This window comes from Streptomyces sp. NPDC053431 (assembly GCF_044544925.1).
Classification (GTDB): Bacteria; Actinomycetota; Actinomycetes; order Streptomycetales; family Streptomycetaceae; genus Streptomyces.
On record NZ_JBITXX010000026.1, the window covers coordinates 1 to 57671 of the forward strand.

37 protein-coding genes and 2 pseudogenes (1 of these 39 running past the window's edge) are annotated in these 57671 nt (G+C 70.7%); 31 read left to right on the top strand and 8 right to left on the bottom strand.

Annotated elements, in window-relative coordinates; all coding sequences use genetic code 11:
- Positions 1–232: 232 nt before the first annotated feature.
- From ACIGXE_RS34545 to ACIGXE_RS34575, 7 genes and pseudogenes are all read left to right on the top strand, one after another.
- Entirely contained in the window at positions 233–526 is a 294-nt protein-coding gene (locus ACIGXE_RS34545) for a hypothetical protein (RefSeq protein ID WP_399753879.1), read from the top strand.
- Between the two features lie 100 nt (positions 527–626).
- A pseudogene (locus ACIGXE_RS34550) lies at positions 627–761 on the top strand (LLM class F420-dependent oxidoreductase); the annotation flags it as partial.
- Positions 762–1109: 348 nt separating this feature from the next.
- On the top strand, positions 1110–2159 hold the full coding sequence (locus tag ACIGXE_RS34555) for a glutathione S-transferase family protein (protein ID WP_399753880.1): 1050 nt from the start codon (positions 1110–1112) through the stop codon (positions 2157–2159).
- A gap of 642 nt (positions 2160–2801) precedes the next feature.
- On the top strand, positions 2802–3035 hold the full coding sequence (locus ACIGXE_RS34560) for a hypothetical protein (protein ID WP_399753882.1): 234 nt from the start codon (positions 2802–2804) through the stop codon (positions 3033–3035).
- A gap of 105 nt (positions 3036–3140) precedes the next feature.
- Positions 3141–3530, top strand: a complete 390-nt coding sequence (locus ACIGXE_RS34565; protein ID WP_399753884.1) for a hypothetical protein — start codon at positions 3141–3143, stop codon at positions 3528–3530.
- Positions 3531–3642: 112 nt separating this feature from the next.
- Positions 3643–4455: a hypothetical protein gene (locus ACIGXE_RS34570; RefSeq protein ID WP_399753885.1), complete on the top strand. Its 813-nt coding sequence runs from the start codon at positions 3643–3645 to the stop codon at positions 4453–4455.
- Positions 4456–5246: 791 nt separating this feature from the next.
- Complete coding sequence (locus ACIGXE_RS34575; RefSeq protein ID WP_399753887.1) at positions 5247–6161, top strand: class I SAM-dependent methyltransferase; 915 nt, start codon at positions 5247–5249, stop codon at positions 6159–6161.
- Between the two features lie 1290 nt (positions 6162–7451).
- Here the strand turns inward: ACIGXE_RS34575 and ACIGXE_RS34580 are convergent.
- Positions 7452–8591 (bottom strand): annotated as a pseudogene (locus ACIGXE_RS34580) (transposase).
- 926 nt (positions 8592–9517) lie between these two features.
- Between ACIGXE_RS34580 and ACIGXE_RS34585 the strand changes: the two are divergent.
- The 4 genes from ACIGXE_RS34585 (at position 9518) to ACIGXE_RS34600 (ending at position 14478) form a co-directional block, all read left to right on the top strand.
- A complete protein-coding gene (locus ACIGXE_RS34585) occupies positions 9518–9979 on the top strand; it encodes a VOC family protein (protein ID WP_399753889.1) in 462 nt (153 codons plus the stop codon).
- 50 nt (positions 9980–10029) lie between these two features.
- Positions 10030–11790: a thiamine pyrophosphate-binding protein gene (locus ACIGXE_RS34590; protein ID WP_399753891.1), complete on the top strand. Its 1761-nt coding sequence runs from the start codon at positions 10030–10032 to the stop codon at positions 11788–11790.
- 397 nt (positions 11791–12187) lie between these two features.
- The gene (locus ACIGXE_RS34595) at positions 12188–13159 is read left to right on the top strand and encodes a cytochrome P450 (RefSeq protein WP_399753893.1); all 972 of its coding nucleotides are present in this window, start codon (positions 12188–12190) and stop codon (positions 13157–13159) included.
- Between the two features lie 353 nt (positions 13160–13512).
- The gene (locus tag ACIGXE_RS34600; protein ID WP_399753894.1) at positions 13513–14478 is read left to right on the top strand and encodes an IS5 family transposase; all 966 of its coding nucleotides are present in this window, start codon (positions 13513–13515) and stop codon (positions 14476–14478) included.
- Between the two features lie 471 nt (positions 14479–14949).
- On the opposite strand, the gene ACIGXE_RS34605 is transcribed toward ACIGXE_RS34600, so the two are convergent.
- Both ACIGXE_RS34605 and eccCa read right to left on the bottom strand, forming a co-directional pair.
- On the bottom strand, positions 14950–17676 hold the full coding sequence (locus ACIGXE_RS34605) for a hypothetical protein (protein WP_399753896.1): 2727 nt from the start codon (positions 17674–17676) through the stop codon (positions 14950–14952).
- A complete protein-coding gene (gene eccCa, locus ACIGXE_RS34610) occupies positions 17673–21725 on the bottom strand; it encodes a type VII secretion protein EccCa (RefSeq protein WP_399753898.1) in 4053 nt (1350 codons plus the stop codon). The genes ACIGXE_RS34605 and eccCa overlap by 4 nt, the downstream gene beginning before the upstream one ends.
- A 290-nt stretch (positions 21726–22015) precedes the next feature.
- On the opposite strand from eccCa, the gene ACIGXE_RS34615 reads away from it, so the two are divergent.
- The 17 genes from ACIGXE_RS34615 (at position 22016) to ACIGXE_RS34695 (ending at position 47448) form a co-directional block, all read left to right on the top strand.
- Positions 22016–22396: a hypothetical protein gene (locus ACIGXE_RS34615; RefSeq protein ID WP_399753899.1), complete on the top strand. Its 381-nt coding sequence runs from the start codon at positions 22016–22018 to the stop codon at positions 22394–22396.
- Positions 22397–22478: 82 nt separating this feature from the next.
- Positions 22479–23858: a type VII secretion integral membrane protein EccD gene (eccD, locus tag ACIGXE_RS34620; protein ID WP_399753901.1), complete on the top strand. Its 1380-nt coding sequence runs from the start codon at positions 22479–22481 to the stop codon at positions 23856–23858.
- A 58-nt stretch (positions 23859–23916) separates the two neighbouring features.
- Positions 23917–25437: a type VII secretion protein EccB gene (eccB, locus tag ACIGXE_RS34625; protein ID WP_399753902.1), complete on the top strand. Its 1521-nt coding sequence runs from the start codon at positions 23917–23919 to the stop codon at positions 25435–25437.
- 55 nt (positions 25438–25492) lie between these two features.
- Positions 25493–25831 carry a hypothetical protein gene (locus ACIGXE_RS34630; protein ID WP_399753904.1) on the top strand — a complete coding sequence of 113 codons (339 nt, stop codon included), beginning with the start codon at positions 25493–25495 and terminating at the stop codon, positions 25829–25831.
- Between the two features lie 68 nt (positions 25832–25899).
- On the top strand, positions 25900–26196 hold the full coding sequence (locus ACIGXE_RS34635) for a WXG100 family type VII secretion target (protein ID WP_399753905.1): 297 nt from the start codon (positions 25900–25902) through the stop codon (positions 26194–26196).
- A 177-nt stretch (positions 26197–26373) separates the two neighbouring features.
- The gene (locus tag ACIGXE_RS34640) at positions 26374–26835 is read left to right on the top strand and encodes a hypothetical protein (protein WP_399753907.1); all 462 of its coding nucleotides are present in this window, start codon (positions 26374–26376) and stop codon (positions 26833–26835) included.
- A gap of 41 nt (positions 26836–26876) precedes the next feature.
- On the top strand, positions 26877–29093 hold the full coding sequence (locus ACIGXE_RS34645) for a hypothetical protein (RefSeq protein ID WP_399753909.1): 2217 nt from the start codon (positions 26877–26879) through the stop codon (positions 29091–29093).
- Positions 29094–29143: 50 nt separating this feature from the next.
- Positions 29144–29710: a YbaB/EbfC family nucleoid-associated protein gene (locus ACIGXE_RS34650; RefSeq protein WP_399753911.1), complete on the top strand. Its 567-nt coding sequence runs from the start codon at positions 29144–29146 to the stop codon at positions 29708–29710.
- Positions 29703–30011, top strand: a complete 309-nt coding sequence (locus ACIGXE_RS34655) for a hypothetical protein (protein ID WP_399753913.1) — start codon at positions 29703–29705, stop codon at positions 30009–30011. Before ACIGXE_RS34650 ends, ACIGXE_RS34655 begins: the two co-directional genes overlap by 8 nt.
- A gap of 183 nt (positions 30012–30194) precedes the next feature.
- Positions 30195–37304, top strand: coding sequence for a hypothetical protein (locus tag ACIGXE_RS34660; RefSeq protein ID WP_399753915.1), 7110 nt, complete (start codon positions 30195–30197; stop codon positions 37302–37304).
- Between the two features lie 106 nt (positions 37305–37410).
- Positions 37411–37845 carry a hypothetical protein gene (locus ACIGXE_RS34665; protein WP_399753916.1) on the top strand — a complete coding sequence of 145 codons (435 nt, stop codon included), beginning with the start codon at positions 37411–37413 and terminating at the stop codon, positions 37843–37845.
- 82 nt (positions 37846–37927) lie between these two features.
- Entirely contained in the window at positions 37928–39577 is a 1650-nt protein-coding gene (locus ACIGXE_RS34670; RefSeq protein WP_399753918.1) for a hypothetical protein, read from the top strand.
- 92 nt (positions 39578–39669) lie between these two features.
- A complete protein-coding gene (locus ACIGXE_RS34675) occupies positions 39670–43083 on the top strand; it encodes a right-handed parallel beta-helix repeat-containing protein (RefSeq protein WP_399753920.1) in 3414 nt (1137 codons plus the stop codon).
- A complete protein-coding gene (locus tag ACIGXE_RS34680; protein ID WP_399753922.1) occupies positions 43080–44549 on the top strand; it encodes a S8 family serine peptidase in 1470 nt (489 codons plus the stop codon). The genes ACIGXE_RS34675 and ACIGXE_RS34680 overlap by 4 nt, the downstream gene beginning before the upstream one ends.
- Positions 44550–44883: 334 nt before the next feature.
- Positions 44884–45480, top strand: a complete 597-nt coding sequence (locus tag ACIGXE_RS34685) for a sigma-70 family RNA polymerase sigma factor (RefSeq protein WP_399753924.1) — start codon at positions 44884–44886, stop codon at positions 45478–45480.
- A 75-nt stretch (positions 45481–45555) separates the two neighbouring features.
- Positions 45556–46833 (top strand): hypothetical protein, encoded by a 1278-nt coding sequence (locus ACIGXE_RS34690; protein WP_399753925.1) that lies wholly within the window; start codon positions 45556–45558, stop codon positions 46831–46833.
- 78 nt (positions 46834–46911) lie between these two features.
- Positions 46912–47448, top strand: a complete 537-nt coding sequence (locus ACIGXE_RS34695) for a hypothetical protein (protein WP_399753926.1) — start codon at positions 46912–46914, stop codon at positions 47446–47448.
- 130 nt (positions 47449–47578) lie between these two features.
- On the opposite strand, the gene ACIGXE_RS34700 is transcribed toward ACIGXE_RS34695, so the two are convergent.
- Positions 47579–49159, bottom strand: a complete 1581-nt coding sequence (locus ACIGXE_RS34700; protein ID WP_399753928.1) for a right-handed parallel beta-helix repeat-containing protein — start codon at positions 49157–49159, stop codon at positions 47579–47581.
- A gap of 546 nt (positions 49160–49705) precedes the next feature.
- Between ACIGXE_RS34700 and ACIGXE_RS34705 the strand changes: the two genes are divergently transcribed.
- Together ACIGXE_RS34705 and ACIGXE_RS34710 are read left to right on the top strand one after the other, a co-directional pair.
- The gene (locus tag ACIGXE_RS34705; RefSeq protein WP_399753929.1) at positions 49706–50599 is read left to right on the top strand and encodes an SDR family oxidoreductase; all 894 of its coding nucleotides are present in this window, start codon (positions 49706–49708) and stop codon (positions 50597–50599) included.
- Positions 50596–51597: a PHP domain-containing protein gene (locus ACIGXE_RS34710; protein ID WP_399753931.1), complete on the top strand. Its 1002-nt coding sequence runs from the start codon at positions 50596–50598 to the stop codon at positions 51595–51597. Before ACIGXE_RS34705 ends, ACIGXE_RS34710 begins: the two co-directional genes overlap by 4 nt.
- Positions 51598–51713: 116 nt before the next feature.
- Here ACIGXE_RS34710 and ACIGXE_RS34715 read toward each other — a convergent pair whose 3' ends face one another.
- The 3 genes from ACIGXE_RS34715 to ACIGXE_RS34725 form a co-directional block, all read right to left on the bottom strand.
- On the bottom strand, positions 51714–52307 hold the full coding sequence (locus ACIGXE_RS34715) for a SixA phosphatase family protein (RefSeq protein WP_399753933.1): 594 nt from the start codon (positions 52305–52307) through the stop codon (positions 51714–51716).
- Positions 52308–52477: 170 nt separating this feature from the next.
- Positions 52478–53218 carry an alpha/beta hydrolase gene (locus tag ACIGXE_RS34720; protein ID WP_399753935.1) on the bottom strand — a complete coding sequence of 247 codons (741 nt, stop codon included), beginning with the start codon at positions 53216–53218 and terminating at the stop codon, positions 52478–52480.
- A gap of 112 nt (positions 53219–53330) precedes the next feature.
- Complete coding sequence (locus ACIGXE_RS34725) at positions 53331–54242, bottom strand: hypothetical protein (protein WP_399753938.1); 912 nt, start codon at positions 54240–54242, stop codon at positions 53331–53333.
- A 255-nt stretch (positions 54243–54497) separates the two neighbouring features.
- Here ACIGXE_RS34725 and ACIGXE_RS34730 point away from each other — a divergent pair, with 255 nt between their 5' ends.
- Positions 54498–57239, top strand: a complete 2742-nt coding sequence (locus ACIGXE_RS34730; RefSeq protein ID WP_399753940.1) for a M4 family metallopeptidase — start codon at positions 54498–54500, stop codon at positions 57237–57239.
- Positions 57240–57366: 127 nt separating this feature from the next.
- Here ACIGXE_RS34730 and ACIGXE_RS34735 read toward each other — a convergent pair whose 3' ends face one another.
- A protein-coding gene (locus ACIGXE_RS34735; RefSeq protein ID WP_399753941.1) for a Gfo/Idh/MocA family protein crosses the window boundary here: on the bottom strand, positions 57367–57671 show its 3' portion. 886 nt of this gene lie beyond the right edge of the window; only the last 305 of its 1191 coding nucleotides appear in the window; the start codon falls outside the window, past its right edge — the gene reads right to left on this strand; it ends in the stop codon at positions 57367–57369.

A 57671-nucleotide genomic window follows, 5' to 3' on the forward strand; every position in this document is an offset into this window, starting at 1 on the left:
GTGCGCCGCTGCCGGGAACAGGCCGATCGTGGCCGCGGCCAGCGCGGTGGCCGTGAGGTGGGTGATGCGGTTCTTGGGCATGGACTCTCCTCATGACGATCGCAGCACCTCCCTGGTTCCCAGGGACTGTGGCGTCAGTCTCTAAGCGCCCCCGGCCGCGCCACCCCGGTCGAGGCCTAACGAGTCCCGGAGGCAAGGGTTTTGGAGGCGGACTCGCGGTAACCCGAGGGGTATGAGCTTCGGACGGAGTAACACCACGCAAGCGGCAAGGGTGATCGTCGTCCTCGCCGATGTCATGGCTGCGATCATCGGGGTCTGGATCCTGATGTACCTGCTGGGCGCCAACCGGGGCAACGAACTCGTGGGGTTCGTTCAGAGCGTAGCCGGCTGGCTGGCTGGCTGGTCGCACGACCTCTTCACGTTCGACGAGGCATGGGCGCGGGTCGTGGCGGGCTACGGCCTCGCCGCCGTCGTCTACCTCGTCGTCGGGCACTTGGTGGCGGGGCGGCTGCTGCGCCGTCACTGACCCGGACTCGGGCCTCCCGCCCCCGTGGGGCACGGGCGCGCGCGGGTGCCCCAGCCGTGAGAGGGCCGCTGTTGAAACAGGCCGAGGGAGTCGCGGTCCCGCCTTCCCCGACGAGATCTCCCTGGTCGGCCCGAGGGAACGGCTCGCCGAATGGAGAAAGGGCCCGGTGACGGATTCCCTGGTCACGGCCCCGGACACGGCGACCCTGTGGGTGCTGGCGGAGCTGGGCGCCTGACCGTTCTTCCGGTCTGCGGCAGGCGATCGGCCGTCGGTTCTACCCTTCGTCGACGACGGCGAGGCGGTGGCGTTGGCCGGGGTCGTTCGGCTCATGTGCGTGCCGCGGCCGATCGGGTCTGCGCGGCGATCCCCACGTCTGGCAGGCGCTGCGCGGCGCCCTGTCCGGTGAGGTAGCCGTAGCCGGCCGACGCCCGAAGGGTTGCGGCGGGCGCCCTCAGGCGTGCGTGGTACGAGCTGGCGCGGGTACGCGCCGGTGTGTATCGAGAAGCACGCAGCCGACTGGCCGACCGGCTGTCTCGACGCTCCCGAGCGAGTGCCTGTGAGGCTGTGAGGAAGGTTCGGACCGATGACCGGTGACGGCGCTTATGAGCGCGACCGCACGTACATCACCACCCGAATCACGGCCGACGGGCGCGACGGCTATCCGGTGGAGCCCGGGCGGTACCGGCTGGTCATCGCCCGGGCCTGTCCCTGGGCAAACCGCAGCGCGATCGTCCGGCGGCTGATGGGCCTGGAGCACGTGCTCTCGATGGGGATCGCAGGGCCCCTGCACGACGAGCGCAGCTGGTGCTTCCACCTGGACCCGGGTGGCCGGGACCCCGTCCTCGGCATCGAAAGGCTCCAAGAGGCGTTCTTCCGGCGCGAGCCAGGCTATCCGAGCGGCATCACCGTGCCCGCGATCGTCGACGTCCCCACCGGCGAAGTGGTGACCAACGACTTCGAGCGGATCACGCTCGACCTCGGCAGCCAGTGGGCGGCCCATCAGCGGGACGGCGCGCCGGACCTGTATCCGGAGAGGTGGCGCGACGAGATCGACGATGTGGCCGACAAGGTGTACCGGGACGTCAACGACGGCGTCTACCAGTGCGGTTTCGCCGGAAGCCAGGACGCGTACGACACGGCGTACCACCGCCTCTGGGAGCGGCTGGACTGGCTGGAGCAGCGGCTCGCCAACCGGCGCTATCTGGTTGGCGACACCATCACCGAGGCCGATGTCCGCCTCTTCCCGACTCTCGTGCGCTTCGACGCCGTCTACCACGGCCACTTCAAGTGCAACCGGCAGAAACTGACCGAACTCCCGGCCCTGTGGGCCTACGCGCGGGACCTGTTCCAGACGCCCGGCTTCGGTGACACGATCGACTTCGCGCAGATCAAGGCGCACTACTACGTCGTCCATCACGACATCAATCCGACCGGGATCGTCCCCCGAGGCCCGGACACCCGCGCCTGGCTCTCGCCGCACGGGCGGGAGGCGCTCGGCGGCCGGCCGTTCGGCGACGGCACCCCACCCGGACCCCCGCCCCCGTCCGAGCGCGTGCCGCCGCTCCCCACCCCACCTCTGGCCGGCCCGACGGCCCGGCCTCCCTCGGGTCAGGCCGCAGGGACCGCTCGTTGAAGGGCAGCGATGACGCGGTCGGGGCGTCGCAGCTGTACGGGTCCGCGAGACTACCCAGAGCTTGGTGCGGCCGCGAGACTACCCAGAGCTTGGTGCGGTGATGTCGCAGGTTCGGTCGCTTGCGTCGCTTCGGTCGCTGCGACCGAAGTAAGCCGGGCGGGGCGGCGTCGGCGAAGTCGCGGTGCGAGAGCGTGCCCGGGGTGGTCGTGGTCGGCGCCGTAGACTCGGCGGCGCAGCAAACTCCTCATCTCTGTCCATGGGTCCCTTAGCCTCCCAGCCATCACTTGCAGCCGGGGCCCGGTACGTTTATCCATCGCGCCTACCCGCCGCCGGCGGCGCCAGGCTTGCCCGGGGTGGCCTTGGGCTTGCCCGCGCCCGCCAGCGGCTTGCCCGGCTCAGCGGCGCAGGCGCGAGAGCCAGCCGGTTGTCTTCTGCTCGGGCACGGCCTGGTCCTGGCCCTGGTCCTGCACCTGCTCCTGCTCCTGGTCCCGGCGGTTCGCGCCGCGGGCTTGCTCCCAGTCGATCCTCCTGCCGCTGGTCGCAGTCCCCGGACAGGATCGGGCGGCGTTCCGGAGGAAGGGCGTCCCAGCCGGTGCGCTCCACTGCCTGCCACCGCTCGTCCGTGAACGCCGCCAGAACGAGGTGGCGCCCGACCCGATCACGAACCGCGGCGGCCTGCTGCCCTGCTACTTCGACTCCGACCGGGTCCGCCTCTACCGCTGGGCCTACAGCTGGGACGCCTGGGAGCCTCCGTCGTACGGCTACGGGGCCGACGACTGGCCTGTCCCTGGCCAGGACCTGCTCCCGCAGCGCGTCCGCCTCCGACTCGTCGTCAGCGGCCTGGTAGCCCGGGAGGACGACGGTGAGGACGCCTGAGACCTACGCGCGGCTGCGCGCCCTCGGGAAACTATGCCGCGCACCGACTCCCACCCTGCTCGTTGGACAGACAGCCATCCCCCTCCCCGACGAAGGAGAACCGTCGTGTCCTACCCCCAGCTCCTGACCGCCGCCGAGAAGCTCGCCGCCGCGAAGCGCGACCTGGACATCCCGGAGACCGTCGTGATCTGCGGCAGCACCCGGTTCATGAAGGAGATGGCCGAAGCCGACAAGGAGCTGACGTTCACCGGCCACATCGTCGTCAAGCCGGCATGCGACATGAAGTCCCCGGACCCGCTGTGGGCTGACCCGGCCGCAGCCGAGGAGGGCAAGCGGCTCCTGGACGGGCTGCACCGCGCGAAGATCCGCCTGGCGGACCGCGTCCTGGTCGTCGGCGACTACATCGGCGACTCCACCCGCGCCGAGATCGCCTACGCGCGCAAGCTCGGCAAGCCGGTGGCCTTCACTCACCCGGAAGTCGACCCCGCCGCATGACACGCAAGCCGACCCTTGCGGGAGAGCCCTTAGGTGTCCTCCCGCGCAAGGGCCGGGGGAACGGGGATCCGAGGGGCTGACCTGAGCGAAAACCCGCTCTACGATCATGCCCATGCCGACATCCATCTCTTCCCTCCCGGTGCTCCGAGGCCGGGGCGGGGCCGTCCTGTCCGCCGAGGACATCGGACTGGTCCTCGACCTCCCGCGCGAGCAGGTTGTCTTCACCCCCGACGGGCTGGGCCGGATACGCGCCGAGGGGCGCTCGGTCCTGATCGAGCTGCGGGCGAAGGCCGGGACGACACCGCGCGTCCACCGCATCGACGACGTGGACGAGGTGGCGGCGACCGCCTTCGCCGACGGGGTCAACGCGATCCTGGCGAACCGGACGGACAGCGACGACGTCGACGGGGCCCCGTTCGCCGTGGTCCGCTCGCTCGCCCCCACCTGGCGGACGAGGTTCCACCGCCGGATCCTGCGGGGAGCGCTGTGGCACCTGCTGGCGCTCGTCGTCCTCTGCGTGGTGGCCGGCGCGCTGGGCAAGTGGGACGTGGTCATCCTCACGATCCCGGTCGGCGGCCTGGCCTGGCTGGGCCTGTGGATCGGCCTGTACGGGGTGATCCGCGCACGGCGGGAACGGTGGCTGTACCGACACGGCGTCATGGTGACCGCCACCCGGGCCACGATGACCCGCGGCGGATACGTCTACCCGGACGCCACCGGCACGTACCGCGGCTTCCTGCACGGCGAGGCCGGTTCCGCGATCACCGTGGCCCACCCGCCGGAGGACCCGGCGGACGTGCTGGTGCCGGTGGCCCCCTTCGCGCACCTGCTGGACACCTACGCCGGCGCCTTCCTGGTCGTCTGCGGCGGCCTCCTGGCCCTCATCCACGTCGTGATGGCGGTGCTCTTCCTCCTCGACGGCTAAGCACGTGCATGGCCATTGAGGCTCGACTCGTGCTGTCGGAGCGGCCGAAGACAGGACATGATCCGTTGGTGAGACCTGTCCTACCAGGGCTTCACGTCTTCCTGGACTGGCACCTGATTTCGGATCCCCACGGCGGCCGTAGGCATCACACCGCTCCGCGAAGGTCATTTCACGAACGAAGCCCTCAGAGGGGCGGGAATGCCGCAGGCCGTGAGCACGAGGTGGAGCCGCTCCTCACATCTCGGAGAGGACGAACCCCTCGGCCTCGGTATTCGGGTGTCCGGGTTCATGCCACCAGTTCGCAGAGATGGGGGTGGTCGGCGGTTGGGCAGATCGCGGGTGAGGGATGCGGCAGTACCCGGTCCGCCAGGCCATGCACGCCGTCGAGACGGCCGGCCCCACAGCAATGTCCGAACTACGGTACGTCATGGACCTGTTGACCATGGCATCCGATAGCCCCCCTCCGGCCCCGGCAACGAGCTGACCGAGTGTGTAGCCGCGTTCCAGTGCCGCCGAAGACCCCGGCGTCGTAGCGAATGTTCGCGGCGAGCCCAAGGACTGCAGGCATGCGCGGCCGGTGGACGAGGAAGCTGCGGTGCGAGGTCGGGGCATCATCTGTGCAGGCCCGCCACGAGCTGCCTGGGATTGAGTTACGGAGCCCCGAATACTTATGAGTACCAAATACTCTGCGTGGCGCCCGCGGCACTCAATAATGTGAGGAGCGCAAGTTTGCTTCCGTGCGCAATTGACGCCTCGGGGAGCCCAGAGCCTACCCCCTCAAGGAATGCAAGATGAGCATTGAAAGCTATCCATCCTGGGATCAGATCGATTTTCGCGGTTCCGAGTCCGGATCGATTGAGAGTCTCCTTTCCAGCGGCGAGAACCCTTGGATGACTCTGGGCATCATGGACAGCATCGAGGATGAAGCACTGCTTAAGGAATGGGAAAATGTCCTGAGCGTGCAGACAAGGCTTCTTGCCGCCCGCGAGGTTGAATGGATGAAGTCTCGCGGCCTCGGCAGAAACGGGAGACCGATTCTTGAGATTGGCAGCGCGAACGGGAGTTATGGCCAATTCCTGGCGAACAGCTTTCCACACCTAACACTGTTCGGCGTCGAAGCAAACCCTAACCTTTCCGCCATGCTGGACCTCAAAGCGTGCCCAGAAAACTATTCGATCGCACACTGCAAGGTAGGCGACGAGCCTCTGCCGCAACACATCCAGAACAACTTCGACGATTGCGTTCTGCGATTCGTCGCGCAGCACGTTTCGGACCCGCTCCGCCTCTTACGTGCGGCCTATGAAGGCCTCCCTGAAGGAGGCAGCATTTTCGTAATTGAAGAAGACGACGCCTTCTTCGGATCCTATCCAGAAAACACGGGATTCGAAACCGCATTCGATATCTGGCGCCGCGTAATTGCGGTAGGAGGAAGCAATAGCAAGATAGGGCGCGACCTGCCTCGCCTTGCAGCCGAAGCTGGCTTCTACGTAGCTTCCTACGAGATCACGCTCCGAAACAACGTGGAAGCCGGATCCCATTTCAACGAACTCTTCATCGGCACAACGAGGATGTTTCACCGAACAAATCCCGCGCTGGTCTCCATAGAGGAGGTAGAACTCGTTACGAGGCACCTCTCCAGCAGTGAAAAGACCGAAGGTTCTGTGGCAACTTACCCGCAGGTACTCCTCCATGCCGTAAAGCGATAAAAAGGGCTCCAAGTTACAGAAGTCGCGAGCGCCTTCCGCGTGAAGCCCTACCCTTACATCATCAACCTTCTTGACGCGTCGACCCACAGAGCGCACGCAGCGCTAAATCACTGTGGTTACAGGTGCCCATGTAGCACCGAATGGAATGTCGCCGAACGCAATTCCCCCAACCGTGGGAAATTTACGGTCTAAAGTGATTTCGGGCGCATGTTGACCTCGTAGAGCTGCACAAGCGACCGAACTAGCCCCGGTTCCCAAAGCGGTCGCACAAGTGAAAGTGATGAGGACCTCGATTCCCGAAACGTATGAGACTGTCGATCAAAGGTGGCGCCAATGGACCAGGACCCTATCGGATCCTCGTGCAAAGGTAACGAAGCCGACGTTCACCAGATCACTAGAACTCCAGTGCAATCTCTTGTTCACCATGGGCAAAGATTGCACTAGCCGTATGCGCGGTCCGTATCAGAGGCAATGCAGATTCTCCAGGATGACCCGCAAGTCGCTGTAGTCCTGCTCGACGTCGTAATGGAATCAGAACGCGCCGGCCTGGACGCATGCCATGTCTTTTGTCAGAGCGGTGTGCCTGTCGAACGCATCGGCTGCAGCGGAGTGACGGCCTGGCGGCGGCTGCCCGACTGGACCGAGGTGAGTATGAGGCCCCGGCTGCGTCCGAGAAGCGCGCACCATCTGATCACCGACAGGCACGGCACACCGCTGGCTATGTCACTGACCAACAGAAACCATCATGGTGTCACCCAGTTGATGCCACTCCTCGACTCGATACTCACATCCGCGGCCGCCGGGGCCGGCTACAGCACCGACCGGGCGGGCTGTTCGCAAACCGAGACCAGGACTACGACACGTCTCTCTCCCCCGCACCCGTGGCATCACACCAAAGATCGCCGCAAAGACACCGCTCACGGCTCCGGTCTACGCCACACCCGTCCCGCTGGAACTTCGACCGCACCTTCGCCTGGTCCCACCAATTCAAGCGGCTACGCATCCGCTACGAGCACGGCGACCTCCACAGCGCCGGCCGGCCACTGCTCGCCAGCCCAAGCTGGACGACGCCCAGGTCGAGCGGGTGCGGATCGCCCTGGAGGAAGGCCCCCAGGCGCATGGCTTCGAGGCTGATCTGTGGACTCTGGAAGGGGTATGGCGGCTGCTGACCGGCCGGCTGGGATGGAGCCTGCAGCGTCCTGAGCGTCGGGTGGAACGGGACAAGTCCGAGATCGCCCGCTGGATCCTTCACGAGTGGCCGCCCATCAAAAGGTGCCTCTGTGGCTTTCGTCAAGCCGTAAAGGGTGTGGGTGGTTGGTAGAAGGTGCCGTCGCGGAGCATGGCGAAGCGGACGTCGATGCGACGTCGGGCGAGTGCGATGAGGGCGGCGACGTGGTGCTTCCACTCGCGGCGTTTGCGGTCGTAGTAGGCGCGTGACTCGGGCTGGGAGAGCGAGGCGAACGCGGCGAGGTAGAAGGCTCTCTTGAGCTGTTTGTTGCCGCGCCTCGAGGCGGCGAGGTGTCCGGCGATGGCGAAGCCGCTGCCGTCGCCTACGTCGCTGAGGATGCGGGCGGCGGTCCTGGTCCCGATACCGGGCATCGAGATCAGGACCTGGGAAAGAAGGTGGGCGCCCAGGAGGTCCTCGATCCTCGCGGCGATGAGTTGCGCTGGTCAAGCACGGATTGGAGCGAGCTGGCTAGGCTTGGGACGATCAGCGCGGCGACATCCGTTCCCGGGACAACGACGGTTTGTTCGTCGAGTGCGGTGAAGACATCCTTGATCAGTCGCTCCGCCATCCGCGGCGCTTTGGGACGTATCAAGGTCACGTGGCGACGGCGTCCGGCCTTGCGGATCTGGGCCGGGGATCCGAACTGGTCCAGCAGCTTGAGCACAGCCGGGTGCTGGATCCGCGGGCCCAAGACGCGTTCCAGGGACGGTGGTTCTGAGTGGGCAGGTTGCGGAGTCTATTGCGATCCGGGTGGACTCGCCCGCGAGATCGTCGTCGAACCCGGCGATCATCGCGAGCTCGGCAACCGTCTCGTCCGCTGGATCGATCGTCCTCCGGGTGTGGGGCATCGCTCGGTCCCCCTCATCGACGATGCACGCGTCGCAGGAGTCGGTTTTTGCCTCGCCGGGGTAGAGATCAGCGGTCCGTCGCATCGTGAGTCTCGGCAGGTAGGCGACCTGGCAGCCCGCGTTCCGGGCGACCGCCAGCGGCAGGGCACCGATGGAAGCAGGCTGTTCGACGATCACCAGTACCGTTCCGTGCTTGGCCTGGAGCCTGTCGAACAGCTCCCGCAACTTCGGTTCGATGTTGGGCAGCGGCTTGTCGAACACCGTCTTGGCCGCCCGGTTAACGGCGGTGGCGTGGTGATCGCCTTTGCCGACGTCCAGGCCCAGATAGACGTCGATGCCAGTCTCGTCCGACATGCCCTTCGCTCCCGTGCTCGCATTCTCCCCGGCCCCACCTGCGGCATCAGCGTGCCGGCATCCACGCCATGCTCCGCAACGGCACCTTCTACCAGCTACAGCTTGACAAAGCTATAAAGGCACTTTGGCTACCGCTTACTAATGAGGCCGCACCGACCGAGGAGTCGATCGCCGCCAGCCAGTCCACCACCGGCCCGCATCCCACGTTCTAACGGCGCTGTTCGGAAGAAATCTTCGTAACAGCCGTAATACGTCCAACTGACCGCAGTTAAGGTAACCATGCTCATTCAAATGGGATCCTACCGTGTCGCACTCACATGAGCGATAGAGATGCGCGATGCACATAATTCTGGTCTGCATAGAGTAAATCCGCTGGCTGTCAAGACGGCCAGCAGGGCCCATAACCGAATGAAGCCGGTGCCGAGGACGGCAATGGCAACTGGGTGTTGACACTGGTCAGGACGCTGCGGGGCAGCAGTCGCAAGACCCGATCTGGTTTGGGGCGGGCTTCGCACCGCTCGCAGTGTCGATATTGTTCTCCCTGCCGACGCCGTGCCGCAGGAGGGCGCCGAATCTGACAGTCGGGGTTCCGGTCCGCGATCGAGACCTGCGCGTACTCAAAGACACGCATCGGGAAATATCGTAGGCAGCGACAGCGCTGTTTTCTGCTGATTTCACGGCACCGACTGCCTGAGGGTTCATGATCACCGGTGACCTGTCATGAAGGGAGTTTTTTCGAGCTCGGACCAGCGCATGTGCATGCAGTTTCCGACTACCTCGCGTGACTGACCAACCGCTGTGTGAAGTTGAGCAATCAGTACTGTATTTCGAGTCTGCAATGGTGACAGTAGAGTCAATTGTTTAGCTTGATCAGCAGACTTCATATCGCACTCAAAAAGCAATATTCTGCACGTTAGAGGACTTAGGTGACACACATCGATCACGTGACGGTCATCGTTGCTGACGCGGACGCCACGGCGCGTCTACTCGGCAAATTGCTCGGCGCTGAGGTGCAACACATAGCCGACTCGCCTGCACTAGTGGTCCGCACTTTGGATATCGCAGGTGTCGAGATCCATCTCGTAGACTTCCGCGATGATATTCATAATGAATCTCGGAAGGTGGCTTTGGGTCTGCACCATGTTGCGCTTCGCGTGCCAGATCTTGTCACGGCTGTTGAGCGTTTTCACGCTGCTGGCGTCAGAGGGCGGGGTGAGCCGGTAGAGACTGCCCCAGGGGTTTGGGAAATATTTGTGGACGCGGAGGCTGCAGGGGGTGTGCCTTTGCAGCTTGTGGAACGCCGGGCAACAGCTGAAGGCGCGGTTTTCGACGCTTCAGCCGTTGCCCGGCTGGCGGCGCAAGCGAGCCTTAGTTCCACTGTCGAGTAATCGGATAGAACTCCGAGAATTCGTTATTAATAAGACAGGAGAGTGCCAGTTTGGAAAGAGTAAATGAAGTGAGCTACCCTGCAGAAGATCGGGACACTTGCGACATTACAGTGACAGCTGCTGATGAAATAATTGCTGCTCTGGTCGCGGGCGGGGTTGATACGTTTTTCGGGGTGCCGGGTGGTCCGGCAATGCCTCTGTTTGACGCAGTGTTGCGGCATCCAGCAGCGCGTCTGGTGGAGTCGCGCCACGAAACGACAGCCGTGTTTTCGGCAATGGGTTACTGGGCTCAGTGCGGACGAGTACCGGGAGTGCTGGTCACTGCCGGGCCTGGCGGTACCAATGTGGTCACCGGCATGGCCGCCGCGTTCTACGAGCGTGTGCCAGTGGTGGTGCTGTGTGGGGATGTGGCATGGGCGACCACCGGGAGCCGGCATTTGCAGGAAATGGGGCCGGAAGGGGTGGATATCGAAACGATGACTCGGTCGGTGAGCCGGGCCGCCCTTCGCCTGCCGTCGGCCTTGGCAGCGGCGGGTTATGCCCGACGTGCTCTGGCGGTTGCCTCGAAGGTGGGACAACAGGGGCCGGTGCTGCTGGTGACACCCCTAGATCGGGCGTCGGCCACGGCATCGCATTCCCCTGTAGTGATGGCGCCGGCCCACGGCGCCGGTGTCCTGCCAACCGCAGAGCGCATTGTCATCGACGACGTCGCGCACCGCCTCGCTGCAGCCAGGCGCCCTTTGGTCGTGGTAGGGGCCGCATGTCGGCAAGCTGCTGGTGACGTCCAGGCGATGGCCGAGGCGTTGCGGGTGCCTTTCGTCACAACCCCGCGTGGCAAGGGTGTGCTCGATGAGCGTCACCCGTTGTCGTTGCGCTCGGGCGGCATGGCCGCCTCTTGGTGGGCGCGACGCTACACGGCCGCAGGCGTCGACGTGGCACTGGTCTTGGGAACGGACTTGGACGATGTATCCATCGGACCCACCCGATACATCGCACCAGGCGGCGATCTCATCCATGTTGATCTTGATGCGAGGGTCTTCGGGCGCGGGCTTCCCACATCGCAGGGCATCGTTGCCGATCTCGACGCCTTCGCCGCAGACCTGGCAGCCACCAGTCGTGAGCACCGGATTGCCAACGCACTGGGCATAGGTGCCCGTGCTCAGGCAGTTGAGGCCTCACCCTTCGATCAGGCCGAGTTCGCCGTGGATTCCTCCTACCCGGTTGCCCCGCACCGCGCCCTGTACGACTTGCAACAAGCAGCGGGACCGTGCGCCCGCTTTGTAACGGACATCGGCGAGCACATGCTGTTCGCCCTGCACTATCTGACTGCCAGCGGGCCGGATTCTTTCGGCATCCACCTCGGTCTGGGCAGCATGACGTCCGGTATCGGCTCGGCAGTGGGGCGGGCCCTGGCCGACCCCACAACAAGGGTGGTGTGCGTGTGCGGGGACGGCGGCATGCAGATGGCCGGCAGTGAACTTCTGGTGGCGCGCCAGCACAATCTCCCGGTACTAGCAGCAGTGTTCAATGACAGTCGTTACAACATGGTCTATCACGGCTACCGGCAACAATTCGACCGAACAGCACCATGGGCTTCACCGGATGTCGACTTCAGTTTATGGGCCCAGTCCTACGGCATACCGTCAGCGGTCATCGAGCGCTCCGGACAGATCACTGCTGAGCTTGTGGACAAGCTCATGGCACATGGCGGACCTGCCCTGCTGGATATCCGTCATGACCCCGATGTACGCATCAAAGGGGCCGGCCGAGTCGAAGCTCTCCAACACATGTCTGTCGCGACAAGTCAATGATCAGGCTAGCGCGCGGAGTGCACCGGGTCACTCAACGCCCCACATAGGGGCCACGAGCTTCGAGCCAGGGGATAATTCAGCCCTCTCGGTTCTCATCGATGATGCCTCCTGAGCAGTCGAACTCTTCCTCGAAAGGCAGCAAAACATGACGGATCGGTTTGATCCATTCGGAAAGCATCTAGCCGAGCCTAGTGAATTCTGGGAGATGGCCCGAGCGAGAGAACCAGTCTTCTACTCCCAAGCTCTCGACGCCTGGTGCGTAGCTCGATACGATGACATCAAAAACATATTGCAGGATCCAGTCAGGTTCTCAAGTAGGGATTTACTTCGGCGTCCCGTCGGACTTCCGCCCGAGGTCGATCCCGTCCTTGATTTCATGTATGAGCATGCTCCTCGGATGAGTGTCGTGGATCCACCTGACCATACCCGCCTGAGAAAATACGCAAATAAAGGGTTTACGTCACGCGCGTTGCAGGTTTTTCGGCCACAGATATACAGATTGATCCAATCGTTCGTTGATGATCTCACAGTTGAGGACAAATGCGAAATTGACATAGTTGCTGACTTCGCCAAGCGGGTACCGTTGCTCGCTGTCATGACAGTGATTGGAGCGGATCTCGCGCATGAACCCCGCTATCGCCTATGGATAGAGCATTTACTGGCGATTATGATCGGCTATCGGACGCTCGACGACAGGACACTGATCGAGTACGCGCGCCAACAGCAGGATTTTATCGCAGCAATTCAGCAGCTAATTCACGCCAGGCGGGCGGAGCCTCGAGAAGATCTCATCACGTTCATCTCATCGGGTGTTGTGGACGGCGGTCTCCTAAGTGACAATGAAGCGATCAGTGTAATTATCCTGCTTATCGGGGCAGGATGGGAGACGACAGCGAAGGCGATACCCAACATCCTGCATCAACTGCTACGCGACCCTTCTCACTGGGAAAATCTTGTCGAAGGAAGGGTTGAAGCTGCCGCCGTCGTGGAAGAAGGACTTCGACATAGCCCTTCGGCAGCAGGTTCTTACCGGGTGACAAGGTGCGATGTCAACGTGGGTGGCGTGCAGATCCCTGCAGGATCACTCGTATTTCTGAGCCTCATGTCCGCTGGCCGCGACGAAACAAAGTATTCTCAGGCAGACATGTTTGATCCGTATCGACAGGCGAAAACGCCTCTTCTAACATTCGGCCACGGTATTCACTACTGTCTAGGATCACAGCTTGCACGCATGGAGATGGAAGCGGCTTTTGAGTGCCTTTCGAAGGTCTTCCCGCGCCTTTCCCTGGCCCCAGGATGGGAACCCAAATATGAGCCAAGTCCTCAGTTCCGTGGCCTGACAGACCTCTGGGTAAAGCTGAACTCCTGAATATCCAATCCAGTGCTCGGCAGCACCACAATTCACGCAACCAGGCGGCGCCTGCGGCACCGCTGAGGGCAGGTGAGGTGGCCGGGGCCAGAGTGGCGGGATGAGCCCGCACCTGACTGCAGCAGCTTTCCGGCGCTGTGCCGGTTCTGCTGTGGCTGATACTCCCGTGTCCGGCCCGCCGCCCGGGCCGGACACGGTCGGCAGGCATGAGGTGTTTCTTGTGGCAGGTGAGGCGGGTGACGGCCTTCGAGGGCCCGTTTCGGTCCCTTCGCTCATGTCTGATCCCAACACGCCCCCCCGTCACGCCGGTTTGCGCCCTGTGGGGGGACGGCGGCCATCGATACTACAGAAACATGCCTCGTAAGCAGCGGCCGTGCCCGAGTGACCTGTCCGATGCCCGCTGGGAACTGCTGGAATCAACTCTGACAGCACGGCGGGCCTCAAGGAGAGGGAAGGGTCTGGACATCGGCCGGCCGCCCGAACACGATCTGCGCCGGATCATGGACGCCATCCTCTACGTCGACCGGACCGGGAACCCCTGGCGGTATCTGCCACACGACTTCGCCCCATGGGAGACGGTTTACGGCTACTTCGCCGCCTGGCAGAAGGACGAGGTCTTCGACCAGCTCAACGGTCTCCTGCGACGACTGGTCCGGAAAGCCGAAGGCCGCGATCTCGAACCGAGCGCCTGCGTCCTCGACGCCCAGAGCATCAAGACCTCAGCCAACGTGCCCGCAGCCGGCCAGGGCATCGACGCAGGCAAGAAGATCGCAGGCCGCAACCGAGACATCGGCATCGACACACTCGGCCTCCTCCTGGCCGTGCTGGTCACTGCCGCCAGCGTCTCCGACAACCCCGGGGGTATCCATCCACTCTCGGACATCGCCGAAGGCCACCCCCGCATCACCAAAGCCTGGGCCGACACCGGCTACCGCACCAAGGTCATCGACCACGGCGCCCGCCTGGGCATCGACGTCGAAGTCACCTGCCGCGACCCCACCCAGAAGGGCTTCAAGGTGATTCCGCGGCGCTGGGTCGTCGAGCGGACCTTCGGCTGGCTCATGCACCACCGCCGCCTCGCCCGCGACTACGAAACCCATCCCCACCGCTCCGAAGCCATGATCCGAAGGCCTCCGGCGCGAACCCCTCAGACAGGTCCGCCAAATACGCGGGCCAGAAGCCCGGCTCATCCAGGAGCAGGTGCCCGTCCACGACGGGCGACGAGGAGTACCAGTGCCGTGCCATCACCATGCCGGGATTCTCTCCAAGCCTGGTCAGAACCGTTCGAAGACCCCGGCCCTCACAGCCGACCGGCTTGACGGCATAGCAACGTGAGGTGTCTACGAGGGTGGCAATGGGCTTCTGGGTCAGGCCCACAGACGCCAGCTGAGTCATCACAGGGGACCGGCCACGTACTGGTAGGACACGAGCAGCACGAGCCGGGTGTCGGCCCCTTCCCCGCCGGCGGACCCGCACATGCTGTAGATCAAGGACCCGGCCGGCCCGGCGAGAGGCTTGGTGATGGGTCCCGGGTACGAGCCGCCTCCGCAACTGAACTCGAGCGAATCGCCAGCATCTATGCACCCTGCGGCACAACCAGGTAGGGGGTTGCCGCCTGTTGGTCGCTGCGTGTTCGGCGTGTCCGGATGAGGATGCCGGCGCCCTTGTCGACGGCGAAGATGCGCGTGGGTGCACTGCCGACAGACGGCCTCGGGTGACGGTCGACGAGATGATGTTGGGGTGGGATGGCTGCCCCGGCCACGCAGGCGCAGGCGGTGACGTCGCGAGGTTCAGGCCAGGAGGGCTCCCGGGGCCACGTGGAAGCGGGTCGCGTCGGGGAGAGGGCGGCGGTCGTGGAGGTCCAGCATGTCTCTGCGCTCGAACCATTCGGTCAGGCGGGTACGGGCCTGCTCGTCGCGCTTTCGGGAGCGGTCGTCCGGCCCGTCCGTCTCCGCGGCGGAGATCTCGCGCAGCAGGACGCGGATCGGTGCCGTGTCGTCCTCCGACAGGTGCAGGGCCAGGACGGAGAAGGCCGTGCCCGGGGGGAACACCACCTCCGGCTCTTCGTCCGTGCCGAGGAACACGGACGTGCGGCGGCCGGTGGTGGACCAGATCCCGAACTCGACCGCGCCCTCCAGCTCCGCGTCGCACGCCGGGACGGTCGCCACCGGCGCGGGCTCGACGAGGACCGTGCCCGGCACGTACCGGTCCAGCGGCACCCGCTCCGCCGGGGCCGCGAGCATGACCGCCCCGTAGTGCCCCGGCAGCCTGCGCAGACCCGAGTCCAGGCAGCGCAGGAGCGGGGTGAAGGGACCGGCCGCGCCCCGCGCGGCGGCGGCCAGTCCGGCGCGGGACGCCAGGTCAGGAGCGTCCGCCTGGTACAGCGCGATGGCGACCAGGTCCGGCTTGAGACCGTCCTGCGCCAGCGAGCGCAGCGACGGCAGGCGGGAGGCGAGCAGCTCCGCCTTGCCGGCCAGGACGTGGTACCTCTCGCCCAGGAGTTCCCGGAGAGCCGCTCGGTCGTCCGGGCCGCTGCGGCCACCCGGGGTCGGTGGGGCGGCGGGCGTCGGCAGGGTGGCAGGAGCCTCCCGCGCCGCGGCCTCCGACTCCCCGGGAGCCGCGGTCGGGGCCGGGGCCGGGGTCGAAGTCGGGGCCGAAGTCGCCGGCGGGGCCGAAGTCGCCGGCGAAATCGGCATCGCAGGCGGGATCGGCGTCGGCGTCGGCGTCGGCGTCGGACGCGCTTCCGACGGTTCGCTCGCCGTAGGACCACTCACCGGCACGGGCGGAACCGGGCCTGGACGGAGCTCCGGGGCCGGCTCGGACGTGCGCGCCGCATTCGCTGCGGGCGGTTCGCTCGCAGCGGGTTCACCGGCGGGCGAAGGGAGGAGCGGGCTCGTAGGGGTTTCTGGGGCGGGCTCAGGCGTCGGAAGCGAAGTCGCTCCGGGCTGTTCGCTCGGCGCGGGTTCCGTCACGGGCCAAGGCGTCGGCGCCGGGCTGGCCTGCGTCGTGCCCAGCCAGTGCAGGTCCAGCTCCCCCGCCCGGGAACGGATCTGCTCCTCGTCGGTCGCGTCGCCGTGGAGCAGCAGTCCGTACGGTTGCGTCGCCCCCAGGTCCGGCAGCCCGGCCAGCAACCCGGGCAGTGTCCGGCCGACCTCAGGGCCGACGCGACGTTCCCCGTCACCCACGATCAGGACCGGGCGGGCCGGGTCGGGGCGCATCGTACGAGGGCCGGCGTCCGGCACGCGGTCCGCCGGGCGCAGCCAGAGTCCCGCCGGGACGAGTTCGACGACCCAGCCCTCCAGGTCCGCGCACGCGTACGAGGCCGGGGCCGCCTCCTCCGGGCCGGACGGCCGGAGCCACGCCGACGGCACCACGCGGCGGTGTACGGGAGAAGCCGCGAGCTCGAGCAGGAGGGGCTGCCAGGTGGGCGCGCCCCGTCCGTCGAGGAGCGTGGTCGCGTAGTCGTCGGCCGTCCGCACGGGGAGGCCGATCGCCGCCCGTACCGTACGGCCGAGGCGGTCCGCGAGTGCCACCGCCATGGCGACGAGGTCGGACGGGTCGGCCCACGGCGCCGCCAGCAGCAGGTGCCGCGCCTGTGCCGCGTCCTCGGGTACGAGGTCCAGGAGTTCGGCGGCGGGCAGGGTGGGGGCGGCCGGTGATCCGACTCCCAGGAGGAAGGTGTCCGGGCCGACGCCGATCAGCGGCTCGACCGCCTCCGCCAGTCCTCCGAGCCAGACTCCGCCCGGGACGGTGCGGCTGACATCCGCCGGCTCCTTCCTCGGTTCCTCCGTCCGCTCGCTCTCCGGCTCTCCCTCCGGATTCCTGTCCGGCTCCTCCCCCGGTTCCTCCGTCGGCGTCGCGGCGAAGCCGTGCGCCCCGCCCTGCGACTCCGCCACGACGGGCACGGGCGGCGCGGGAGGCGGGAGGAGCGGGTCCTCCGCTCGCAGCTCCTCCACGTCGACTTCCTGTTCTTCGTGTTCCTGTTCGTCGTGTTCGTCCTGCTCCTCCGTTCCCGGTTCCTCCCGCTCCTCCTTCGTCCCCCGCTCCTCCCCCGACCGCCGCTCCTCCGGCGGCCACCCCGGCCCGAGTTCGTACGGCTCCTCCCCCGGTTCCGCCAGCCACCAGGTGCCCGGTGCCGCGACGCGCAGCGTGCCGTCCGGTTCGACGCTGACGACGCCGTCTGGTGCGACCACCGTGAAGCCGGCCCTCGCGGCGACCGCCCGGACCGGGCGGGCGCCGCCGGGGCCCTCGGCGGCGAGGCCGGAGGCGGCGAGGAGGAGGCGGGTCGCGCCGCGCTCGCGGGCGAGGGTCACCAGGTCGGGCAGGGCCTGGCGCAGGACCGGTGCCGCGTCCGGGGCGGCGGCCAGCACCAGGAGGGCGCCGGGGAGTGCGGGCAGGCCACTCAGGACGGGGGTCAGGGCGGTGGCCGTCTCCTTGGACGCGATCACCAGGTGCGGGCCGACGGGGTGGGTGCCCGATCCGGTGCCGGATCCGGTGGTGAGGGCGGGGGCGGTCATCCGGGGTGTCCGTTCTGCGGGGCCCGGCCGTCGGGGTCGAGCAGCGGGGTCTGGAGCTGTACGGTGCGGCGGCGCGTGATGTGCAGCGCGCGTCCGGTGGGCAGCACCTTCGGTTTCGTGCCGCCGAAGAGGTAGCCCTCGGTGGGCGGGCAGGAGAGCAGGACGGCCGGGGTGTTGACGTCCTGGAGCTTGCGCAGGAGCGGATCGGACAGGCCGCGGCCGGCACCGTTGGCGGAGCGGGCGACGATGACGTGCAGGCCGATCTCGGCGCCCTGGGCGAGGTTGTCGAGGACGGCGGCGAAGGGGTGGGCCGACATCGAGCCGTTGACCAGGTCGTAGTCGTCGACGAGCACGAAGAGTTCCGGTCCGCTCCACCAGTCGCGCAGGCGCAGCCGGTCCGGGGTGATGTCGGCGGCCGGGACGCGGTTGGCGATCGCCTTGCCCGCGCCGGTGATCATCTGGCGCAGTGGGTCCGCGGAGACCGCGTAGCCGAGGCGGTATTCCTCGGGCGCGGTCTCGTACATCTCGCGGCGGAAGTCGACCAGCATGAGGCGGCCCTGGTCGGGGGTGTAGGCGCGCATGATCTGGGTGGCGATGTGCTTGAGCAGGTTGGTCTTGCCGGTCTCGCTGTCGCCGACGACGATCAGGTGCGGGTCCTGGGAGAAGTCGTGCCACAGCGGCTGGACGTCGTTCTCCTCCAGGCCGAGCGGGATCCGCAGGGAGCCGTGGGGCTCGGGGAGGTCGGCGGCGTCCAGGACGAGGGGGAGCATGCGGACCTCGGGGGCGCGCGGCCCGGTCCAGTGGTCGGCGACGACGTCGACGAGGTCGGCTACGCCCTCGCCGAGGTCGTGGACGGTGCCGATGCCGTCCATGCGGGGCAGCGCGCACAGGAAGTGCATCTGGTCGGCGGTGAGTCCGCGGCCGGGGATCTTGGGGACCTTGGCCGCCGCCCGCATGTTGACGACCGAGTCCACGGCGTCGCCCAGGCGCAGTTCGAAGCGGGTCTGGAGCTGGTCGCGGAGGGCGCCGGTGATCTCGCCCCAGCGGGTGGTGCCGACGAGCAGGTGGACGCCGTAGTTGAGGCCGCGCTGGGAGATGAGGGTGAGGGGCTGGACCAGGTCCATGAACTCCTGGCGCAGGGTGTTCCAGCCGTCGATGACGAGGAAGACGTCTCCGTGCGGGTCGTCGGGGAGTTCGCCGGCCGCCTTCTTGCGGCGGAAGGCGGCGACGGAGTCGATGCCGAGTTCGGCGAAGTACTTCTCGCGGCGGGTGATGACCGCGTTGACCTCGGCGATGGTCCGCACGACCCGGTCGGGGTCGTGCCGGCCGGTGACGGAGCCGACGTGCGGCAGGCCGCGCAGGCTGGAGAGGGCGCCGCCGCCGAAGTCCAGGCAGTAGAACTGCACTTCGGCCGGGGTGTGGGTGAGGGCGAGCGCCGTCATCAGGGTGCGGATGAGGGTGGACTTGCCGGACTGCGGGGCGCCGGCGATGCCGATGTGGCCGTCGGCGCCGCCCAGGTCGGCCACGAGCAGGTCGCGGACCTGCTGGAAGGGCTTGTCGACGACGCCGACAGGGACCTTGAGGGTGCCGCGTGCCGCGCCCTCGGCGGTGAAGCCGTGGTCGGGGTCGGGTCCGATCGGGGGGAGCAGCTCGTCCAGGGTCGGCGGCACGTCGAGGGGCGGCAGCCACACCTGGTACGCGGGCGGGCCGGCGTCGACGAGGCGTTCGGCGGCGATGTCGAGGAGCGTCCCGGTCTCCTCGGGCGCCGTCTCCTCCTCCGGGTCGGGGGTGGTGGGCAGGACGCGGGGCGCCACGTACTCGGTGCCGAGGGCGACGACCTGGCCCTCGATGACCGAACGGCGGGCGGCGGGGCGGCGCTTGGGCCGGTAGGTGCCGGATACGTAGGCGGCTTTGAAGCGGGTGAGGGTGGAGATGTCGCTGCGCAGGTAGCCGTTGCCGGGCTGGGAGGGCAGCTGGTAGGCGTCGGGGACGCCGAGGACGCCCCGGGACTCCATGGCGGAGAAGGTGCGCAGGCCGATGCGGTACGACAGGTGGGACTCCAGCTGGTGCACGCGTCCTTCGTCGAGGCGCTGGGAGGCGAGCAGCAGGTGGACGCCGAGGGAGCGGCCGAGGCGGCCGATCATGACGAAGAGGTCCATGAAGTCGCGGTGGGCCGTGAGCAGTTCGGAGAACTCGTCGACGACGACGAAGAGGGTGGGCAGCGGGTCCAGCGGGGTGCCGGCGGCGCGGGCTGTCTCGTACTCGAGGAGGGAGGCGTAGTTGCCGGCGGCGCGCAGCAGTTCCTGGCGGCGGATCATCTCGCCGTGCAGCGCGTCGCGCATGCGGTCGACCAGGTCGGCCTCGTCGGCGAGGTTGGTGATGACGGCGGAGGTGTGGGGCAGCCGGTCGAGGCCGAGGAAGGTGGCGCCGCCCTTGAAGTCGACGAGGACGAAGTTGAGGATCTCCGAGGAGTGGGTCAGGGCCAGGGCGAGGACGAGGGTGCGCAGCAGTTCGGACTTGCCGGAGCCGGTGGCGCCGATCAGCATGCCGTGCGGGCCCATGCCGCCCTGGGCGGATTCCTTGATGTCGAGGTCGATGGGGGTGCCGTCGGGGCCGAGGCCGAGGGGGACGCGGAGCTTGTTGGACTGGTTACGGCGCGCCCATTGCTCCTTGACGTCGAAGCGGTGCAGGTCGGGGATGCCGAGCAGGCCGGCGAGGTCGAAGTCGCTCTCCAGGGGTTCGCCCACGTCGAGGCTGTCCCCGAGGCGGTACGGGGCCATGGCGGCGGCCAGCCGGGTGGCGGCAGCGGGGGTCAGGCCGTCGGGGACGCCGAGCGGGGTGATCTGGTCCTTGCGGTTGCGGTCGGCGCCGACCATCTCCAGGGCACCGGCCCCGCCGGCGGATCCGTCGGTGATCCGCAGCCGGAGGGTGAGCCGGCCGTGCTTCCACTCGAGGGTGGAGCCGATGTCGACGACGGTGGCGTTGCGGTAGCCGCCGAGCGCGGCCCGGTGGGGGGAGGTGAAGGCGGCCCCGTCGAGGACGACGACGGTGTAGGGCTCGTCGCGGCTGGGGGTGGCGTCGGGCTCGTAGGGCGGCCTGGCGCCGAACTCCTCGCCGAGCAGTTGTTCCAGTTCGCCGATGGTGCCGGCGACGAGCCGCACCGGTCCGGCGCCGTCGGTCTCGTGCGGGTGCAGGGCGTGCGGGAGCCACTTGGTCCACTCCCAGTGGGCGCGCCGGTCGGGAGCGGCGACGACCGCGACGCGCAGCTCGTCGGGGGCGTGGAAGGTGGTGAGCTGGGCGAGGATCGCGCGGACCAGGGCGCGGGCCCGGTCGTCGTCGGGGTCCGTCCCGGTCGCGCCCTCGGGCCCGGTGGTGGCCACGGAGGAGTCGTCGCCGGTGCGGACCAGGACGTGGGCGAAGCCGCGCAGGTGGATGGCGACGGGCTGGTCGGCGACGGAGCCGTACGCGTGGATGAAGCGGCGCAGCGCGTGGGCGCTGAGCGGTTCGAGGTCCTCGACCGGTTTGGTGGCGAGCGGGGCGAGGCGCACCGCGAGGCGCTGGGAGCCCAGGGCGATGCGTACGTCGCTGAAGTCGGGGTGGGAGGAGCGCCGTTCCCACAGGCGGGAGGTCCGCACGAGGAAGGGCAGTTCGGCCGGGGCGGGGTGGCGCCAGGCCAGGGCCTCCTGCTGGCGGAGTATCTCCTTGCGCACCTGCCGCCGCATCTGGGCCAGGTAGCGCAGGTAGTCGCGGCGCTCGCCGGTCAGTTCCTGCTTGCGGTCGGCGTTGCCGCGCATGATCTGGGTGACGACCATGCCGATCGCGGACACGGCCATGGTGCCCATGGCGATGTACGTCATCATGCCGCCGTTGGGGCGCAGGAAGATGAACACCATGGAGAGCGACGACAGCGCCATGGGCACCATCGTGATGATGCTGCCCATGCCGTTCTGCTTCTCGGGCAGGCCGGGGGGCTCCTGGAGCTGGATCTCGCCGTCGGGCATCTCGGGCCCGGGCCGCCGCGGCGGGCGGTTGACTTGCACCACGCTCAACGAACAACGCTCCTCACGCCTGGCTCGTGTGCCGGGCGGCCGACTTCCTGCGGTTTCCTCGTCAGTCGGGAACGGGCGGGTGGTGCGGGACGGTTCAGACCTTCCGTACGGTGGCTCCGGATGAACCCCGGCGGCGGGGGACGCGTTGATCACTGAGGCAGGAAGGGAGCCGAGGAACGGGGAGAGGTGTGCGCGCGTACGGATGCCCGTCGGGGCGCCGGTCCGGCCGGTCGCCGGGGTGGGCGAGGCGGTGCGCGCACGCCCGTCGGGGCGGTGTCGTGGGGAGAGCGGTGTCCGAGGGCGAGGTCGACGAGGCGTACGAGGTGCGCGGGCTGCTGCGCGCGTGGCTGCCGGGCGTCGGCCCGGAGGACGGGGACCCGCTCGGCGGCGCCGTGACGGGTCTCGACGTGCCGGAGGCCACCGCGTCCGAGGTGGCGGAGGCGCTCGCCCGGCTGCTCGGGTCCGGTTCCCCGGCCGATGTGCCGGGGCCGGAGGAGCGGCTGATCGCGCGCGTGTTCGTGGTCGACGAGCATCCCTCGGCGGCCGGCTGGAGCGAGGGCGAGCGGCGGACGGTGGCCGGGCTGGCCGCCGTGCTCGTGGCGCGGTACGGCGAGGAGGGCGTCGAGGCGCTCGTGCGGGAGCTGCGGGGCGAGTCGCGCGGGGGCGGCTGAACCCGGCGCCGGGGCCCTTCCGTTCCCCTGTCCGCCGAGGGCGTTCCGGCCTCGGCTGGACAGCAGGAAGGACACGCGGGCAGTGAGCGGTAGCGCGGTGGCGGGGCTGTGCCGGTTGAGGTTCCACGGGCCGCACAAGGTGGTCGAGCTCTCCGTACCGGCCGACGTCCCCTTGGCGGACCTGTTGCCGACCGTCGTCGGCTACTCCGGGGACGACCTGGACGAGAAGGCCGTCGAGGCGGGCGGCTGGGTGCTGCAGCGGCTCGGCGAGGAGCCGCTGGACGAGGAGCGGACGGCCGAGGCCCTGGGGCTGCGCGACGGCGAGCGCCTCTATCTGCGGATGCGCCGCGAGGCGCTGCCGGAGGTGCACTTCGACGACGTCGTCGACGGGGTCGCGGCCGGTCTCGAGCGGCGCGGCGACGGCTGGCACCCCGCGCTCACCCACCACCTGGCGCTCGGTGTGGCGCTGCTCGCGCTGGCGGGGGGTCTCGTCCTGCTGGCCCTTTCCGGCGGTCTCGGTCCGCTGCGGGTGGTCGCGGCGGCCGGCACCGGGGTCCTGCTGCTCCTCGGCGCGGGCAGCGCGGCGCGGGCGGTGGGCGACGCGGGGGCCGGTACGGCGCTCGGCGCGGCGGCGGTGCCCTATCTGGCGCTGGCCGGGGCGCTGCTGCCGGCCGGGGAGGGCGATCTGACGGCGGCCCGGCTGCTCGCCGGCGGTTCGGCTGCGGCGGGCGCGTCGGTGCTGGCGCTGGCGTCCGTGGCCTGCTCGGCGCCCTTGTTCCTGGGGCTGCTCGTCACCTCGGTCGCCGCGTCGGCGGCGGGGGTGCTCGTCCTGACGGGGCTCTCGGCCTCGGAGACGGCCGGGGCGCTGGCCGTGCTGGTGGTGGCGTTCGGGGCGTTCCTGCCCGGCTTCGCGTTCCGGCTCTCGGGGCTGAGACTGCCCGCGCTGCCGCGCCGGGCCGAGGAGCTGCAGGAGGACATCGAGCCGTACCCGGCGCAGGAAGTCGTGGACCGGAGCGCCGTGGCCGACGGCTTTCTGACCGCCTTCCACGTGGTGACCGGCGCCGTGTGCGCCGCCTGTCTCACGCTGATGGCGCCCGCGCCGGGCTGGGCCCCGGTGGCACTGGCGGCCGTGCTGTCACTGCTGCTGGTCCTGCACGTCCGGGAGGTCGGCTCCCGGTGGCAGCGGCTGGCCCTGATCGCGCCGGGCGTGTACGGGATCGCCGTGCTCACCACCGGGTGGGCGCTCTCCCTCGGCCCGACGGGCCGGCTGGGTCTGCTGACGGGTCTGGTGGCGGCCGCCGCGGCGCTCGCGATCTTCTCGTGGACGGTGCCGGGACGGCGGCTGCTGCCGTACTGGGGGCGGGCCGCCGACCTGCTGCACAGTGCGCTGGCGCTCAGCCTGATCCCGCTGGCGCTGACCGAGGCCGGGGTGTTCGCGTGGGTGCGCGGGCTCACCGGCTGAGCGGCGCGCCCGGAAACACCCCCGATCCCCGACGTACCCTTCCCTCTCAGGAGTTCACATGCAGTCCAGGCGCGACCAGGTGCAGGCTCACCTGTTCGTGATGAGCAGGCTCGGGGCCGGGATGCTGCGGGGCGAGCCCGACGCGTTGGAGCTCCCGACCCGCCGGACCACCCGAGGGGTGCGCACCGGACTGTTCGTCGCCGTGATCATCGCCCTGGTGATGGGCCTGTACGGGGCGATCAAGCCGGGCGGCGCGACGGGCTGGGCCAAGCCGGGGACCCTGGTGGTGGTCAAGGAGACGGGCGCCCGGTACCTGTTCGTCGGCGGGGAGCTGCGGCCGGTGCTCAACCAGGCCAGTGCCCGGCTGGTGGCCGGCGAGAAGATGACCGTCACGCAGGTCGGCCTCGGCTCGCTCGGGGCGGTTCCGCGCGGCGGGCCGGTGGGGATCGTGGGCGCTCCGGACGGGCTCCCGGCCGCGTCCGCGCTGGCCCGGGGCGACTGGCTGGTGTGCGGTGTGGTGGAGGCCACGGCGACCGGGCGGCCCCGCCCGGTGGTCTCGGTGGCCGTCGGCGCGGTGGGCACGGGCCGGGCGCTGGGCGCCGGACAGGGGGTCCTGGTGACCGCCTCGGACGGCGGCGACCATGTGCTGTGGCAGGGGCGGCGGCTGCGGCTGGGCGCGGGCGCGGGGACGGCGCTCGGCTACGGCACCGTCACCCCGTTCCCGGTGGCGTCGGCCTACCTCAACTCCCTTCCCGCGGGCCCCGATCTGACCCTGCCCGAGATCGCGGGGCGGGGCGCGCCCGGTCCCGCGCTGGCCGGCCGGGAGACCCGGGTGGGCCAGCTCTTCACGGGCCCGGGCGGCGAGGCGTACGTCCTGACCCGGAAGGGCCTGGCGGCGCTCGACCGCACCCGGTTCGAGCTGCTGCGCGGCGACCCGCGCACCCAGCGGGAGGCGTACGTGGGGGCTCCGGCGGTCGCCGTGGCGGTGGGCGCCGCCGATCTGGCCGCCCACCCGGCGCCGGCCGGGGCCCTGCCGGACGCGGGCCTTCCGACGGCGCCGCCGCAGCTGGTGGAGCCGGGTGCCGGGCAGGGTGTGTGCACGGCGGTGCGGCCCGCGACGGACGGCGGGCCCGGCACCCTGGTGACCGTGGCCGACGCGGCGGCGGTCGCGGGCCGGGCGGTGACGCCCCAGCCGGGCGTGACGGCGGCGTGCGGCGCGGCGGACCTGGTCTCGGTGCGGCCCGGGGGCGGCGCGCTGGTGCGGGCGCTGTCCGGGGCGGGCGCGGCCGGGACGACGTACCTGGTCACGGACAACGGCGTGAAGTACCCGCTGCCGACGCCGGAGTCCGCGAAGACCCTCGGCTACGCGGGCACGGCAGCGCTGGGGGTGCCGGCGACGCTGCTGAGCATGCTGCCGTCGGGGCCGGCCCTGGATCCGGCGGCGCTGGCGGCTGCGGGGGTGGTCGACGCGGCCGCGGGCGTACCGGCTCCGGTATGCCCCGGAGCGGAGCCGCGGGACCCGAAGGGCGTGAAGGGCGGGACCGCCGGCGCCGAAAGGGCGGTGAACCCCGCCCCGTGAACGGCCCGTTCCCCCTGCCGGGAACCCCACCGACCCTACGATCGAAGGAGATCAGGTGACCGACATTCCCAACGACAACCTCAAGGTTTCGTCAGCGGTACTCACCCAGACCCTCAACGAACTGGAGGGGCACCTCCAGACGATGGAGCGGGCCTACACCCAGTCCGAGGACATCGCGCAGCAGGTCTCGCAGAGCATGAGGTCCACCGCCGGCACCAAGTTCGTCGCGAAGATCGAGAACTGGCAGCGCGGCTACCGCACGGTGATGGCCGAGTACAAGGACCTCCTGGACGCCGTCGGCGTCACCAGCAAGGTCATGGCGGACACCGCCGGTGAGGCGGAGGCCAACATGGACCTGTGGAGCGGGGACGTCTACGACATCCTCAGCAAGTGACCCCGGGCGGCGCGCCCCCTCCCCCCTTCCTCTCCTCCCCTTCTTCCTCTCCTCTGTAAGGAACGCGCATGAGCGAAATGGACATGGACATCAAGCATGGCGCGCTCGAGGACGCCAATGCCCAGATGAAGCAGGTCGCCGCCACCATGAACTCGGCCCTGGACACCATCATGCAGCGCCTCGACGCCATCCGGTCCGAGTTCACCGGTGAGGCGGCCAAGGAGTTCGCGGAGTTCAAGCAGGCCGTGAACAGCCTGGACGCCAGCCTGTCCCAGCAGTTCGACAAGGGCGCGGACCTGCTGGCGGACGCCCACGGCATCATCCGCAACGGCGACCGCAAGAGCGCCTACCTGTTCCAGCGCTGAGTCCCGCCCCGGAACCCGGCCCGCCGCCCCTTCGCCGGCGCGCCGGGTTCCGTCGTACCCGGGCCCGGGTCTGAACCCCGGGGTGCGGGGCCTCCGTTCTCCGTGTCGGACGGCCCGGACGGCCCGGACGACGTACGAGGTACGACGTACGACCGAGACTTCGGCAGGAGAGCACTCATGGGAACCTCGACCGACAAACCGAACGACGAGACGGTCACGTCGATCACGGACGACGTACTGCGTGACTACGCGTACAAGTTCAACACGCTGCTCACGGACTTCCAGGACCCGTCCGTCATGGCGCTGCTCTCCTGGGAGAAGGGCATCGGGAACAGCAAGCTCCTGCCGGGCAACGTCAAGGAGTTGGTGAGCGCCCTGGCCGTGCAGGACGGGTTCGCAACCCTGTGCAAGGAGCTGAACAGCGCACTGGAGGCGTTCCGGAAGATCGCCAAGTCGGCCAACCTCGACCTGATGTTCGTCAAGGAGACCTTCCAGAACTCCGACGACGAGTCCGTCGACGTCACCGAGATGTGGGAGATCCTCAACGACATCCAGCGCGGCTCCGGCTCGGGCTCCGGCTCCGGCTCCGGCTCCGGCTCCGGCTCGGGCAACGGCTCCTCCACCTCGACCGGCAACTAGCGCAGGCGCCGACACCTCCGGAAAGGATTCCCGCGCACCTCATGGCAACCTTCACCTGGGAACAGGCCGTCAAGGTCCTTCTGCCCGACACCAACTCGCTGACGAACCGCGAGGCGGTGACGGCCGAGAAGTGGCGGTCCTCGGACACCGTCCACATCGAGATCGTGAGCGGCGACGGCAAGGCCTTGTCCGAGAAGTTCGACGTCTCCCACGTCATCCCCCTCGCGCAGAACGACTACGCGAGCGGCGCGTACACGTGCGTGATCGGGTTCAACCTGGACTGGAAGAACGTCCTGGACAGCCCCCAGTCCAAGTTCAACCTGTTCCACAGCGACGGCAACAAGGTCCTGACGGAGCTGGTGTTCTCGACGACGCACAGTTCCGGAGCCGTCAGTTACGCCTCCTTCGACGCCGCCGCCGACGTGGTCCACGGTGTCCACGCATGGCTGGCGAAATGGACACCGATCATCAAGCGCTGGGAGGAGGGCGTCGACGCCGACGAGAGCGACTGGAAGGGCAGCGCGGCCGGAGCCTTCAGGAAGTTCCTCGACGTCGTCTCCACGGAGATGAGCAAGGTCCAGCTCGACCTCGCCCAGCCCCAGCTCGCGCCGGGCGCCACCGGCTATCCGGACACCTTCGACTTCTCCCAGCAGAGCGGCTACGAGCAGCTCATCCGCGGCGCCAAGCAGAAGCTCAACGAATCTCTCTACGCCATGTACCAGGCACTCGAGCAGTGGTGGTGGCCGCCGGGCGCGAAGGAGATGAACCCCAAGACCAGTCCGGTGTGGCGCATGCGTGACGCGCTCGCGGCGGTCATGTCGAACGCCACGTGCACCTTCACGTGGAAAGCGGACAACAACGGCGGTGAGAACTCCCCGACCACCTACTCCCCCGAGAACGTGAAGGTCGTCGACAACGGCGGGTCCGACGTCAGCCAGAAGTTCTGGCTCGACGGGGTCGAGCTCGCCGCCAAGAAGACGTGGCTGGAGAACCTGAAGACGCTCGACGAAGCGGCGCAGACACACATGGGCGCGGTGGACACGGCGTACCTCGCGCTCGGAGGAGCGCTGCGCGAGGGGATCTACCAGCCCCGTCTCCAGATGCCCACCGGCGGCGGTACGGGCCCGGGCATCGACGGTCCTCCGGGAGGGCCCGGGACCGGCTCGGGCGGCGGCACCGGCGGCAAGGGAGAGGGCGGCCCGGGCGGCGGCATCGGTGGTGGCACGGGCGGCGGCATCGGTGGTGGCAAGGGAGGCAACGGCCCCAAGGGCGGTCCGAAGACCGGGCTTCCCGACACGTTCCCCGGCACGGGGAGCGGCGGCGGGCCGGGGTCACCCCCGCCGACCAGCCTGCCCGGGTCCGGTTCGTCGGGCGGCGGCGCCCCGCTGCTCGACAGGAACGGCAAGCCCGTCATGGGCGCTGACGGCAAGCCCGTCGTGCTTCCACCGGGCTCCCGCATCGGCAAGGACGGCAAGGTCTACGACAAGAACGGCAAGCCGGTCCTGGGCTCGAACGGCAAGCAGCTCGTCGCCCCGCCCGGCGCCAAGGTGGGACAGCAGCAGCCCGCCCCCGAGGAGACACCGGGCAAGGGACTGCCGGGGTCCAACTACGACCAGATCCGGCTCCCCGAGGGCGCGAAGGTCCTCGGGGACGGCACCGTGGTCGACGCCAGGGGCAAGCCGCTGCTCGACTCCAACGGCAACCCGTACGCGCTGCCCAAGGGGGCGACGCTCAAGGACGGCATCGTCGTCGACGCGAGCGGCAAGCCCCTCAGTCGCGCGTACCAGCTGCTGACCAACGCCGAGCACGCCCTCAACTCCCGCCCCACACCGCACCCCTCGACCAGCGGCGGTCCGGGCGGCAACCACAACAGACTGCTGGACCACCTCGGCAGCGGCGGCGGTGGGGGGAGCGGCTCGAAGAGCTTCACCGGCACGGCGACCGGCGGCAGCACCGTGTTCGGCGACCGGGCGGCACGCTCCGTCGGCCTTCCCCCGCCGGGCACCGGCGCCACCGCGTCGGCCGGCGGGGACACCGGCGGCCGACAGGCGTCCGGCGGGACGGGGAGCGGCACCGGGGGCGGTACGGGCGGCGGTGCGCAGACCGGGCAGCCCCCGATGATGCCGCCGATGAACCCCGGCGCGGGCGGCGGCCAGCCCAACCAGGGCAAGGACCGGCAGCGCACGACCTGGCTCACCGAGGACGAGGACACCTGGGGCACCGACACGGGGTCCGTCAGCGGGGTCATCGGCCGCTGACGGCCGCCCGCCCACGCCACACCTCTTCCCTTCCTCACGAAAGGCGGCCCATGGCCATCGACTTCGACGGCATCCTCAAGGACGCGATGTCGGCCCTGCACGACCACCGGGACAAGATGATCGCGGCCAAACGCGAACTGGAAGCGGCGACCGCGTCCGCCACCTCCAAGGACCACATGGTGTCGGTGACGGTCGGCCCGCAGGGCCAGGTGGTCTCGATGACCTTCCACACCAAGGCGTACCAGTCGATGGCGCCGGCCGAGCTGGCCGCCGCCCTGGTCACCGTCCTCAACGAGGCGCGGGCCGCGATGGGTCGCCACGTCATCGAGCACATCAAGGGGTTCCAGGACTTCGGCGGTCACCTGCGCAGTGTGACGGGGCTCGCCGGCACCCCCGTCGAGATGGACGAACTCCTCAAGCCGCTGCGGTCGATGGCCCCGTCCTTCGACCTGGAGGAGACCCTGGGCGAACTGAAGGCGGCCAAGCAGGAGGAGTTCGCCGCCGAGGAGGACGCGACGGCCGGCCGGACGTCCGAACAGAAGGCGAAGCAGGAGGAGTTCGCGGCCGACGCCGAGAGCCGTATCCCCACCGGAAAGCAGGAGGAGTTCAGTGGCTGACGACCTGAAGGTCCTGAGCGACCTGAAGAACAAGTTCGCGCATTACGACGACTACCAGCGCTGCCTCACCGACCTCGGTCGGGCGATCGTCGAGATCAACCGGATCAACAAGGAGTCCGCGGGTCAGGACGAGATCGGCAAGACGTACCACCAGCAGGTCGACCGCCCCACGGAGAACCTGACCGAGACCCTCAAGTACGTCAACAAGCGGCTGGGCATGGTCGTGGACGCCGGGAACCAGACGTCCGAGATCATGGCCAAGTCGGACGACGAGGCCGGATCCCGGTCGGACGGCTTCTGAGGCCGGGCGCCCGGCGTCGTCCCGCCCCGCCGGGCGGCCCGGGCGGGCGCTTCCGACCCCGGGCGGCCCGGCCGGACGCCGCCCGGCCCGCGTCCGCGCGGTCACGCCGCCGCTGAACCGCGCGGACGGTGATCCCCGTTCCTCCGGGCACAGCCGTCCGCCCGATCAGAGGACTTCCACACCATGGCCATCAACCCGCCGGAAGGGATCGCCGACTTCCTCGCCTTCGTTTCGGGCATGGAGTGGCCCGAGGCCGACGAGGACCTCATGCGGCGGGTTTCGGAGCACTACGGCGCCATCGCACGGGACCTGGAGACCCTGTCCGGGTACGTCGTCGAACTCATCCCGATCGTCAAGAACGACTTCGACGGCGAGGCGGCCGACTCGTTCCTGCTGGCCATGAACGACCTGACGGGCCAGACGGCGGGCGCGAACCAGCTGGAGCAGACGGCGGAGCTGTCCCGTCAGCTGTCCGAGGTGGCGCTGAAGGTCGCCAACCAGGTCGAATACACGAAGATCATGGCGATCCTGCAGCTCGTGCAGCTGCTGGCCGAGATCCTGTTCGCCACGCTCTTCTCCGCGTTCACGTTCGGCTCGGTGTGGGGCCCCGTCTCGGCGCTGTTCGCGGCGACGCGCGAGGGTCTGCACCAGCTCTTCCGGTGGCTGCTCCAGACGATCATCAGCCAGACCTTCATCGGCATCGTCGGCGGCGTCTTCCAGGACACGGTGATCCAGCTCTACCAGCTCGGCGCGGGCCACACCACGAGCTGGAACACGGAGTCGCTGATCGACTCCATCAAGCAGGGCGCGCTGAGCGGCGTGGTCGCCGGCCCGCTGGAGATCCTCTCCCACTACGGCGGCAAGCTGCTCGGCAGGCTCCTCGGCGGCAGGGCCCCCGGCTCGATCCTCAGCAAGCGGGTCGACGACGTGCTGAACAAGGTCGACGACAAGCTGGACGACATCACTCCGAACCCGAAGCCCGACGTCCCGACGGGCGGGGCGGGTGCGGCGGGGTCGAAGTCGAAGCTGGACGACCTCGCGTCCAAGACGGACAAGGACCTGCCGTCGACCCGGCCCAACAGGACGCCGAACGAGGTGACGTCTCCCCCGGTCCCGCCGAAGACGGTCGGCGACGGCGTCGTGCCACCGCCCGCCACGGGCAGGCCGAAGCCGGAGGCTCCGGGCGGCGCCACGGCCAAGGACAGGCCGAACGCGCCCGCGACGGGGACGAAGGGGGCTCCCGCCCCGGCCAAGGGGAACACGCCGCCCGGGACCAGGAGCGACGTACCCGCCCCGAACAAGGCCGACGTACCTGCCCCGAACAAGGCCGACGTACCGACCACGGGCACGGGCGACGTACCCGCCCCGCACAGGACCGACGTCCCGACGGCCAGCAAGGGCGACGGTCCGCCCACGAGCAGGACGGACACCCACTCCACGGACGGGGCCGACGCTCCGAACGCGCACAGGACGGAGACCGTCGGCGGGAACGAGGCCCCGGGCGCGGGCAAGACCGCTGCCGGGGACGCGCCCAAGGCGGAGGCGACCGCCGGGACCCCGGACGCGTCGACGGCCGGCCGGGCCGCGGGCGACGCGGGTACCCCGCTGGACGAGCTCCTCGCCACCAAGGAGGCCCGGTCGGCGTTCGCCAAGGACGTCGGCGAACTCCTCGGCGGTGTCAGCCGCAATCTGGAGACCGGGTTCATGCGGTTCGGCGAGGGCACCATCGCCGACTCGTTCTCCAAGAAGATGGGCGACGTCTTCTCCCAGCACCTCGGGAAGGCGGGTGCCCGGGAGGCGGGCGAGGCGTTCGGCGAGATGCTGACCCGCAAGTGGGTCCGGCTCGGCGCGGACCACACCGAGCTGCCCGAGCTCCTCACCAAGGCGCTGGGGGACTTCGGCACGCTGCAGCCGATCAGGAACCTCGCCCACTCGATGCCGGAGGTGGTCGCCCGCTCCCAGCACGGCAACGCCCTGGCCCGCATCTTCAAGCAGGAGAACCCGCTCCAGGGCAGCCCGATGTACCAGCTCGGCGGAGCCGTCGCGTCCCTCCTCAACGAGGGCACGAACGAGATGCTGAGCGAGGGCTTCTACAACCTGATCTTCGGGGACGGCACGTTCAAGGTCAGCGGCGGCCCGTTCGCCTCGGGCGTGGCCATGGGCGCGCTGAGCGCCGGCCTGCACCGGGCGTTCGAGCCGATCACGGTGCGGTACCAGAACTGGGTCCTCAGCCATCAGCACGCCGACAACCCGCACGACAGCAGGTACTTCGGGCTGCTGCACCCCATCAACATCGCCTCGTTCGTGGCGAACATGACGGGCAACCCGGCACCCTGGCCGGTCCCCCGCCCCACGTCCGCGGTGCAGGATCCGAGCTTCGCCCGCGACATGAAGGACATGGTGAAGTGGGTCTTCTCGAACCCCATCACCGGCACGCCCTTCTTCGCCGACCTGCCCCGGCGGCCGGACGTCACGGTCGAGAGCGACGGTGGCGACGCCTTCACCCCGCTCGACCTGGACACCGGTCCCTCGTTCGCCGACGAGGTCGCCCGTGACCCGCTGTTCGGCGGCGGCTCGGACGGCGGCGAAGGCGGGAGGAAGGAGGGCGAGGAGGCTTCGGACACGGCCACGAAGTCGTCCCGGACCACCGTCTCCGCGGACCTCTCCTCCCTGCTGGGCGGCGGCGACACGGAGCCGGCCGCCCCCGTTCCCACGCACCCGGACCTCGACGCGGCCACGCCCCGTCCGGTGACCCAGAGCGGCGGCGACCGCTTCAGCCCGTCCGTGACGGAGGAGACCGGTTCCGCGACGCGTACGGAGGTGCGGGCCGAGGCGACGACGGGCCTCCGGCTCCACCCGCTCCAGGCCGAGAAGGACAAGGCCGCCGCCGAGGGGCTCGACTACCTCCTTCCGTACGACGGCACGGACTACGACGAGCCGCCGGCGTCGACGGCCCCGGCCGGCGGAGGCGACGGCCTTTCCGACGACCACCGTTCCGACGACCACCGTTCCGACGACGACCGTTCCGACGACGGTGGTGGCAATCAGGGCGGCGAAGGCGGGGGCGACGGTGCCGGGGGTGACGGCGCCGTTCCGCCGTCCGGCGCCGCGGTCCGGGACATCCCCTCCGGCATCGCAGTCGGTGTCCTCACCCCGGCCCAGACCACCGCGCTCCAGACGATCCCCCGGCGCCCCGGGGTCTTCGTCGTCGGCATGCACACCGACCCCCGCACCCCCCACGACCCGGACGCCGTCCTCAAGGCGCTCACGGAGGCCCACGACGACGGCCGGCTCGACGACATCACCGAGATCCGGTTCACCGCCTGCAACCTCGCCTCCCCCGTCCACGAGAGCACCGTCAGGACCGTCATGAGCGGCCTGTGGAAGCACCGCGCCGCGAAGGGCACGACGACCCCCGACCCGCTCTCGGCCCGCGCCGCCGACGCCCCCGTCTGGTACGTGCCCACGACCGGCGGCGACGGGGCGGACGGCGGCACGGCGGGCGGCCACCTGCTCACGGCCCGGCACATCGGGCTCACACCGGACGGGAAGATCGCCGTCGTCGACGAGGGCGCCTGGCACGTGTACGGCGACAGCGGCGACCCCGACCACACGCCCTTCCGTACGACGCCGGACGCCGACGCCCTTCCCGACGACGCGGTCCGCTTCCTCTTCCGTACGCCCGCGGTCGACGCGGAGCACCCGGACGCCGTCAAGTTCGGCCCGGGCGAACGGATGCCGGTCGACGGCGAAGGCGAGCTGGCGGCCGAGATCCGGCGGCTGGCGTACGGCCTGGAGCTGCCGAAGGCGGACGCCATGGTGGTGTTCGCCCCCTCCTCGCGCGGCCGCGACACCACCGGGCAGGACGCGTCGCACGACGTGCCCGCGTCGGAGCTGCGCCGCCGGGCCACGGCCTCCTCGTGGGTCCAGGAGGAGAGCGCGACGCACGAGAGGCCCCTGCGGTCCCTCCGTACGAACGACGCCGTGGTGGACCTGTTCCGACGCCTGGCGGATCCGCTGCGGACCGACCGCGCGCCGCTTTCCCTCGACGACCTGACCGGTTCGAGGATCTACTGGAACGCCTCGCCCGACGTCCCCGAGGACCACAACCTGGTCTTCCACGTCGAACCACCGGAGCGGGACGCGAGCGCCCGGCGGCAGTTGGGCGAGAACCTGGTGGTCTTCCCGCCCGGTACGCAGGTCCGCGTGGTCTCGTTCGAACGGACGGACACCGGCCGGTATTTGGTGACCCTGCGCGAGACGGGCCCTGGGGACCCTCAGCAGCCGCCCGGGGGGACGGCGCCGCACGAACCGGTCGTCGGCATCCCCGGTGTCGGCTACCCGGGGCCCAACCGCCCCTTCGACTCCACCCTGGTCCACGACAAGGTCAAGGTGACGGTCCGGAGGGAGATCACCGACGAGGACACGGGCGGGACCCGTGACGTGACGGCAGAGGTGGACGCCGAGCGCTACAAGTACCGCAAGCCGCTCTACATCCACCGCGGCGAGGTGGAGGTGGAGATGACGCGGGAAGGACCGCACGTCCGCTTCTACACGGCGGTCACCAATCAGACGGACCTCACGATCGCGGCGGACGGGACGGTGACGTCCGAGCAGCACAAGGACATCCAGCAGGACCCGGCCACCGGCAGGGTCGTCCTGGCCACGGGCGACACGATGGACGGCACCATGTGGACCGGCATCGGCACTCCCGCGCGGGCCATCGCGTGGGCCATGAAGTACAAGGCGGAGACGCCGAGGGCGACGGAGGGGCAGACGCCGGAGCCGCACAAGCCCCTCATCCGTTCCTACCTGGTCCCGTGGCACATTTACCAGCAGATCACCTCGACCTCGGTCCCGGAAGGCGACGCCCACGCGCTCGGCGACCCCTACCGCGGCAGCGACTCGCTCGACCGCCGGAAACTGCGCGAGCCCTACGACACGACGGACCTCCCGGAGGAACTGCGTGCCAGGGAGGACGCCTACGCGCGGCGCCGGAACGCGCAGGAGGTCGGCTCGGCCCCCAGGCCGATCGAGGCGCCCACGCCCCTCTCGGACCGGACCATCAACACCGATCAGCCCGGCGACCGCAACCAGTTCGGCATCCGGGGCGAACACCTGACCCTGCTGCGCGCGAGCGTCGTGCCGGGCTCCCTCGTCACGTACTACGAGAAGGAGTCCGATCTGACGCCGGAGTCCCCGGACCCGGCTCCGGGACTTCACCCGAAGAACGGCGAGAAGGTGCACATCGACGTGCTGCGGGAGCGCCTCGGCATCCCGGGCGTCGACGCCCCGAAGCTCAAGGAGTCGTTCAACCCCTGGGTGCAGAACCAGAAGCACGTCAACAGCGCCGACAAACTGCGGTCGATCTCCACCACCCTGCGGCAGCACCACACCACCTGGCAGCACTCGCGGCAGCGGCCGGCCGACCGGATGCCGAGCCCGCTCCTGGACCACGACACGCCCGTGCTGCCGTACCACGCCCGGCTCAAGAACCTCGAGAAGTTCCTGAAGGACCACGCGAGCGAGCTGCCGCCCGTGGTGCAGGACCTGATCGGTCGGGAGACCCTCCTCAACAGGCCCGACGCGGAGGACATGCCCGACGAGGAACGCGTGGCCAAGGAGGCCGTCGACGTCTTCATGCGGGACACCGTCCTCACCTGGGCCTCCCATGCCGAGATCGGCTACCTCCTCTCCCTGCAGCACCAGGAGGTCAAGGCCGACCGGAACCTCACCGACGCGCCGCTGGCGCACGACTTCGACGCGATGCGGCTGCGGCGCAAGGAGGACGCCCACCTCCAGATCCAGGTGGGCAAGGACCTCACCCGGCTCTGGCAGGAGGGCAGGCCGCCGCACGAGCTGCTGAACCGCCTGCTCCGGGACTACCCCGAACTCTCGCACCAGTACGCGGAGATCTGCGCGCCGACCGAGAAGTACACGTTCTTCCAGCACGCGCAGATGGTCCTGGGCCAGTACCTCAAGCTCGCCCACCCCGACGCGGACGACCCGCATCGGGTCGTGCCCGTGGACGCGATCGTCAAGGCGATCCTCTTCCACGACATCGAGAAGGCCAACTCGAAGGAGATGTACGGGGGCAAGAGGGACGAGGAAGAGGAGCAGGAGCAGGGGCAGAAGCCGGCTCAGAAGAAGCCGGAGCAGCACGACCACGAGTCCGAACACATCGGGGCCGTGGACGTCATGAGCCGGTACCGGCACCTGTGGGGCGACGTCGACCAGGACGAGAAGGACGCGCGCGGGTACTGGACGGCCGTCCGGATGGTCGACTCCGACCCCTTCGGCTTCTACTACCGGAGGGACCATTCCGACGACGCCGGCAAGAACCTCGACGCGACGTTCCACTGGGTCGTCAAGCTGTACCTGGAGCTCCAGGGCAGGCCCCTCATGACCTCCGACGGAACCACCCGCCGGCTGGCCGAACTGGACACCGCGGACACCGACGGCATCCGGCGCCTGTTCCACGAGTTCCACCAGTACTACCAGGCGGACTTCTCCTCCTACACGGTCCACAGCAGCTACCACGACTACGGGAACCCGGAGCGGCGGCGCGCGGCGATCCTGAGCGGGGAGGACCCGAACCTGCCCGGGCCCGTACCCGGCTCCGCCCCCGTGAGGAAGAGCGGCAGGAAGACCTTCGACCAGTTCTTCCACCCTGCCGGGGACACTGAGTCCCCCGACCCCGGGAACCCCTACGGCACCGGCCCCCGGGTGACCGAGGCGTCATCGGTGGGAGGCCGGCCCTCGCTGCGGTTCGCCTTCACCGATCACCGGGGCTACGAGAAGATGTACGAGGATCTCGCGGCGCTCTTCAAGGACCACGAGAGCGTCGTGACGGCCTTCGGGCGCATCGGTGGGGAGCGGATGCGCGACGAGGCCGATTCCCTTGGCGACCCGGCGAACGGGCGACCGCGGGACACGAAACGCCGGTCGGGGCGGGGCGGCGACACCTACCCGCCCGCGGACGACGACCTGTTCGGCAGCCTGTGGGGGGACGGGGGCGACGACGCCCCGTCCACGCCGGCGGACGACGTCCTGTTCGGCAGCCTGTGGGACGACGCAGGCGACGACGCCCGCTCGACGCCTCGGGACGAAGACACGGACGAAGACACGGGCGACGACGGGGACCTCGACGTCGAGGATGAGGGGCCCGACGACGGCGACGTCGAGGAAGACGGCGAGGACGTCGGCGAGGACGCGGGCGCCGACGACGGCGCGGGCGAGGGCGAGCTGCCGCCCACCGCCGTCACCCTGCCCTCCGTGGACTGGGAGTTCTGATCCGCCCGCGCCGGTCTGAACCGCGCCCGGCGTTCCGTACGTTTCCCCGGGAGCGTACGGCCGCCGGGCCGCCCAGACCCGCCCCGACCAAGGACAGGACCCCGTCATGACCGACCCCGCGCCCCAGCCCGAGTTCCGGCTTGCCTCCGTCTTCGACCACGCGGACCCCGAGACGGGTCCGGGCTTCGCCGCGGACCACCCGGTGGTCGAGGACCCGGAGCTGCACGCCCTGCTCCTGGAGCGACTGGCCGCGGGGACGCCCGTGCTCGCGACGCCGGTGCTGATGGACGACGTGCTGGACCCCTCACGGGTAGCGGAGGTGTCGCTCACCTTCCGCACGGACGGGCGGTGGGTGTGGACGGACACCGTCACGTACTACCTGGAGCACTACGCGCTGGCCCCCGATCCCGAGCTGCTCGCGTACCTGAGCGACCCCGGCTACGTACCCCCGGGCCCCCTCGGTCAGGACGTCGTCGAGCGGGCCGCCGCCTTCCTCCTGACCCCGGCGCCGGAGGGGACGGAGGTCCATCCGCTGGTCTGACCGGGCGCGGTGAACCGCGGGGTGCCGTCGGTCCGTTCGTACGTGCGCGGAGGGTTCGCGACGACCGAGGGAACCGAGGGGAATGACGGTGGACGACAACGAGGTGCGGGCCGGGAACAGCGCCGGGCAGGCCGGGTCGGCCATCAGCCTGCCGGCGGTCGCCTGGCAGCAGGCGGGCGACGGACCGGAGGAAATGCCGGAGGAGAGGCCGCAGGGCGGGCCTGAAGGGAAGGCCCGACGGGAGTTTCGAGGCGAGCCGGCCGAGGGTTCCGCGGTGCGGGGGCCCGCGCCGGAGATCCCCGCCGAGCGGGAGCCCTCGCCCACAGCCTCGGCCGTGCCCGCCGGCCCGGCCCCGGCCGTGCCCGCCGCCGACGGCGAGACCGGGAGCGGGACCGGGAGCGGGACCGGGAGGGGCGGGACCGGCACCGGCCCCGGTGCGGGCACCGATTCCGGAGCGGACGACGGGACCGACACCGGAGGCGGCTCCGGAACGGAGGCAGGGACCGACACCGGAGGCGCCTCCGGAACGGGCGCCGGGATCAGCGCCGTGAGCACGGCCGTCGCCAACGCCGGTGGCGATACCGGAACCGGCCGCGGAACCCCCGCCGCAACCGGTGCCGGAACCGACTCCGACGGCGAGGAAGCACCGGAGCGCGCCCCCGGGAGCGGTACGCGGGGGACGCAGGCGGCCTCCGACGCGGACGGCCTCGCAGCGGAGGCCGCTGCCGCACCGGTGGCCCGGCCCGGGTCCCGGCCCGCACGGCGGCTCTCGAAGCCCGTGATCGCGGCCGCGGCGACCTCCGGCGTGGTCCTGATGGGCGTCCCGCTGCTGCTCTCACAGCTCGGCGGCGGCGGTTCCGGGACGGGTCCCGTGCCGCCCCGCCCCACCGGGTACAACCAGGCCGACGGCGGTCCCGGCGGCTTCGTGCCGCGGGCCGACGCGCCGCAGAAGGGCTCCCCGCTGCCCGGCGCCGCCGCGCCGGGGGCCACGGCCGGCCCGGGAAAGGGCTCCTCGGCCGTCGGTAAGGGCCCCTTGTCCACGGGCGTCGCCGGCATCGGCGCCGGGGTGGGCGTGGGTGCGGGTGTGCCCGCCGCGCCGACGCCGTCCTCGTCCCAGGGCCCCGGCCTGGTCCCCGCCAAGCCTCAGGTGTCCGCCGGCACCCCGCGGAAGCCGGCCACCCAGGCGCCCCCGGCCCCTCCGGCCAAGCAGCAGTACTCGGCCGTGGCGGGGCCGAACTGTGCGGGCACGGGCGCGAGTTTCACCTACAGCGGTTGGTACACGGACGGCAAGGAGGGCTGGCAGAAGTACGGCTCCGGTGGCTACGTGGGCGGCGGCTGCAACGGCGGCTTCTTCTCCCTGCCGATGTCCGGCAAGGCGGGCTCGGACGCCGGGAACGCGCTGCGCTGGACCTTCCGCACCGGCGCCGTCACCTCCGGTACGTGCCAGGTGTCGGTGCACATCCCCAGCAACTCCGACATCAAGGCGGTCGGCGGCAAGCCCTCGTACTACACGGTGCACGCGGGCGCCACGGGGAACGACCCCATCCTGCGGTCCTTCACCGTCGACCAGCCGTCCTTGCGGGGCCAGTGGGTGAGCGCGGGCAGCGTCCGCGTCACCGGTGGCGTGCTGACGGTGAAACTCCACGACCGGGGCCTCGACTGGTCCGGTTCGCAGAAGACCTACGCCCACCACGCGGGCGACGCCGCCCGCGTCCAGTGCACCTCGTCCTGAGGCGGCCCGGCCGTCCCCGGCCGCCGGCCGGTTTTTGAGGCCCACGCTCCTGAGGCCCGTCCCACGGGCCCCCACGAAGGGAACATCCACGCATGACGCGCCATGTGCTGACCGTGAGCGCCGAGGCGCAGGGCGACCGCCCGGCCGGCGGCGGACCCTACCGCACGATCGGGGCGGCCCTGGAGGCCGCGCGCAGCGGTGCGGTGATCTCGGTGCGTCCGGGCCGGTACGAGGAGAACCTGGTCATCACCAAGATGGTGACGATCACCGCCGAGGACCCGCACGGGACCGTGCGGATCGTGCCGCCCCGGGGCACGGTGGTGCAGGTGGTGGCCGAGGCGGTGCAGCTGACCGGACTGGTGCTGCAGGGTCAGGACGACGAGCTGCCGGCCGTGGACGTGCCGCGCGGGCAGGCGGCGCTCCAGGACTGCGAGGTGGTGGGCAACGCCTGGACGGCCGTGCTCACCCGGCAGCAGGGCTCGCTGGCGATGCGGGGCTGCCGAGTGACGAATCCCGGCGGCGCGGGGATCGTGGAGACGTCCACCGGCACCAGTGTGATCGACGGCTGTGTCGTGGAGCACCTGGGCACCTCGGCGGTGGTCATCGGCGAGCGGGCCAACCCGACCTTCCGCAACTGCGTGCTGCGCGACGCCCGGGGCAACGGGGTGTGCGCCAACGGCGAGGGCCGGGGGCTGATCGAGGACTGCGAGATCTCGGCCACCGACAAGCCCGCCATCGCCCTGGAGCAGAACAGCGCCACCCGGGTGGTGCGGACCTCGGTACGGGACTGCCTGCTGGGCGTGTACATCAGCTCCAAGGAGCGGGTGACCCTGGAGGAGTGCTCGGTGTCCGCCACGAAGGTGCACGGCATCGCGCTCGCCGAGGGCACCGACCCGGCGCTGAGCCGCTGCAGGGTCTCCCGGACGAAGGGCAACGGCATCCATGTGACGGGGCGTTCGCGCGGCGTCTTCGAGGATTGCGAGGTCACGGCGGCCGAGGGCACCGGCATCTGGGTGGAGGAGTCCTCGGGTCCCTCGTTCAAGCGGTGCTCGGTGCGGGACGCGAAGGAGGCCGGGGTCCAGCTGACCGGGGACAGCGCGCCGGACTTCGACCGGCTGGAGGTGCGCGGCGGCGCGGCGGCGGGGGTGCGCGTGCTGGAGGGCGCCAACCCGATGCTGCGGCGGCTGAACGTGTCGGAGGTGGCCGGCGCCGGGGTGGAGGTGACCCGGGGCGGCCGGGGCCGCCTGGAGGGCTCGGAGGTCTCCGCGACCGGGCAGGCCGGGGTGCGGATCGCCGACGGCGGCGACGCGTACGTCGGCACGACCACGGTCCGGGAGACCGGCGCGGCCGGCGTCTCGGTCGGTGGCGGCGGGGTGGCCACGCTGCGGGACTGCGAGGTCTCGGACTCGCCGCAGGAGGGCGTGCTCGTCGAGGACGGCGGGGAGCTGACCGCGGCCCGCACCCGGGCGCGGTCCTGCCAGCGGTACGGCTTCCGGGTCGCGGAGGGCGGCCGGGCCGCGCTGAACCGGTGCGAGGCGGTGGACAACACCGGCGACGGCATCCGCGTCGACTCCACGGAGGCGGTACGGGTGCACGACTGCACGGTGTCGGGAAACGGGGGCTCGGGGCTGCGCCGGCTCAAGCCCTCGGCGCGGCTCGCGGTGGAGAACCTGACGAGTACGGGGAACGACCTGCCCGACTCGTACGGGGAGACGACCGCGGCGTCCGGCGGGCCGGGGGCACCGGCAGCGGTCTCGCGCGGGGAGGAGGACCGCGAGGGCACGCCGGGCGGTTCCTCCGGCAACGGTGCGGAGGCCGCGGCGCCCACCGCGGCGCGCAGGCCGGACGGGCCGCTGGACGCGCTCAACGCGCTGGTCGGCCTGGCCGGGGTGAAGGAGCAGGTCGCCACCCTGGTCAACCTCAACAAGCTGGCCAGGCGCCGGGAGCTGGCGGGCATGCCCGCGCTGCCGATGAGCCGCCACCTGATCTTCGCGGGGCCGCCCGGCACCGGCAAGACGACGGTGGCCCGGCTGTACGGCTCGATCCTCGCCGAGCTGGACGTGCTGCCGTCGGGGCACCTCGTGGAGGTGGCGCGGGCGGATCTGGTGGCGTCGATCATCGGCGGGACGGCGATCAAGACGACGGAGGTGTTCCAGCGGGCGCTGGGCGGCGTGCTGTTCATCGACGAGGCGTACACCCTGTCGCAGGGCACCGGGGGCAGCGGTCCGGACTTCGGCCGGGAGGCCATCGACACGCTGGTGAAGCTGATGGAGGACCACCGCGACGAGGTGGTGGTCATCGTGGCCGGGTACTCGGAGGAGATGCGGGGCTTCCTCGACTCCAACCCGGGCCTGGCGTCCCGGTTCAGCCGCACGGTGGAGTTCGGGAACTACGGGGACGACGAGCTGACCACGATCGTGGCCATGTCCGCCGCCTCGCACGGCTACCAGCTCGCCGACGGCACTCGCGAGGCGCTGACACGGCACTTCGGGACCATGACGAAGGGCGCCGACTTCGGCAACGGGCGGGCGGCGCGCAAGGTCTTCGAGGAGATGGTGGACCGTCAGGCGTCCCGGCTGGCCGCGCTGCCTGAGATCGGCAACACCGATCTCGCGCTGCTCAGGCCGGAGGACGTGGGGGCGACGGCGGCCGCGGCGGCGTCCGGCGAGCCGGTGGAGCGCCGGACCGAACTCCTCGACGAGCTGCGGGCGATGATCGGCCTGCCCGCCGCCAAGGAGCAGGTCGAGGAGCTGGTCACCCTGATCAAGCAGGTCAACCGGCGCAAGGAGGCCGGGCTCCCGACGGCCACGATCAGCCACCACGTGGTGTTCTCCGGTCCCCCCGGCACCGGCAAGACCACGGTGGCCCGGCTGTACGGGCAGCTGCTCGCCGAGCTCGGCGTGCTGCCGGGCGGCCAGCTGGTGGAGACGGCGCGGGCCGACCTGGTGGGCCGGTTCGTCGGCCACACCGCGCAGTTGACGAAGGACGCCTTCGACCGGGCACGCGGTGGCGTGCTGTTCATCGACGAGGCGTACACGCTGACGCCGCGCGGCGGCACCGGCAACGACTTCGGGCAGGAGGCGGTGGACACCCTCATGAAGCTCATGGAGGACCACCGTGACGAGGTCGTGGTCATCGTCGCCGGGTACGCCGACGAGATGCAGGGCTTCCTGGACTCCAACCCGGGCCTCGCCTCGCGCTTCTCCCGCTCCGTCGCCTTCGAGCACTACACCGACGAGGAACTGGTGCGGATCGTCGAGGTGTTGTCCGACAAGGCCGGTTACGTGTGCCCGCCCGAGACCCTGTCGGCGCTCGGAGAACTCTTCGCGACGGTGCCGCGCGACCGTAACTTCGGCAACGGCCGTTTCGCCCGCCAGGTCATGGAGACGATGATCACCCGGCAGGCCGGCCGGCTCAGCAGTCTCGACGTCGACGACGTGACCGAACTGAGCCTGCTGCTGCCGCAGGACGTCCCCTGGGACCGGGTGCCGGGCGGTGTCGCGTGAACCGGGGTACGCGGGGCGGGGCGATGGTCCTCGCGACGGCCTTGTTGTGCGGGACGCTGACCCTGCTGCCGGGGAGCGCGGCGGCTGTCCCGGGCGGGGGGACCGGGGGCGCAGGGGCTGGGGTCGAGATCGGGGGTGGGGTCGAGGCCCAGGTCCTGGCCAGGGCCGGGGTCGAGGCCCAGGCCGTTGTCGGGGCCGGGGCCGTTGTCGGGGCCGGGGCCGTTGTCGGCGCCGCGTCCCGGGGCGAGGCGGGGTACGGAGGCGAGGCCGGGTACGGGGTCGTAGGGGTCGAGGCCGGGGCCGCGGCGGCGGGTGCGGATCCCGCCTCGCTGCCCGCCATCACGCAGCGGCTCACGGACGACACCTGCCGCAAGGCGTCGGACCGGCCGGTCACCGCACTGCCGTGGCCCCAGGCCCGGCTCCGCCCGGAAGCGGTCTGGCCGCTGTCCGAGGGGGCCGGGGTGACGGTGGCCGTGGTGGGTTCGGGCGTGGACGACACCGCCGGGCTGCTGGGTGACCGGCTGCGGCGGACGCCGCGCCTGTTCGACGCCGGCCCGGCCGCGGACTGCGTCGGTCACGGCACCTTCACGTCCGGTCTGATCGCGGCCGCCCGTACCCCGGGGGCGGGCTTCGCGGGCATCGCGCCCCGGGCGCGCATCCTCGACGTCCCGGTCACCGACCGGCGGGGCAACACCACCCCCGAGCTCCTCGCCCAGGGCATCCGGGCGGCGGTCGACGGCGGCGCCCGGGTCGTCGCCGTGGTGGCGGTGGCGGGGTCGGACAGCCCGGCACTGAGGAGCGCCGTGCGGTACGCGTTCTCCGAGGGTGCCGTCGTGATCGCCCCGGCCGCCCCGGACGGGGCGAAGGACGTGGCGTACCCGGCGGCCCACCCGCAGGTGGTGTCGGTGGCGGCGACCGGCCCCGGCGGGAAGGCGTCCGGACCGACCCCCGACGGCCGGGTGGACCTGACGGCGCCGGGAGAGGCGGTGACGGGCCCCGGGCCGGGCGGCCGGGGCAGTTTCACGGCATCCGGGCCGAGTTACGCGACGGCCCTGGTGGCCGGGACGGCGGCCCTCGTCCTGAGCCGTCGACCGGAGCTGAGCGCCCAGGCACTGCTCCACCGGCTCCGGTCCACCACCTCGGGACCGGGCGAGCCTGTGCCGGACCGGGTACGGGGGTACGGCGCCGTCGACCCGATCGCCGCCGTCACGGCCGTGCTCCCCGAGGAGCGGCGCGACGCGGCGGCCCGGAGCGGGCGGGTGACGGCGCTCGGGGTGGCGATGCCGCCGGCACCGGGGCCGTCCGCCGCCGGGTCCGCGTGGTGGGTGACGGCCGGTTCCCTGGCGGTGCTCGCGGGGGTGGCGGCAGCCGCGGCCGTGGTGCCGCGAGGCCGCCGACGGCAGTGGCGGCCGGGCAACTACCGTGCCCCGGATGCGACGAGGAGGAGCGACCCGGACGCGGTCTGACGCAGCCACGGACGTGGTGTCCGGACCGATCGAGGCCGGTTCCGGGGCCGGCCTGCCCGACGGTCGCCGGTACCCGCCGCACGAGTCGTCCTCCCCACCGTCCGGCGGTGATCGATCAGCCGGGCCTCGACATCTCAACGCCTGGACGCACGCGCTTCGTTAGTGGCGCGTTATCGGACGGGCCGAGGGCGGCAGCCGGGCATTAGCAACGCATTAGTCAAGACTGCGAGGGTCGTCCCGACCAGTCCGACGCGCCCCGGAGCCGTCGGCCGATCGATGCCGCCGTCCGCCGCCCCGGAGTCGCCGACGCGCGGCGGGGGGAGGAACGGCCCAGGTGGGAACGCACGAAAACGGAGCCGACGGCGCGGTCCGCGAAGGGACGGGAACGAACGTCGGCGCGGAGGCGCGGCCCCGCCCCACGATGGACCGCGACACCCTGGCGGAGCTCCACCGCCTGCACGCGTCCGCCCTGTTGCGCGCCCTGCTCCGGCTGACCAGCGGGGACCGGGGCAAGGCCGAGGACATGCTCCAGGAGACGTTCCTGCGCGCCTGGCAGAACCCGCAGGCGCTGACCCGGGGCCCGGAGCACGGCCGCCCCTGGCTCTTCACCGTCGCCCGCCGGATCGCCATCGACCACCACCGGGCGCTGTCCGCACGGGTGAAGGAGCTGGGCGACGAGACGCCCGAGGACCGCGCGACGCCGGACGACCCGTACGAGGAGGTCGTGATCGCGCACGCGGTGGACGACGCGCTCGCCGAACTGCCCGAGCGTCACCGGGAGGTGCTGGTGGAACTGCACCTCAACGACCGCTCGACCCTGGACGCGGCCGCTGTGCTCGGCATCCCGCCCGGCACCGTCAAGTCCCGCAACTTCTACGCGCTACGGGCGCTGCGCCCGGTCCTGGAGCGGCACGGTCTCGCCCCGGCGTGACGGCCGTTCCGCGCGCTCTGAACCGGACCGGCCCGCCGGGCCGTTCCTCCGGGCGACCGACGAGAGGGGGCCGACGTGGTCACCGTCGTAGCCAGGAACGACATGGCCGCGCCCGAGCACTGGACGGACGCGCCCGACTACAGCCCCGAGCAGTGGCGCACGAGGCGGAGCGAGGTCCCGGCGGGGGCACCAGCAGAAGCACCGGTCGGTGCACCGCCCGGGCCGGGCGCCGAAGCCGACTCGGAGAGCACTGCCCCGGCGGAGCCCGTATCCATCGAACCCGTATCCGCCGAACCCGTGTCCGCCGGGCCCGTATCCCCGAGCACCGCTCCGCCCGAGCCCGTCCAGGCGGCGGTGGATCCGGAGCCGGCTCGGGAGCACCCGCCGGTGATCGAGGCGGGGCCCGGGGCGGCTGCCGAGGCCGGGACGGAGGTCGAGGCGGACGGGGAGGCCACGGCCCCGCTTCCGCCGGTGGTGCCCGCCGGCACGGCGGAGCCCACGACCGAACCCCGGCCGGCGCGGCGTGCTCCTCGGTCGCTCTTCCGGATCGGGCGGCGCGGGGCGCCGGGGGGCGGTGCCCTCGACGCCCTCCGGGTCCCGTTGCTGCGCAGCCACCGGATCGCGGTGATCGGCCTGGACGGCGGGGCGGGGAAGACGACCACCGCCCTGGCGCTGGGTGCGGTGCTGGCACGGGAACGGGCCGACCGGATCGTCGCCGTGGACGCGAGTCCCGACTCGGGCGCCCTGGGGCGCCGGGTGCGGCGGCAGTCCGGCGCCACCGTGCACGACCTGGTGACCGCGCTCCCCCGGCTTCGCACGTACATGGACATCCGGGCGTTCACCTCACAGACCCCGAGCGGCCTGGAGGTCGTGGCGCACGACCCGGACCCCGCGGCCCCGCGGACGTTCGGCGAGCGGGACTACCGGCAGGTCGTCGACCTGCTCAGCGGCCAGTACCCGATCGTCCTCACCGACTCCGGGACCGGGATGCCGCACGACATCCTGCGCGCGGTGCTGGAGGTGTCGGACCAGCTGGTCGTCGCGGCCGCACCGGGCGTGGACGGCATGAGCGGCGCCGGTCTCGTCCTCGACCGGCTGACCGCCCTAGGCTACGAGGAGAAGGCGCGCCAGGCGGTGACGGTGGTGTCCGGCGTGCGGTCGTCCTCGGGGCGGCGGGTCTGGACGGACGAGGCCCTGGCCCACTTCCGGCAGCGCTGCCGGGCCGTGGTGACCATCCCGTACGACCCCCATCTGGCCCGGGGCGGCGAGGTCGACCCGGCGTGGATGCGGGGCCGGACCCGGGCCGCGTACCACGAACTGGCGTCGCTGGTGGCCCAGAACTTCCCCGCCTAGAACCACCCCGCCGAGAGCTTCCCCCGCGGCCGACGAGGCCCTTCCCTTCACCCGTCACGAGAACACTGGAGAGCACCCATGGCCTGGTACGAGGGCCCCTGCCGGATCACCGTCATCGGTGTCGACGCCGACTGGCCGCAGCGCGCGGTGGTCACGGTGTCCGGCGCGCGCGGGGCGCGGATCGAGATCCCCGGCGAGGTGGGGGCGGTCCGGCACGTGGACGCGCCGAGCTGGCACCTGGAGGTGGAGCACCTGTACGAGGGCCGGTGGCGCCCCAACATCCGTGCCGTCCGGAGCCGCTGGGAGACCGTTGGTGGCGTCCGTACGCAGACGGTCACCAGCAAGGACGTGGACTGGCCGGGGGGTAACCGGCACGAGCGCAATCTGGTGCTGCGCCTGGAGCGGATCGGCGAGGGGGCCGAGCGCGGGCGCGAGACGGTCCGGGAGGCGCCGGCCCGGGCGGTCACGCAGTCGACGGCGGACACTCCCGCCCGACGTACGGCCGCCGGACCCGCCCCGGTCCCCACCCGGTCCACCTCGGGCGACCCCGCCTTCGGCGCCCCGCCCGCCACGTCCGGCGGCGCGACGTCGACGAGCAGCAGCAGCCCCTGGTAGGCGCCGGGCCGAGCCGTCCGCCCGATCGGCGTCGGATCCGCACAGGACGCAGCTCTGGGAGTGTCGTCGGCACGGCCGATGGGCGGGGTGCGGCGGCCGGCGTTCGTGGGGTGACGGTGTGCGTGACGCGTCAGGTCAGGTTCTGGACGAGGGTGGTGCCGGTGCCGTTGTCGGCGATCGCCGGGGTGCCGGTGCCGCGCGCGGTGAGGTCGTTGCCGACGAGCCAGGTGCCGGTGGAGCCCGCCATCACGCCGATCGCCGCGCCCGAGGTGCCGCCGACGACCTGGTCGACGGTCGTGGACTGGACGAAGGTGCCGGCCGCGTTGCCGCCGACGCGTACGGCGTAGGTGGTGGCGCCGGTGATGCGGTTGCCTCGCAGGGTGGCGCCGTTGACACCCGCGCTGATGCCGTACCCGGTGGTGGTGGTGACGGTGTTGTCGGCGACGAGCGTGCCGGTGGCACCGCTGTCGACGCCGATGCCGTCGCCCTGGATGTTCGTGACGCTGTTGCCGGTGACCAGCGCGTTCGGCGAGTTCTGGACGTGGATGCCCTGGCTGTTGCCGGTGGCGGTGAGCCGTACGGTGGAGGTGACGGTGTTGCGGGCGATGGTGAGGCCGTCGGTCTGGGTGGCGTAGATGCCGGCCTCGCCCTTCACGGACTCGACGGCGTTGCCGACGACGGTCAGGTCGCGGTGGCGGGCGCCACCGGTGGGCACGGTCACGGAGATGCCGCCGCTGCCGTCCACACCGCGCACGGTGTTCCCGGAGACGGTGATGCCGCTGAGGGCGTTGCCTTGGGGCGAATTGAGGTAGATGCCGTGCAGGGCGATGCCGGTGAGGGTGTTGTCCGCGATGACGGAGTCATGCCAGTCGGCGGCGCGGATGCCGAAGGCGCCGCTCTGCTCGACGGTGTTGGCGATGACCCGGATGCGCCGGTGGTGGACTCCCTTGGCGCCCCAGTGGTCCCCGCACAGGGCGCCGAAGGGCCCGGTGGTGGTACCGGCGCGCAGCGTGCAGCCGGTGATGAGGATGTCCTCGCAGGGGGTGGCGTCATAGCCGGGTGCGGGGAGGTTGCCCTCGGTGGCGCAGGTGATCTGGATGGCTTCCTTGGTGGTGAGGCTTGCCCCGTCACCGGGGTGGTGCCCGTCGAAGACACAGTCGACGACGGCCGCGTCGCGGACCGCGTTGAGCTCGACGGCGTGCGCGGAGGGCGTGTCGAGGAACGTGCAGTCCTTCACCAGGACGCCGGAGCAGTGGGCAAAGCCGATGGCGTCGCTCTGTTTGCTGTACAGCGCCCCTCGCATGTCCCAGGTGCCGCCGAGGACGGCGATGTCGCCGGCGCCCTCGTAGCCGTAGGCCGGCGTGACGGAGTCGAAGTTCTTCAGCAGCGCACCGCTGTCCTTGATCCGCACGATCCGGGCGCCGTACGCGGAGACGGTGGTGCCGGCGCCGAGGACGAGGCTCGTGCCGATCAGGTACGTGCCCGGCGGGACCAGCAGCGTGGCGCCGCCGGGTACGTCCCGGACCGCGGCGAGGGCGGCCTGGAAGGCGGCCGTGTCGTCGGTGGCCCCGTCGCCCTTGGCACCGTGAGCGGTGACGTCGACGACCACGTCTCCGCTGGCGGCCGCCGCGGGTGTGGCCCCCAGCACCGCCCCGCCGCCCCATGCCGCCACGAAAGCGCCCATGCCCCGCATCACCGTACGGCGTTCCATCCGCCACTCCCCCGTCGTCGACGTACCGAAGGAGCGTACGTCAGGGCCGTGTTCGAGCGGGCGGGGGGGTCGGCGGTGCGGGTGGGCGCGGCGCGACCGGACGGGAGGTTACGCCGGCGGCGTTCCGTCGATCACCTGTCGGCGACCCCGCCCCGTCCGACCACGATCGTCAACATCAGGCAGCGCAGGAGCTACCGGCCCCCACGCCGAATCCCTCAGCTCGCCACGCCCCGTCGCCACAGGACCGATCGTCCGACGGCCTCGCTCGGGGGGTGTCACCACGCAGGGTGGATACGGCCCGACCCTCGGGGTAGCCGGATCACATGGAGACCAAACAGAAGCCACGCCGCTGCGGGCCGTAGCGCTGGTCTGCACGCTTTCGGCGTGGCCGAAGCCGTCCAGCCGGCAGCTGCTCGCCGAGCAGACCACGGCCACGACCACGACCCTGGCCGCGTATATCGCCCACCTGGCGCGCCGCCTCGAGGCCGCCGTCTACCCGCCCTCCCTCTGACTCCCCACTCGTGAACCATCCGGAAGGGGACCACGATGCCCTCCCACGACCAGCCGCGCATGACCGATCCGGTGTCGCTCCACCCCCGTCCTCCTTTCCCCGAGCAGGAACAGGACCATCCCGGCTCGACGGAGGCGATGGATCCGCGCCCCGACCACGGCGAGGACTCCTACCAGGGCCATGGCCTGCTGCGCGGCCGTAGGGCGCTGGTCACCGGTGGGGACTCCGGAATCGGGCGGGCCGTCTGCCTTGCCTTCGCGCGGGAAGGCGCCGACGTCGTCTTCGCCCATCTGCCCGAGGAAGCCGGCGAAGCCGAGGAGACCGCCCGCCTGATCCGCGCAGCGGGCCGCACGGCGGTGGCCGTCGCGTGCGACATCCGGTACGAGGACGAGTGCACCGCCCTCGTCGACAAGGCGGTGGGTGAGCTGGGCGGCATCGACCTGCTCGTCAACAATGCCGCCTACCAGATGGCCCAGCCCGACGGGATCGAGGCGATCACCACCGAGCAGTTCGACCGGGTGATGAAGACCAACCTGTACGGGATGTTCTGGCTCACCAAGGCCGCGCTGGCCCACATGCCGCGTGGCGGATCCGTGATCAACACGACCTCGGTGCAGGGCTATCAACCCAGCCCGCACCTCCTCGACTACGCCATGACCAAGTCCGCGATCATCTCCTTCACCCACAGCCTGGCCCAGATGCTGGCCGAGCGCGGTATCCGGGTCAACGCGGTGGCGCCGGGGCCGGTCTGGACGCCGCTGATCCCGGCGACGATGCCCGACCCGACGAAGTTCGGCGAGCAGGCGCCGCTGGGCCGGCCCGCGCAGCCGGCGGAAATGGCGCCCTCCTACGTCTTCCTCGCCTCCGACCAGGCCTCTTACATCACCGGCGAGATCGTCAACGCCACCGGCGGAACCCCCCTGCCGTGACCCCGGACGAAGCCCTGCGCCGGATCGCCTTCCTCCTCGAATGGGGCGGGGCGTCCCCCTACCGGGTGCGGGCCTTCCACACGGCGGCGGACGCCGTCCGCGACCTTCCACCGGGACCGGTGGACGCCGCCGAGGCCGTCCAGATGCGCGGGGTGGGCCCGGTGACCGCCGAAGTGATCTCCCAGGCGTCGACCGGCGCGGTACCGCGGTACCTGGCCCGGCTGGAGGCCCAGGCGGGCCCGGGGGCCCAGGCGGGCTGGGATCTCGCGGCCTCGAGCACCGGGGACTGTCATCTGCACTCCGACTGGTCGGACGGTGGCAGCCCGATCGAGGAGATGGCCGAAGCGGCCCGCGCCATGGGCCACCGGTGGGCCGTTCTGACCGATCACTCGCCGCGGCTGACGATCGCCCATGGGCTGAGCCCGGACCGGCTGAGGAGCCAACTGGAGGCCGTGGCCGCGGTGAATTCCAGAATGGGCCCGGGCTTCCGGCTGCTCACCGGCATCGAGTGCGACATCCTCGACGACGGCTCGCTCGACCAGGACGAAGACCTGCTCGACCGGCTCGACATCGTCGTGGCGTCCGTGCATTCCAAGCTCCGCTCGGAACCCGAACCGATGACCGCCCGCCTGCTGGCCGCGGTGCGCAACCCGCGCGTCGACGTGCTGGGGCACTGCACGGGACGGATCGTCACCGGGCGGGGCCGCCCGCAGTCCCGCTTCGACGCCCGGGCCGTCTTCGCCGCCTGCGCGGAAGCCGGTACCGCCGTGGAGATCAACTGCCGGCCCGAGCGACGCGACCCCCCGGACGACCTCCTCGCACAGGCGGCCGCCGCGGGCTGTCGGTTCGCCGTGGACACCGACGCCCACGCCCCCGAACAGCTGCACTGGCAGAGCACGGGCTACGCACGCGCGGCGCGGGTCGGCCTGGGCGTGGACCGGCTGATCACCTCCTGGTCACTCGCGCGGCTGCTGAGCGACAGGAGCAGCCGGCGGTGAGACGACGCGGTCGCCGTTCTCACCACCGGCAAGTGGGGTAGGGCGGGACATGCCGCAGCAGAGGGCTCCCCTGCAGCGAACGGACGAGTTCAGTCGGCCGGCGCGAACGGACGGGTTCAGTCGGCCGGCGCCCAGAAGGCGGTCACCGTCCCGTTGCCGGGCCACAGGCACTGCCAGCCTCCGGGCACGTCCAGCGCCACCACGCCCGAGGTCGGAAATCCCGCCCTCAGCCGCTCCACCAGATCCGGGGGCCCGTTCCCGCACAGGCCGGTGGCCAGCTCATGGATGCCGGGGTTGTGGCCGACCAGGGCCACGGAGCGCAGGCCCTTCCCCCGCTCCGCCAGTACTTCGGCCAGCAGGCTCGGGGGCGCGTTGTAGAGCCGCTCGTCGTACACCGCGGGCGGCGGGTCGTCGAACGCGAGGACCGCGAGCTGCCAGGTCTGCCGGGTCCTGTGGGCCGGGGAGCACAGCACCAGGTCCGGCTCGAAACCGGAGTCCACGAGCCAGCGGCCCGTCCGGGGCGCGTCCGCCTTGCCGCGCTTGCTCAGCGGACGATCGAAGTCGTCGATCGGTCGGCTCTTGGACACGGCCTTGGCATGCCGCACCAACAGCAGCCGGCACTCGACCGCCCGGTCGGGGGCCGAAGATGCAGCGTCGCCTGGACGGCGCGCACTCGGGGATCTGCCCCGCGGCGTGCTCGACTGATCCATACATCCCCGCCTGCCCAAGCGCTGTGCCGTGAAAACACCGGCCCTGCGTCCTCGGACAGGCCGGCGGTCGGGACCGGCAGGTGCCGCCGGCCGCCGCTCACCCCCGAGGCCTGGCAGACGACGAGGCGTATCGGCGTCCGATCGCCGTCGGGGAGCGACCTAGTGGAGTGCTAGACGGTGATTCCAGCGGCGCGGGCCAGTACGTCGGCGGTTCGTGATCCCGCCGCGACCGCGTGACCGGCGGTGCTGGGCAGGCAGCGCGCATGCTCGGGGACGAACTCGGTCATGATGACGCCGGCGTGGTCCGTCGCGACCTCGTCGAGCGACACCGGCCAGCCCCGTTCCTCAAGAGCCGTGCGCAGCTCGCGTGAACGTTCGACGTCCACCACCGGATCCGCGGTGCCGTGCACCAGCCACACCGGGATCGGCGTCAACGTCCTTCCGCCCAGGCGGACGTCGTCGATCGGGACGGTGCCGGTGGTCGGCGCGGGCGAGCCGTACGCACCGGCGATCCCGACCACGGCCGGCGGCCTCCAACCGCCGAGACCGGCGGGGTCCGCGGCGACGCCCATCGCGGCTTTGCCCCCGAGTGACCAACCGGCGAGCACGATCCGCTCGGGATCCCCGCCGAAATCAGCCAGCCTCTGCCGCGCGAACACGGCCGACTGCCTCAGGTGCGCTCGCCCGCCGTCCGGAGCATCCGGACGCCAGTCCGGCACCAGGACGACGACGCCCCGCTCCGCCGCCGCGCGGGCGATCGGGGCGAGGACGTCTCGCTCGTCCGGGCCCCGGCCGTGCCAGAGCAACACCGCGGGCACGGACGTCGACCTGTCGGCAGGCCCGTAGACATCGATGAGCTTGCCGCCGGCCCCGTACTCGAGCCCTGCCCTGACAACGACTTCCGCGGCCATCGCGACACCCCCGAGCTGTCCCTTACGAACAAGATCACGTTACCAACACCAGACGGTCGGCTCGGCCGCTGCTCAAGCCACCGCGGATCCAGAGGCCCCCGCCGTACCTGCCCTACGCCGCGCCATCGCCCGATGCCTCGGGGCGCGGCGGAAGCCAGCCGCGGGTGGCCGCCTGGACGCCGGCCTGGAAGCGGGTGTCGGCGTCGAGCTCCTCCAGCATGCGGGTGATGCGCCGGCGGGCGGTGTGCACGTGCACGCCGAGGCGCCGCGCGATGGTTTCGTCCTTCAGGCCGGAGGCGAGCAGCGCCAGCAGTTCGCGTTGGTTCGAGGTGGGGGGACCTTCCGGGCCGCCCGGGCTGCCGAGCGGGGTGGCGCGCTCCCACAGGGATTCGAACAGCGGCAGGGCGGCGCGGCGCAGCAGGCAGTCGCCGAACACCAGGGCCGCCGCGCCGCCTGCTTCGTCCCGGCCGGGCGGCGGGGGCAGCAGGCACATGCGACGGTCCACGAGGACGAGGCCCGTGGACAGGCGCTGTGCTGTTCGGGCCTGGAGACCGAGGCCGGCGAGGGTGATCAGGTCCTGCGCCCGGTCGGGAAAGTCCGTACCACGCCGGTCGGTGACGATCCGTACGGCGACGCCCCGCGCCAGCAGACGGCGGATGCAGTCCGCGACCGTCTCCTGGGCCCTTCCCGGCGTTCCGGTCGCGCGGTCGAGGATCAGTACCTCCGTCTCGGCGGCTTCGAGCATGGTGTCGAGGCGGGTCCCGGCCGCTTCGGTATCGATGAGGATCTCGACACGGGCCAGGGGTTCAGGGGCTAACGCAGGTGGCGCCGGAAGCTCGCGGGCCAGTCGGTCCGCGTAGGTCCGCAGGGACTTCAGCTCCGCCGACTCCTGGTGGAGGAGTGCTTGACGGCGCTGGATGAGTACGCGCAGGGCGGCCGCCGGGTCGGTGGGCGCGGGGAGCGTTGTGCCGCTGTCCTCGGGAGTCCGGGCCGGGGTCCGGTCGTGCGGGTCGGTTTCGATCATGCCGGGATTCTGGCTGCCTTCGCAGAGCCTCACATCTGTGCATGGCCACTTCTGAGGGGGCCTCGGCTCTGGTCGCACAGCAGCTGCGGCGCTTGTATGGCGGCGACTCACAGCAACGTCACAGGCACTCATGGTTGAGGAGACGCTTTGCCCGAGTTCAGTGCAGGTTCGCCGGTTCCGACCCCGTCCGCACGACAAATATGGCGGAAACCACTTCGATCAGCCGGAGGATTAGCGGTTCTGCTGGCCGCCGCCATGACCCTGCAGGCCCCGTCGGCGTGGGCCACCGGCCCCGGCCCCTCGAACGTCGTCCCCGGCCAGGACACCGCCACCCCGGTCCTCGTCGAGGGCATACGGGAGTCCGTGGACGCCAAGGCCACCCCGGCCGACGCGGCGCTGGGACACCTCGCGGCGAACAGGAGCCGCTACAGGATTCCCCGCGCGGGCACCGACCTCGTCCCCCTGTCGGCGACGTCCACCGGACCCCAGAACGAGACGGTCCGGCTGCAGCAGAGGCATCGCGGTGTCGACGTCCTGGGCGGCCAGTACGTCGTGCGCATGCAGACGCAGCACGGCAAGCGGGTCGTCACCGGCACGTCGGGGCACTACTTCACGGACCTGAGCACCGACGTCACTCCCCGGGTCTCCGAGGACGTCGCGGTCCGCCGCGCGGTGGCCGCCACGGCCCGCCGGCTCGGGGCGGCACTCGACAAGGAGCAGGCACCGCGCTCCGAGCCGGGTGACGTGGCAGCCACCGGCATGACGGGCGAGGCCAAGGGGCTCGTCGTCCTGCCCCGTGGGGACGGCGTCCTCGCCTACCGCGTCACGGTGCGCGGGACCGCGCCCGGCACCGGGGCGCCCGTCGTGGACGAGGTGTACGTGGACGCCCGGTCGGGCTACCCGGCGCTCCAGTACAGCGCGCTGAGGACGATGACGGCCCCGGGGGCCCGGACAGCCGGTGAGGCCGCCGACGGGACGACGGCGCTCGACCAGCCTGCCGCTCCCCCGAACCTCGTCCCCGAGCGCGGATCCGGTGCCCGGCTGGGCGGCACGACCGCCTCCCTGGACATCGCCTACGACCCGGCGGCCGGCACCTACCTGCTCGCGGACCCGAGCCGTATGCGCGCCACCAGCAAGAGCCTCCTGGGCACATGGGACGCCCGAGGGAAGTCCGTGTCGGAGACCTCGGGGACGTGGCCCTCCGGCATCACGATGTTCTCCTCCCCGAACACCGCCTTCGGAGCCGCGGCAACGGAGTCGGGCGCTGTGGACGCCCACTGGAACGCGGGCCAGGTCTACGACTTCTACAAGAAGAACCTCGGGCGCGACAGCCTCGACGGGAACGGCGGCGCCGTCAACTCCCTGGTCGGCGTGACGTACCACGGCCTGCCCTACGCCAACGCGTTCTGGGACGGCACCAAGATGGTCTACGGCATCGGCGACTCCGAGTTCAAGCCGATGTCGGCCGACACGGACGTCGTCGGCCACGAGATGACCCACGGGGTCGTCGAGCACACGGCGAACCTGGTCTACGCGGGCCAGCCCGGCGCCCTGAACGAAGCCCTGGCCGACTACTTCGGCAACGCGATCGACGTCACCGCGAGCGGGACGCCGATGAACGACCCCGCCGCCGGCCTGATCGGCGAGAACCTGTGCCGCACGAAGGCCCCGGCCGACTGCGCCCTGCGGGACCTCAACGACGGGGCCACGACGTCGAAGAGCTTCCTGGGGGTGTCGTTCGCCACCGACAACGGCGGCGTGCACCTGAACTCGACCATCTTCTCCGGTGCGCTGTGGGACATGCGCGAGGACCTCGGCGGAACCCTGGCCGACAAGATCGTGTACAAGGCCGTCACCGAGTACATGACGCCGCTCGACGGGTTCACCGAGGCCCGGGACGCGGTGCTTGCCGCGGCCAGGGAGCTGGGCGCGACCGCCGGGCAGCAGAACGTCGTCAAGCGCTCGTTCAACGCCCACGGCATCGTCCCGGGCTGGGAGCAGGCACTCGGCGTCGACTCCGACGCCCTCTTCGGCACGCTGAACACCACCGACTCCGGGGTGGGCGCGGGCGGAGGCTGGTGGACGGCGTCGAAGTCCGACGACGACGGCTCCGAGCCCTACTCCGTCTACGCCGGCCGCCTGGACGGCAGCGGCGCCCCGAAGGTGATCAGCCCGAACGACGGCCGCTACCACACCTCCCCGGCCACCGACGGCAGGACCGTGGTGTGGACGGCGTACGGCCCGACCTCGGTGGACGTCCTCTCCCGTCCCGTGGCGGGCGGCCCGATCAAGACCCTGTACCGCTCGGTGACCGGCGTCGCGGGCCTGCGGGTGGAGAAGAACACGGTGGTGTTCGAGGAATACGACATCCTTGGCGGCCGACACGTCGGCTATCTGCGGCCCACCGACAAGACCCCGGTCTTCACCGACGGGAAGAAGTGGTCCACCCTGACCGCGCTGCCCTCCATCAGCGACAACCGGATCGCCTACGCGAAGCTGTACCCGCAGGGCGGTTCCTACCGGCTGGGTGTGGAGGTCGTCGATCTCGCCACCGGCGAGGCGTTCATGGCCGAGCAGCTGGACGAGCCGGTGAGCCTGGGGCAGACCGGCATCAACGGCAAGAACGTGTTCTGGCTGTCCGACACGGACGGGAGCGACGGCGGTCTGATGTCGGTCCTCAGCTCCGGCCTGGACGGCCGCGACACCCACATCGTCAGCAGCGAGCGCAAGCCCGGCGCTTTCGTCCCCTCTGACCTGACGGTCTCGCAGGACGCGCTGACCCTCGTGGCGCGGACGCCCGACACCCGGTACCGCAACGAGTCGCTGCCCAAGCTCTGGCAGCTGACCGTCGACGGATCCCGTCGCGAGCGGGTGTCCTGCAACCGCGGCGAACAGAGCTACCCGGCCGCCGGCGCGGGCCGTCAGGTCGCGTGGCTGGACGCGACCACCGGCTCCACCGACCTGGTGACCCGGGAACGGCCTGCCGGCACCTGCTGAACCCACCGGTAGAGGGACGGGGTCGACGGCAGAGCCGGCGGCCCCGTCCGCGTGCCGGGACGTCCGCCGTCCTCCCCGCCCCGACGACGTGCTCCTGGTGCGTCCGGGGTGCGCAGCGCCTCTCCGCCTACGCCAGGGCGGTCGTCCGCCGCTGGCCGTTGGTGAAGTAGGCGACCAGGTCCGGGTCCAGGGGTGGCACCTCGTAGGCCGTGCCGTTCTCGCGGAGCGAGCGGGTCGCCATCACCCCGGCGGCCACGCTCATGCGGGCGGCGACGGGCGAGGTGTCCGTGGCACCGCCTGCGGCGGCGAAGCGGCAGAACTCGTCGATGACGCGTTCGTCGGCACCGCCGTGTCCGCCCAGCGCGTCCGGCACTTTGTGGACGGCGTCGGCGTCGGCGCGGTAGTCGGTCGGCCCGGTGTTCCAGACGCGGA

Coding starts and splice junctions, on each gene's coding strand:
- ACIGXE_RS34545 (WP_399753879.1), top strand. CDS start 233: ATGAGCTTCGGACGGAGTAACACCACGCAAGCGGCAAGGGTGATCGTC.
- ACIGXE_RS34555 (WP_399753880.1), top strand. CDS start 1,110: ATGACCGGTGACGGCGCTTATGAGCGCGACCGCACGTACATCACCACC.
- ACIGXE_RS34570 (WP_399753885.1), top strand. CDS start 3,643: ATGCCGACATCCATCTCTTCCCTCCCGGTGCTCCGAGGCCGGGGCGGG.
- ACIGXE_RS34575 (WP_399753887.1), top strand. CDS start 5,247: ATGAGCATTGAAAGCTATCCATCCTGGGATCAGATCGATTTTCGCGGT.
- ACIGXE_RS34595 (WP_399753893.1), top strand. CDS start 12,188: ATGAGTGTCGTGGATCCACCTGACCATACCCGCCTGAGAAAATACGCA.
- ACIGXE_RS34600 (WP_399753894.1), top strand. CDS start 13,513: ATGCCTCGTAAGCAGCGGCCGTGCCCGAGTGACCTGTCCGATGCCCGC.
- ACIGXE_RS34605 (WP_399753896.1), bottom strand. CDS start 17,676: ATGACCGCCCCCGCCCTCACCACCGGATCCGGCACCGGATCGGGCACC.
- eccB (WP_399753902.1), top strand. CDS start 23,917: ATGCAGTCCAGGCGCGACCAGGTGCAGGCTCACCTGTTCGTGATGAGC.
- ACIGXE_RS34635 (WP_399753905.1), top strand. CDS start 25,900: ATGAGCGAAATGGACATGGACATCAAGCATGGCGCGCTCGAGGACGCC.
- ACIGXE_RS34640 (WP_399753907.1), top strand. CDS start 26,374: ATGGGAACCTCGACCGACAAACCGAACGACGAGACGGTCACGTCGATC.
- ACIGXE_RS34645 (WP_399753909.1), top strand. CDS start 26,877: ATGGCAACCTTCACCTGGGAACAGGCCGTCAAGGTCCTTCTGCCCGAC.
- ACIGXE_RS34650 (WP_399753911.1), top strand. CDS start 29,144: ATGGCCATCGACTTCGACGGCATCCTCAAGGACGCGATGTCGGCCCTG.
- ACIGXE_RS34660 (WP_399753915.1), top strand. CDS start 30,195: ATGGCCATCAACCCGCCGGAAGGGATCGCCGACTTCCTCGCCTTCGTT.
- ACIGXE_RS34665 (WP_399753916.1), top strand. CDS start 37,411: ATGACCGACCCCGCGCCCCAGCCCGAGTTCCGGCTTGCCTCCGTCTTC.
- ACIGXE_RS34670 (WP_399753918.1), top strand. CDS start 37,928: ATGACGGTGGACGACAACGAGGTGCGGGCCGGGAACAGCGCCGGGCAG.
- ACIGXE_RS34675 (WP_399753920.1), top strand. CDS start 39,670: ATGACGCGCCATGTGCTGACCGTGAGCGCCGAGGCGCAGGGCGACCGC.
- ACIGXE_RS34695 (WP_399753926.1), top strand. CDS start 46,912: ATGGCCTGGTACGAGGGCCCCTGCCGGATCACCGTCATCGGTGTCGAC.
- ACIGXE_RS34700 (WP_399753928.1), bottom strand. CDS start 49,159: ATGGAACGCCGTACGGTGATGCGGGGCATGGGCGCTTTCGTGGCGGCA.
- ACIGXE_RS34705 (WP_399753929.1), top strand. CDS start 49,706: ATGCCCTCCCACGACCAGCCGCGCATGACCGATCCGGTGTCGCTCCAC.
- ACIGXE_RS34715 (WP_399753933.1), bottom strand. CDS start 52,307: ATGGATCAGTCGAGCACGCCGCGGGGCAGATCCCCGAGTGCGCGCCGT.
- ACIGXE_RS34720 (WP_399753935.1), bottom strand. CDS start 53,218: ATGGCCGCGGAAGTCGTTGTCAGGGCAGGGCTCGAGTACGGGGCCGGC.
- ACIGXE_RS34725 (WP_399753938.1), bottom strand. CDS start 54,242: ATGATCGAAACCGACCCGCACGACCGGACCCCGGCCCGGACTCCCGAG.
- ACIGXE_RS34730 (WP_399753940.1), top strand. CDS start 54,498: ATGACCCTGCAGGCCCCGTCGGCGTGGGCCACCGGCCCCGGCCCCTCG.